Below are 57,671 nucleotides of genomic sequence, written 5' to 3'. Positions count from 1 at the left end.
TAAATTAGTGACTACAGTTCACGGACTTTATTCGGTTAGTAAGTATTCACAAATCATGTGCCGAGGAGAGGCGGTCATAGCCGTTTCTGAGACCGTTCGCGACTACATATTAAAGAATTACCCTGAGACACCTGAAAGCAATATTCATCTAATTTATCGCGGTGTTGAACCCGCAGAGTGGCCTTATGGCTATCAAGCTACCCCAGAGTGGAAACAGGCTTTTTTTACTGAGTTTCCGCAATTAGAAGGAAAGCGCCTGCTCTGCCTACCTGGGCGACTAACCCGTTTGAAAGGGCATAATGATTTCTTAGATCTAATCAGCTCTCTTGCCTCAGAATATGAAGATGTTCACGCGATCATCGTCGGCGGTGAGGACCCAAAAAGAAAAGAGTACGCCCAAGAGCTTTACCAGAGAGTCGAAGACCTTGGCCTAGAGCAGCGAGTTACCTTTACCGGAGCGAGAAGAGATATTCGCGAAATTTTTTCGATCAGCGAAATTGTTTATTCACTCTCAACTAAACCGGAATCCTTTGGTAGAACTGTTTTGGAAGCACTCTCCCTAGGTAAGCCTGTATTGGGTTATGACCATGGTGGAGTGGGTGAGATTCTTAGTGAAATTTTTCCTTCAGGAAAAGTTACTTTGGGCTCGTTATCGGAATTGAGTGAAAAGTCACAAGTAGTATTAACCAAATCACCAGCTCCCGACTTTCTTGAAACCTTTACAAAGCAAAAAATGCTGTCATCAACGCTGGATGTATATTCGGATCTTTAGCTTTTATGACGGCCTTTTAGGTTAGCTTCATAGAGCTTGGCTTCTTTGAGAAAAGCATAGAATGCATTAATCATGCTGCCGATAAAACCTCTTACTCCGTTTAAAAAATTACGTTTCAGAACATAAGATTTGATAAATGCTACAGGCATAATCAATATAAGTTTTAGTACAGAGTAGCTCTTACCTTTCTCGAATTTATCGATCGCCTTTCCTGAAGAGTAGAGGTTAACTTTGCTGACTTTTACCTCTATTGAAATCTCCCCGTAGTGACGTATTCCACCTTTAAGATCGATAATATTCCCTTCAACCGTTGGTGTTTCGTGAAAACGCTCATGACCATAGGCACCTTTGTCCCTTTTAAACAAACGAACGTGAGTATTCTTTTTGGTTTTTCCATGAATTGGGTAACCGAGAAAATACTCTTCGATAGGAATATTGGCGCCTGCGATATCTGTACGTTTTATAACATCTAGAATTTCAGATTTTAACTCGGGGCTTACTTCTTCATCAGCATCAAGATTGAGCACCCACTCATTTGCACAAAGGTTTTTAGCATGCTCTTTCTGTTGAGCCATGCCCTGCCAGTCATTATGGCTGACCTTTGCTCCGCACTTTCTAGCTAGCTCAACAGTTTTATCGGTACTGCCACTGTCTACAACGACAACTTCACCAAGGCCGTTAACACTTGAAATGGCTCGCTCGATATTGTGCTCTTCGTTTTTTGTGACTATATAAACGCTAATCATACTCTATAGCGACCTCTTGAAAGGGCAATTCGAAATTGCACAATATTTGTTGAACGAAGCACTGAAATTCGCATTATTCTAAAAGGATCAATGATCTCAGAGATTCCTTTTTTAACGGTTACTGCAGAGGTGAATCCCGTTTCTTTTACAATTGCTGCTACATCATTATTAAAGCGTCCAAATGGATACGCGAAGGCTTCACAATTCATACCCGTTAGTTCTTCGACTTTCTCTTTAGATCCTTTGATCTCAATGTTAGCTGTTTCAAGATCGCTTTTTTCAAGATTGCAGTGGCTTAGTGTATGCGCACCAAACTCTATGAGGCCTGAGCTAACCATCTCTTGGATCATGGCTGTTGAAAGCTTTTCAATGCCGTTAATGTCAGGTGCTAAATAGATCGTAGCTTTTGCACTATATTTTTTAAGTAGAGGAAAGGCGATCTCATAGTTGTCTTTAAAGCCATCATCGAAGGTAATAGCAACTCGGGGAGCTTGGTTAGTTTTAGAATTAAGCAGTTCTGAAATGGTTAAAAACTTATAGTTTTTGCTTTGTAGAAGCTTTAGTTGCTTCTCAAATGCTTCAGGAGTTACAACAAGCTCTGAATGAGTATCCCCAGGGTCTTTTCTAATGCTGTGATACATCAATATGCGAGGTAGACTCACAGGGCGTTTTGGTCGCCAAAAGTTATAGTGTGCTGCGAAAAACAGAGCTCCCAAGAGAGATAGCACGCAGATAACTAATAAAATGGTCATTCTATATTACCTAGGGGTTTTACAATTGAAGTCAAACATTTAGACATGGCAGTGGTTACGATATGACTTACAAGTTCTTTATCAAATCGCTCCTTAGCGGCCTTTCCATACTCTGATAATAATTGTCGATCCCTGTATGCGGCATTTATAGCATCTAAAATTTTGTTCGAATCTTCGCCGTCAACGCACCAACCGGTTACACCATCTAAAACGGCTTCAGAGGCGCCCCCTGCAGTCCCGCCAATTGAGGGCAAACCACATTGAGACGCCTCGATATATGTAATACCAAAGCCTTCAAGAGATAGTCCATTTTGATAGCTTGGCATTAGAAAGATGTCATGTGTTAGATAGAGCTGCTTTTTCTCTTCATCATCTACACGCCCCAAAAATTTAACGAACGATAAGTCGTTACACTCCTGTTTAAGCTCCTCCAAATCTGGCCCACTACCAGCAATGCTCCACTCAATTTCTAAGCCTCGCTTATGGAGTTCTCGAAGCGCTGCGGCGCTCTGAAATAGACCTTTTCGCTTTTCGATTCGGCTTAAAGAGAGAATTTTAAGAGGTGCAGTAAAATTGGAGTTAGGTTCAACTTGAGTATCTTCATAGAGTCCATAGGTAGGATAGATACATATGGCTTTATATCGATAATCTTGGTTGTATTGACAGAAGAGTTCAATGGTTGCTTTAGAAGAAGATACAATTTGAATCGCTCTATCAAGGGCATGCTTTATACGGCCCCTTTTTTTTGTATCTAAATATTCTTGGCCATGGGCCAATACAACAATTGGCACGCCATTGTTGGGTATAGCCTCAACACTTTTCCAGCTATCACAAAGGTAGAGATCAGGATTTGTTTGTAAGTTTAAATAGAGCTTTTTAGCGATATTACGAACAAATTTAGGCATCGCAACTGCAGTATGAGAAAAGGCATATTCTCCAACTAATGGTTTGTCTGCTACTACGCTTACATTCCAATCAGCATTTGCTAAGTTTTTGGCAAGCGAGAACATGACGCTCTCCATGCCACCCGTTCTCGGAGGAAAGGTCTGAGTCACAATAGTTAGCCTCTTCATGACTCACTCCTATACATAAACCCTTTCCCATTTGGGTGGGTCTTAAATCGACGATGCATCCACATATATTGTGTTGGATCGTACAGAATTCCTTTTTCAATCTCTTGGTTTATGCGGGTAGCTGACTCACGATCACCTTCTAAAGGGAATGGTTCAACTGGCGGATGGAGTCGAAGAGTGTAGGTGTTATCGCTGTTGCGATGGTGCGATAGCATTACGATCGGCGATTTACTTAGCTTTGCTAGTCTAGCTGTTGCTGTAACAGTGGCGGCTTCTACATCAAAAAAAGGGGCATAGACTGAGTTAGTGGGGCCAAAATCTTGGTCAGGTGCGTACCATACAATTTCATTGCTCTTTAATGCGCGAATCACACCCCTAAAATCATGCCGATCTATAAGAGAACTAATAAATCGCTTTCTTCCGCGGTCAATTATCGATTCCATCAGTGGATTATTATGCGGTCGATACATGGTGTGAAGATTATAAAATCGACTGAATAAGAGGCCACCTAAGTCTAGAGTTGAGTAATGTGCCCCTAAAAGGATCACCCCTTTACCTTGCAGTAGAGCTTCGTCTAGATACTGACGCCCTTCGATTTTAGTCTTGCTGTCAAAGCTACTCAGTGGTGCCCACCATGCACAAGCGGTTTCAATTAATCCTATGCCACTGTTTTTGAAGACATCTTTAGTCATTTGTTTGCGATTTGAATCGCTATGTTCTGGAAAGCAAAGGGCCAAATTAGTTTCAGTAATTTGCCTTCTCTTTGTCGCTGTCAGGTAGATTAGATTCCCTAATAGAGCTCCAATTCTAATTTGTAGATTGAATGGAAAAAGTCTGATTAATCGAAGCAGGGATAGACCGGCCCAGGTTGCCCAGAATTTTGGCATTAAAAATTGTGTGTTGAATTTGGATTTCATAAGAGCCGGATCACTATTGATATCTGAAGTTTAAAAGCCAAACAAAGTTGTGGCAACACGAGAGCCACTCTAAGGTATACTGATGCAGCGCATATTGGTTATACGGTTCTAATTTTTGAAAAATAAAACACACCAGAATAGTAGCTGGTCACTCTATAAACGCCTTCTGTCGTATGTTGGCGGCTATTGGTATGGCTTTCTAATTAGCTTTCTTGGATTTGCTATCTTTGGTGCATCCCAGGCTGCTTCTGCAAAGTGGTTGGAAATGGTGGTTGATGCGGTTGAGCAAGGTGATTTAAATCAGCGCTTTTTCTTAGGCCTTTTTATTGTTGGTGTATTTGCTCTACGAGGTTTAGGCACTTTCATCGGCACATACTCTCTTGCCTATATAGCTCGTCAAGTTATTCATGGTATTCGAGTTGATCTATTTGAGAAGCTTCAACAATTACCCGCCTCTTTTTTTAAGAGCAGCTCTTCGGGTCAGCTTCTTGCCAAGCTCACATATAATGTAGAGCAGGTAACAGAAGCTGTTACCGAAGCGGTTAAAATTGGGCTTAGAGAGGGGATGACGGTTCTTGGTTTATTTGGGTATATGCTCTATCTAAACTGGAAACTGACTCTGGTTTTTTTCGCGACAGCTCCCTTAATAGGTTTGGTTGTTCTGTTTGCGGCAAAACGAATGCGCCGCCAAGCGAGGGGTATTCAAGAGTCTGTTGGAGATGTTGCGGACTCGGCATCAGAAGCTATTCGTGGCTATGAAGTTGTTCGTATCTTTGGTGGCACTGAATTTGAAAATAAGCGCTTTAGGTCTGCTAGTGATCAGAACCGTAAGCAGTTCATGAAGTTAACAGTGACTCAAGAACTAAACAGTCCCATTGTGCAGGTTTTGGTGGCCATAGCCTTAGCCGTACTCTTATTTGTAGCGATGCATCCCACTGTTCTAGCCGGTATGAGTACCGGTGGCTTCGTAGCCTTTCTTACCGCTGCAGGCCTAATTACTAAGCCTCTTCGATTGCTCACCGATGTGAATACTAAGATTCAACGCGGTATTGCTGCTTCTGAAGGTGTCTTTAAGGTGATGGATGAACCGGTTGAGGTCGATACTGGGTCGATTGAGCTAGGTCGAGCGGTTGGTGATCTTAAATTCTCAGACTTAAGCTTTGCTTATCCCGGGACTCAGGATGATGCGCTGAAGCAGATTAATTTGGATATTCCTGCAGGAACGACCGTTGCGTTGGTAGGTAAGTCAGGCTCGGGTAAATCGACGCTGGTCAGCCTTTTACCTCGCTTTAATGATGGTTGGCGTGGTGAGTTGTTATTGGATGGCCAAGCGATTGAGTCCTGTACGCTAGAGTCGCTACGTGAGCAAATTGCGTTAGTTAACCAGCAAGTTGTGCTTTTTAACGGCACGATCGCTGACAATATTGCATATGGTGCGCTTGCATCATCGAATCCAGAACAGATTAAAGTGGCAGCAGAGGCTGCGCATGTCATGGAGTTTGTTGAGCGACTGCCCAAAGGTCTTGAAACTGAGATTGGCGAGGGTGGCGTGCTTCTCTCAGGTGGTCAGCGTCAGCGTATTGCGATCGCTCGCGCTATTTTGAAAAATGCACCTATCCTGATTCTTGATGAGGCAACCTCGGCACTGGATACAGAGTCGGAACGACACATCCAGGAAGCACTCGATGAGGTCGTAAAGGGGAGGACAACGCTTATCATTGCCCATCGCCTCTCCACCATTGAGAAAGCTGATCTGATCGTTGTAATGGATCAGGGGCAAATAGTGGAGCGCGGTACTCATGCAGAGCTATTGGCTTTGGATGGGGCGTATGCTCAACTTCATCGCATGCAATTTAGTGAGCAGCGAAATGGCTAGGCTGCTCTATTCCGCGCTTTATACTCTTCTGCTGCCTCTGTTCGTTTTTCGCCTGTTAGTTCGTAGCTTAAAAGCCCCCGCTTATCGACAGCGTTTGATTGAACGTTTTGGTATTCAGCAGAAAACACTAGGCAGACCGATCTGGATTCATGCCGTATCAGTTGGTGAAACCATTGCGATTAGCCCGCTTGTTGAGAGGCTCTTGGATCAGGGTGAGTCGGTCCTTTTCACAACGACCACACCAACGGGAGCGGCACAGGTAAAACAGCGTTTTGGAGGGCAAGTCGAGCACCGTTACCTGCCATGGGATCTACCGATCTTCTTTACACTGTTTTTCGGAGCTCACTCTCCAAAATTACTGCTCATTGTTGAGACTGAGATTTGGCCGAATCTTTTGACTGCCACATCCAAACGAAATATTCCTATCTTACTGGCAAATGCTCGTCTATCTGAGAAGTCATTCAAGGGATATAAGCGTTTTTCAGGGTTAACTCAGCAAGCGCTGAGTTCGATAAGACTTTTGCTAGCCCAACATGAAGCGGATGCTGAAAGGTTTAAGAGCTTGGGTATGTCGGAGGATCGAATGCTCGTTTCAGGCAGTATCAAATTCGATATCGACCTTCCTGAAGAGCAGACTCAAATAGGCAGAACTTGGAAAGCTGCTTTTGCCCGCAAAGTGCTAGTGGCTGCCAGTACCCATCAGGGTGAGGATAAGATTTTGTTGGATGCTTGGCGTGTCATTCCACAAGATCAGCGTCCGGTACTCATTCTCGTACCCCGCCATCCAGAGCGTTTTGACTCTGTTTATCAGTTGGCTAAAGACTATTCCGATCATGTAAGTAAGCGATCACTATCTACGGCCGATAGCAATATAGATATATGGATAGGCGACTCGTTGGGTGAAATGTTCTCTTACTACGCTGCTGCGGATCTAACCTTCGTCGGTGGAAGCTTCTCTGGTACAGGAGGGCACAACCCGCTAGAGCCGGCCGCTCTTGGTTTGCCAATTGTCATGGGGCCAAGTGATTATAACTTCCACTCGATTATCTCGACGCTGAAAAGTGAAGGTGCATTGGTACAGGTTCAAGGTGAATCAGAACTGGCTGAGCAGATTGAGCGCTTGCTAAGCCAAGATAACCAGGCAATGTCTCAAGCCGGCATGCAGGTGGTAGAAAAAAATAGAGGCGCTCTGGAGCGCCTCTATGAGCAAGTTCAAAGTCTAATTACGAATTAGCCATAGTAGGACTTAAACCAGGCTATAAACTGCTCCACACCCTTTTCAATCGGTGTATTGGGCTGGTATCCAGTGTCGCGCATCAGAGCGGCTACATCTGCATAGGTATGCTCAACATCGCCAGGTTGTAGAGGCAGTAACTCTTTCTCTGTTGTTTTTCCTAACGCCTTCTCAATGCACTCAATGTAGTAGAGCAGCTCTACAGGCTGGCTATTGCCGATGTTGTAGATGCGCCAAGGCGCTTTTGATGTTGCTGGATCAGGATCTAAGCCAGACCATTCTGGATTGGATTGAGCTACATTATCCAGTGTGCGCACTACGCCTTGTACGATGTCATCAATGTAGGTGAAGTCGCGGCGGTGCTTGCCGTAGTTAAACACCTTCAGTGGTTTGTCTTCTGTTATCGCTTTTGCGAAAAGAATTGGCGACATATCTGGACGGCCCCAAGGTCCGTAGACAGTAAAGAAGCGCAGGCCAGTAGTTGGCAAGTTGTAGAGTTGACTGTAACTATGAGCCATCGCTTCGTTAGCCTTTTTGGAGGCAGCATACAGCGAAACTGGGTGGTCGACATTATTATTTTCGCTGAACGGAATAGTCTCGTTTGCACCGTATACTGAGCTTGATGATGCGTAAACCAAGTGCTCGACTTGATTGTGGCGACAACCTTCAAGAATATTCAGAAATCCAACAAGGTTGGAATCTGCATAAGCATGCGGGTTCTCAATGGAGTAACGAACACCCGCTTGCGCCGCTAAATGAACAACACGATCAAACTTCTCTTCTGCAAATAAATTAGACAGTTCATTTCGATCGGCAATGTCGAGCTTGATAAAGCGGAAGTTCGATAGGGGTTCCAGTTGAGAGAGACGCGCCTCTTTCAAACTCACTTCGTAATAGTCATTAAGGTTATCGATACCAACAACCTCATCACCACGGTTGCATAGCCACTGGCTGACATGAAAACCAATAAAGCCGGCTGCACCTGTAACAAGAATTTTCATTAATTAGATCTCAGATAGGTCGAGTTGTTCGTCGGTTTGATCGGCGAATGCAGCCATTAGATGAGTTCGTAGCAGCGAGCCATCCGAGTCTAAAACCCAAGCTTGTTGAGCTTCATCGTAATCAAAATGCAGACCTTGTGTGCGGGTTGCTAGCCAAAGCTGCTTCACTGGAGGCTGGCGCGTTAGGATAATTTGGCTTCGGTCAGGGCACTTAATCGTCATCATCGCGCCGTTATTGTCATAGTCCAAATCGGATTCCGCATCGTCTAATAACTCTTCGAGTGCGTTGAGGGTCTCTTCAACACGCTCTAAATAGATCGCATCACTCATTGTCTAACCTCCTGTAAACATTGATTTCATTATACTGATTTCCGCAGCTTTGTCCGTGCTAAATAGGCCTTTCGTGGTCGCCTACAGGCCTATTATCAGGGTATACTCAGGCTTTAATTTTATTGACCAAAACCCGACACCAAAAGGGTTGGTCTTAATTGGAGTGGATTATGCGAATGTTCTTTGCACTGGTGTTCTGTTGTGCGCTCGTTGGATGCGGTCAGAAGGGCCCATTGTCGATGCCGGGTGCTGAAGCTTCGCAGCAATCAAACTCTTAAGAGAGAAAAAATGGAAAGTTTTGAATACCGCGACGGTCAACTGTTCGCGGAAGATGTCTCTGTTGCAGAGATCGCTAATGCGGTTGGCACGCCCGCTTATGTTTACTCGCGTGATGCCCTTGAGCGAGGCTATTTGGCTTATGCTGACGCGTTAGCAGGGCGCGATGCATTAGTCTGCTTTGCGGTTAAATCTAACTCTAACCTGGCTGTGTTAAATGTATTGGCTAAGTTGGGAGCAGGCTTTGATATTGTCTCTCAGGGTGAATTAGAGCGCGTACTTTTGGCGGGTGCGGATCCTTCCAAAGTGGTCTTTTCTGGTGTTGGCAAGCAAGCTGCAGAGATCGCTCGTGCGCTAGAGGTTGGCATCCACTGTTTCAATATCGAGTCTGAATCGGAGCTGCAACGTGTTAATGCGGTCGCTGCTGAGTTAGGCAAGGTGGCCGATGTCTCATTCCGTGTGAATCCAGATGTCGATGCCGGCACTCACCCTTACATCTCAACGGGTCTTAAAGATAACAAGTTTGGCATTGCCATTGATTCTGCGCTTGAGGTTTATCAGCGAGCGGCTCAGCTTTCAAACGTTAAAGTGGTTGGCGTTGATTGCCACATCGGTTCGCAGTTGACTGAAATCGATCCCTTCCTCGATGCGCTCGATCGCCTATTAGCATTGATCGATCGATTGGCGGAAGCGGGTATCCTGATCGAACACCTCGACCTTGGCGGTGGCTTAGGGGTTTGTTACACCGACGAGACACCACCAGAGCCCAAAGATTACATCGATGCCATCATTGATCGTTTGGGTGATCGTCAGCTTAAGTTAGTGTTTGAGCCGGGCCGTTCGATCTCTGCGAACGCGGGAATTCTACTCACCAAGGTTGAGTTCCTTAAGCGTAATGAAGAGAAGAACTTTGCCATTATCGATGCGGCAATGAACGATCTGATTCGCCCGTCGCTATACAGCGCTTACCAAGAGATTATTCCAGCTCAGCTAGAGTCATCCGCGGAAGAGGCCGTTTGGGATCTTGTCGGCCCGATTTGTGAAACCGGCGACTTCCTTGGCAAAGATCGTAAGTTGGCACTGACTCCAGGTGATCTATTAGCAGTCTGCTCGGCAGGCGCATACGGCTTTGTCATGGCTTCTAACTACAACACCCGTGGCCGTGCCGCTGAGGTGATGGTGGATGATGCGCGCTTCCAAGTGGTTCGTGAGCGTGAGCAGTTTGCTGATCTTGTGCGCGGTGAATCATTGCTGTCAGAGGAAGGCTGATGCTACTGCGATTCACTAAGATGCATGGCTTGGGCAATGACTTTATGGTCATTGACGCCATCTCACAACGCGTCCGTGTCAACGCGGACCTTGTGCGTCAACTTTCGGATCGTAATTTTGGTGTCGGTTTTGATCAGATGTTGTTGGTCGAACCGCCATCCGATCCGGATATGGATTTTCGTTACCGTATCTTTAATGCTGATGGCAGTGAAGTCGAGCACTGTGGCAACGGCGCTCGCTGCTTTGCGCGATTTGTTCGCGATAAAGGGTTGGTGTTGCGAGATACCATTAAGGTGCAAACAGCACGTGGTCGTGCGGTGTTGAACATTGTGGGTCGCGATCTGGTTGAAGTTGATATGGGTGCTCCAGAGTTGGATCCGGTCGAAGTGCCTACCACCTTCACAGAGAAGAGCACGACTTACTCTACCCAACTGGCTTCAGGTCAAACTGTTGAGTTTGGTGCTGTCTCCATGGGTAATCCTCATGCTGTCTTGGTCGTTGATTCCATTGACAGCGCGCCGGTTGAGAGCTGGGGGCCAGAGCTGGAATCTCATGCTGTCTTCCCTAGTCGTGCCAATATCGGATTTATGGAAGTCATCTCCAAAAATGAGGTGAATCTTCGTGTCTATGAGCGCGGTGCAGGTGAAACTCAAGCGTGTGGTACTGGGGCTTGTGCTGCCGTCGTGTCAGGTCGTTTGCGTGGCCTTCTCGATAGCAAAGTTACCGTTCACTTACCTGGTGGTGATCTTGAGATTGAGTGGTTAGGTGAAGGGCACTCCGTCAATATGACTGGTCCCGTATGTTCGGTTTACGAAGGGCAGATCTACTTATGAGCCAACCGCTAGATGAAAACCAAGTCGCAGAGTGGCTTGCACAGAATCCCAGTTTTTTTGAGAACCATACCTGGTTACTTGAAAAGCTGACGGTACCTCATCAGAGAGGTTCGGCGGTCTCCTTGGTTGAACGTCAAACCAGCATGCTGCGAGAAAAAGCCAATACACTCGAAATCCACCTGTCGGATATGATCGAAGCAGCGCGTCATAACGACGGGCAATTCGGTAAGACCAAGCGGATGGTTCTGTCACTGCTAGAGGCAGACAGCTTTGATGAAGTCAGTATTGCACTTGAAGAGAGCTTGTGTGGCGACTTCAGTGGCGATGAGGTGGAGCTAATCCTCTTCTCGGATACGGAGCTCGACGTTAACTCACTAAGAGTGTTGCCGCGCAGTCAAACGTCAATTGTTCAGCCGTTGATCGACTCATCAAGCCCGGTCTGCGGACAGTTGTCGGATCAGATGACCCGATTCTTATTCCGAAACCCTCAAAAGCCCGTTGGATCTTGCGCTGTGGTACCTCTAGTGAAGGGCGAATCTTTAGGTCTTCTGGTTATTGGCTCATACGACGCCAACTACTTCCAGTCTACGCAAGGAACGCTATTTTTGGCGTATATCGGCGAAGTTCTAAGCAGAATCCTTGCGCGTTTGATGAATATTCGAGGCTAGCATGGGTTGCTCGGATAGCGATTTAGAATTTCGCTTTACCGAGCACCTCCGTGTCGAGCGTCAGCTATCCGATAAAACAGTCTTCAACTATCAGCGCGATCTTCAGCGCTTTCGAGAGACGCTACAACTGATTGAATTCACAGGCTGGCTTGAGCTCTCTGAGCGCCCTCTGCGTTACGCGGTGGCCGAGCTGCACTCAGAGGGTCTGTCGGGCCGATCGTTGCAACGAATGCTGTCTGCACTTCGTAGCTTTTATCGATATCTGAATCAGCAATCGATCTGCGAACATAATCCCGCTCTGGCCATTAAAGCGCCGAAAGCCCCTCGCCGTCTTCCACAAACACTGAGTTCTGAGACCTTGAATGAGGTGTTAGACACGCCACAAGATGATCCCTTAAAGATTCGTGATCTAGCCATGATGGAGCTGCTCTATTCCAGTGGGCTGCGCGTATCAGAATTGGTTGGTATTAATCTAAGCGATATCGATTTAGGTTCAGGCTCCGTCATCGTTGAGGGTAAGGGTCGCAAAATGCGCCAAGTTCCAGTGGGCGGTGCGGCTCTGCAGGCCATTAAGCTTTGGCTAAAGGAGCGCTTGGCATTAGCCGACTACAATGAAGAAGCTCTGTTTGTCGGGAAGCTGGGCAAGCGTCTCTCATCCCGCAGCGTCGAGAAACGTTTGAAAGAGCTTGGTGAACAGTCGGGTGTCGCAGGCAATTTATACCCACACCGGCTGCGTCATAGTTTCGCGACTGAAATGCTCGCCGGCTCTGGTGACCTTCGTGCCGTGCAAGAGCTATTAGGTCACGCCGATATCAGTACGACTCAGATATATACGCACCTAGACTTCAAGCAACTTAAATCGATCTATCAAAACTCACACCCAAGGGCTAAACGACGTGAAAAAAATTAAGTGTGTCACCTTTGATCTCGACGATACCTTATGGGCCGTCCACCCGGTTGTGATTAAAGCGAACGATCTATTGTGGGAGTGGCTAGAACGCGAGGTTCCAGCTTACACAGAGCGATATTCACTCAGTGATCTTGCCGAAGGGTCAGCACTGCGTCGCTCTCTACTTGAGCGTTATCCAGAAATTGCACACAGCATGACAGAAACGCGTATACGTCTGCTTGAGGAGGGGATGGTCTCGGTGGGGCTTACCCAAAAAGAGGCGCAATCTAAAGCGGCCGCGGCTTTTGATCTCTTTTTGCATCATCGCCATGCGGTCGCGCCCTACGACCAGGTAATCGAAATGTTGCAGCAACTAAAAGATCAAGGGTTGCTGATTGGTGCACTGAGTAACGGTAATGCTGAGGTGGCTAAAACACCCTTAGCTCAGTGGTTCGACTTTCAATTTAATGCCGACGGGGTGGGTACTGCGAAGCCCCATCCTTTGATGTTTGAAAAGGCTTTGGAATTTGCCTCGGTCAACGCGGATGAGGTGGTCCATGTGGGTGATCACCCGATTAATGATATTCGGGCGGCAAAAGAGATGGGAATGCATACCATCTGGGTCAACCCCGAAGGTCTGGAGTGGGCCATTGAGGTGGAGGCTGACTGGCACGCTGAGACGATCAGTGAGATACCTAAGATCGTCGCCAACCTCAATCGATAAACATCTCCAACAGATCATTCAGAAACAGCTGCCCCTCTTGGGTTGGAGCAATCCGGGCAGGGTCTTCAATTAACATGCCACGTTGACGAGCTTTTGATAGCAGAGGTTCTATACGTTCAATCGAACATCCAGTGCTCTGCTCAAACAGCTCTGTGGCAACGCCCGATTTCAGGCGCAAGGCATTGAGCATAAACTCAAAGGGCAGAGCCTCGGATTCTATGATCTCTCTACCTGCAACTGGGTCGATGGCATTTATGTAAGCCTTGGGTTGGCGCTGTTTATGAATACGTTCAATCAGCAGCTGACCTTGCTCCCAGCGGGAAATCTTAGCGTGTGCGCCGGCTCCAATACCTAAGTAGTCGCCGAACTGCCAGTAGTTGAGGTTGTGTTTTGATTCACCGCCTGGTCGTGCGAAGGCCGAAATCTCATACTGCTCATAGCCATGACGTTTTAGCAGTTCACTGCCCTGCTCCTGAATAGTCCATAAGGACTCCTCGATCGGTAGAGAGGGCGGTTTGGCTGCAAACTCTGTGTTAGGTTCAATCGTCAGTTGATACCAAGAGATTTGATCGGGTTCGAATGCGATAGCCTGCTCAAGATCATTCAACGCAGCGTCCGGGGTTTGACCGGGTAGTCCGTGCATCAGATCGATATTAGTCCGTTGAAACAGTTTTGTTGCTGATTGAATGGCTTTAATGGCTTCGCCGCCTGTATGAATTCGGCCAAGAGCTCTCAGTCGATCATCATCAAAGCTCTGCACGCCAATCGACAACCGATTGATGCCCGCATCTGCAAACCCTTCAAACTTCTCTTGTTCAAAAGTCCCAGGGTTTGCTTCCATAGTAATTTCAGCGTCTGGTTCTAGGCTGTAGTTTGATTTAACAGCCTCAAGTAATCTGGCGTAGCTTTCCGGTTTTAGAAGGCTAGGTGTCCCGCCACCGATGAAGATCGAATGTATGGGTCGACCAGACGTTAGGTGTTGCTCGTTTTTAAGTTCTGAAATGAGTCGGTCCAAATAGAGCGATTCAGGTATCTCATCTCTCACTTGGTGCGAATTGAAGTCACAATATGGACACTTTCGAATGCACCAAGGCACGTGCACATAGAGTGACAGCGGTGGTAGCTTGGCATCCATTTAGGCGAGGAAAGCAGCCAGCTGTTCTGTCAGCTGTGCAACGGCTTTGCCGCGATGGCTGACGGCTTTTTTCTGCTCTGGGGTGAGTTGTGCTGCTGCGCAGTCATACTCAGGTGACCAGAATATAGGATCGTAACCAAAGCCATTCTCCCCTTCAGGTGCACCAAGAATCTTACCTTCCCAGCTGCCCACAGCGATCAGTGGAGTAGGATCATTCTGGTGGCGCATACAGACCAGAACACAGCGAAATCGTGCAGAGCGCTGCTCCGCTTCTAGCTCACCAAGCTCTTGAAGAAGCTTATCTATATTCTGTTGGTCCGAGGCGCTTGGGCCTGCAAAACGAGCAGAGTAGATGCCAGGGGCTCCAGAGAGAGCATCCACCACAAGGCCTGAGTCATCAGCAATGGCAGGTAGGCCGGTTGCAGCGCATGCGTTGCGGGCTTTGATGATCGCGTTCTCGACAAAGCTTAAACCGGTCTCTTCAGCATCTTCAACACCCAAGTCTCCCTGGGAGACGATCTCTAGATCCAGAGGAGCCAATATCTGTGAGAACTCCTTGAGTTTTCCCTGGTTACCGCTGGCTAAAACAATGCGCTGGCTCATGCTTACTCCGTGTAGAAGGTTTGGTTGAAGCTAACCTTGATCGGAGCTTGGTTAGGGTCCGGTGTGACCTCGAGTTCGATCGTCATGCGCTCCTCTTCGCTGAAGCGGAACCCGCCAATGTAGTAGATTGCATCGCCCTCAATGATCGGTTTGAACTCGATGGTCTGTATCTGTTGAAGCAAATTACTCGCTTCGCCTTTTATATTGGCACGTACAGCGGTTTTGTCACCGTTCTGCTCAAGTTTAAAAACTGCCACATTGACCAGGGCTCTCACTTTACTGCGCAGGATGCTATTTGCAGCGGCGACTTCAGGGGTAACGAAGCTAGAGTTGAAGGCGTTATAGTGCACTTCATAACCACGCTCAATCTGTTTCTGTTCCGCATGAACGGACAGAGTAAATAGCGAAGTGAGTAATAGAACCATTAAAGAACGCATCATTAACCTCTATCGTGTGATTCGGTAGATCGCAATTTCACCCATCATATTGGGCCAGAGCTTATGCCACCAACGCTGGCGGTGCTCATTATCGACTACGGTGCGTTCAATGATTCGGATGTTTCTCTCGATGCAGAGCGCTTCAAAATCTTTAAAGGTACAGAAGTGAATGTTTGGCGTGTCATACCAGCTGTAAGAGAGAAACTTGGAGACCGGCATCTTGCCGCGAAATGCTAAGTAGAAACGCGCACGCCAGTGGGCAAAGTTAGGGAAGGTGACGATCCCTTCATTACCGATACGCAGCATCTCCTCTACGATCAAGTCAGGACGATGCATGACCTGCAGCGCTTGCGTCATGACCACGCTATCAAAACTTGAGTCGTCTATGCTGGCAAGACCCTCGTCCAAGTTTTTTTCGATGACGTTCACACCCCGAGCAATACAGTGAGTGATGTTGTCATGATCGATCTCTAAACCTAAGCCATCAACCTGCTTTTGCTGGGAGAGAAAATCGAGCAGTTCACCGTCGCCACAACCCATATCCAGGACGCGCGCCTCGGGTTGAATCCAGTCTGCAATGATCTCTAAATCAGCTCTCATGGGTGACTCCTAGATTGAGTTCATTGGCTACACGGTTCATGTAGGCTCTAAAAACAGCCATGTAACGAGGGCTATCGATTAAGAAGGCGTCGTGTCCGTGATCAGAGTCGATTTCTGCGTAGCTGACATCTTTATCGGCTGCGACCAGTGCATCGGTAATCTCACGCGAGCGCTCGGGAGAGAAGCGCCAGTCTGTTGTAAACGAGACGACGAGAAATTTACAGCTAGCCTGGCTTAATGCCTTTGAAAGATCATCGCCATACTCTGATGCGGGATCAAAGTAATCCAGCGCTTTTGTCATTAACAGGTAGGTATTTGCATCGAACGCCGTCGAAAACTTCTCACCTTGGTATCGAAGGTAACTTTCGACTTGGAATTGAGTATTTAAGTCGAAACTCAGCTCACCCGTGCGCATCTCACGACCAAACTTCTCGGCCATGCCATCATCAGATAGATAGGTGATGTGGCCAATCATACGAGCCAGTGAGAGCCCTGTTTTGGGAAGGGTTTCGTGATCGTAATAGCGTCCCTCGTGGAACTGAGGGTCTTTCGAAATAGCCTGTCTAGCCACCTCATTGAACGCGATATTCTGTGCCGTTAACTTTGGTGAAGAGGCGATGATTAATGCGTGGCCCAGTCTTTCAGGGTAGTCGATTGACCACTGCATCGCCTGCATACCGCCCAAGCTGCCACCCACAATCGCTGCCCAACGTTGGATACCGAAGTGGTCTGCAAGTCGAACCTGACTGTTGACCCAGTCTCGAACGGTTACAAAAGGAAAGTCTGGTCCGTAAGGTTTTCCTGTGTTTGGATCGATGGAAGTCGGCCCTGTTGAGCCGTGACAGCCACCAAGGTTATTCAACGACACAACAAAAAAGCGATTCGTGTCGATCGGCTTACCTGGACCAATAGCACTGTCCCACCAGCCAGGGTATTTATCACTCTCTGAATGATATCCCGCCGCATGGTGGTGACCCGATAGTGCATGGCAGATCAAAACCGCATTTGAGCAATCTGCATTGAGTTGCCCGTAGGTCTCAACCATTAGATCGTATTCAGGCAGCACTCGGCCGGAAGCCAAAGAGAGAGGCTCGGCAAAGTGAATCAATTCTGGTGTAACGATACCGACGGAATCCGTTGGCAAGCTAGCCGGCATTAGGCTATCTCCTGTGCAATGCTGTACGTGAAACAGTATTTAATTCTAGCAAACCACGGGTTCAGTTACATGACCAGACGAGTGATTTGAGATTGTAGAATTTGAATCACTAAAAAGATCAAAATCGGTGATAGATCCAGACCGCCGATAGGTGGAATGACTTTGCGCGCCAAAGAGAACACGGGCTCTGTGATCTGCATAATGAGCTGTGGACCCGGGTGGTAGCTGTTTGGGGCTACCCAGGAGAGGATCACTGACCCAATAACAGCCCAGAAATAGATGGTGAGAATGCCGTCAAGCACCCCGAATAGGCCAAACAGTGCCGCACCCAGCATGTTGGGGATGTTGCCCTGTGTAAAGAAGATAATCGCGACAACAACAGCCACTTTAACTGCGAAGGCCAATACCAACGGGGAGATGTCTAAACGCCCAATTCTTGGAACCAGTTTCTGCAGTGGAGCCAAAGGAACTTGGGTAAAGCGAACCACCGATTGAGAGATCGGATTGTAATAGTCAGCGCCACTCGCCTGCAGTAAAAAACGCAGAAGCAGAATAAATGCAAAAACTTCACCAATCGTTCGAATGATTAATGTCAGTGTATCGCCAGCCATGTTCAATCCTATAGTTCGCTTAATGATGACAAGTGTTTAAGAGTAGCTGTTTTGCAGCCATTAGTCTTTACCGAGTTGCTCACTCATCTCTGCTGCACGGTTCTTGCAGGCGGTCATTGCTCGTAACACAACCTCGCCCAGTTGATCCTGTTCGAAGCTGTTAATCGCTTGCTCAGTGGTACCGCCTGGGGAGGTGACATTTTTTCGCAACTGGGCCGGTTCAATCCCAGTTTGAGCGGCCATCTCTGCAGCCCCTTTGGCGGTTTGAATGGTTAGTTGACGCGCCGCTTCAGGACTCATGCCGAGCGCTTGTGCCGCTTCAATCATCTTCTCCATCATTAGGAAGAAGTAAGCAGGGCCTGACCCCGAAACGGCAGTTACCTGATCGATGCCCTCTTCAGTATCACACCAGGTAGCAATGCCGACCGCTTCTGCAATTGAAGAGGCTTGAGCTTTCTGCTCATCACTCACTCTAGGGTTGGCAAACAGGCCGCTGGCGCCTAATTTGAGTAGAGATGGCGTGTTCGGCATTGAACGAATCACGGCCAGTTCACCGCCGGCCCAACGCTCCAAAGAGTCGCAGCTAATGCCTGCTGCCACAGAGATTAACAGCGGTTTACGCTGTTGCAGTGTGGGTGCTAACTCAGTCAGTGTATCGCGCATCATCTGCGGCTTAACGGAGATTACAACAATTTCCGAAGCGTTAATCGCGAGATGGTTATCGGTCGTTGTGTGAACGCCACGCTCAGCAAAGCTTGCTAACTTATCGAGCTGGCGACGTGTGGCCCATAGCTTGTCGACGGGGTATCCCGTTGCAATTAAGCCCTCAAGGATTGCACCGGCCATGTTGCCTGTACCAATAAATGCGATAGATGGCTGTGCCACACTTTTCTCCTAAAAATTATTTGTTGTAGTTGCGTGGGCCGAATAGAGCCGTACCAATACGAACGATGGTTGCGCCCTCTTCAATGGCGGCATCCAGATCACCCGACATGCCCATTGATAGGGTATCCAGACTGGGTATCGTTTGTTTGATCTCTTCAAACAGAGTTCTCACCTGACAAAAACGCTCTTTTTGTAGTTCAACATCCTCAGTCGCTTCTGGTATAGCCATTAAACCACGCAAGTTTATTTTGGGGAGTTCGGCAATCTGTTTGGCGAGCTCGAGCGCTTCATCTGGAAAGCAGCCAGATTTGCTCTCTTCACAGCTAATATTAACCTGCAAGCAGATGTTTAAGTCCTCGGCATAGTAAGGCCGTTGTGCTGACAGACGTTGTGCGATTTTCAGTCTATCGACACTATGGACCCAGGCAAATTGCTCTGCGATTGGCTTCGTTTTGTTGGATTGAATGGGGCCAATAAAGTGCCATTCGAGATTAAGGGGCTCAAGAGCGGATATTTTATCCAGCGCCTCTTGCAGATAATTTTCACCGAAAGCACGTTGCCCTAAGCGAGCCAGTTCGACGACCTCATCCACACTGCGGGTCTTACTGACGGCTAGTAGGCATACCTCTTTTTCAGAACGGTTTGACTCAGCGCAGGCTTTTTCTATCTCGGATCTCACCTTTTTCAGGCTCTCTGCTATGCTAGTCATATGTGTCACTACTCATGAGGTTGATGCGGTCGTTTCCGCTAGGGTGAACTCAATTATGGATATTACCGAACTTTTAGCCTTTGCTGTACAGCAAGGAGCATCCGATCTGCACATTACGGCGGGTATGCCGCCGTTGATCCGTGTCGACGGTGATGTGCGTCGCATCAAACTGCCATCGATGGATCATAAACAGGTCCATGGGTTGCTGTATGACATTATGAATGACAAGCAGCGTAAAGAGTACGAAGAGAAGTTAGAAGTCGATTTCTCCTTTGAAGTACCTCAGCTGGCGCGTTTTCGTGTTAATGGTTTTGTTCAAAACCGCGGAGCGGCAGCGGTATTTCGTACCATCCCCAGTAAAGTGCTTACTATGGACGATCTTGGTATGGGTAAGGTCTTCCAGCAGCTCTCCGACCAGCCAAAAGGGCTGGTTCTAGTGACAGGACCAACCGGTTCCGGTAAGTCGACCACGCTGGCAGCGATGATCGATTACATCAATGACTCTCGATCTGAGCATATATTGACGATTGAGGATCCCATCGAATTTGTACACGAGAGTAAAAAGTGTCTGATTAACCAGCGTGAGGTGCATCGAGATACCCTTGGATTTGATGCGGCACTGCGTTCGGCGCTGCGTGAAGACCCCGATGTCATCCTAGTGGGTGAGATGCGTGACCTAGAGACCATTCGTCTTGCGTTGACTGCAGCAGAGACTGGACACTTAGTTTTCGGCACTCTTCATACCACCTCGGCAGCGAAAACCATTGACCGTATCATCGATGTCTTTCCAGCCGCAGAGAAAGATATGGTCCGTTCAATGCTCTCTGAATCGCTGCAGGGCGTTATCTCTCAAGCCCTTTTGAAGAAGACAGGCGGCGGTCGAGTCGCAGCTCACGAGATCATGATCGGGACATCTGCCATACGTAACCTGATTCGGGAAGATAAAGTGGCTCAGATGTATTCAGCCATTCAGACGGGTTCCCAGGTGGGTATGAAGACCTTGGATCAGGCCCTTTTAGAGCTGGTTCAAAAAGGCTTTATCACGCCAGAGCAAGCGGCTGCTCGCGCTAAAGACCCTTCGATATTTTAAGTGAGGTAACCCGTGGATTTTACACAGCTATTAAAAGTAATGACTGAACGCGGTGGTTCAGATCTGTTCATCACTGCGGGTGCACCCCCTTCTATCAAGGTGGACGGCACGATCAAGCCACTGACACGTGAGTCGCTCAACTCATCACAATCACGTGCACTGGTTTACAGTACGATGAGTGACAAGCAGCTGGCCGAATTTGAAGCAACCAATGAGTGTAACTTTGCACTGAGTGTGAACGGTATCGGTCGTTTTCGTGTTAGCGCCTATGTGCAACGAAACACGCCGGGAATGGTGCTGCGTTCTATAGCTAACCACATACCGACTATGGAGGAGCTCAAACTTCCTGAGGTGCTTAAAGATCTCTCGATGACTAAGCGTGGTTTGATCCTATTTGTCGGTGGTACCTCTACCGGTAAATCGACCTCTCTGGCATCAATGATTGATTACCGTAATGAGCATGCTGCGGGGCATATCATTACGGTTGAAGACCCCATTGAGTACATTCACCATCATAAAAAGTCGATCGTGACTCAACGTGAAGTGGGGCTTGATACTGAGTCGTTTGAAGTAGCACTGAAAAACACCTTACGTCAGGCACCAGATGTCATCTTGATGGGTGAAATCCGCTCGGCTGAAACCATGGCGTACGCTCTGGCATTCGCTGAGACCGGCCACCTCTGTTTGGCAACGCTTCATGCTAACAATGCGAACCAAGCCCTTGACCGTATCATCTCGTTCTTTGGCCCTGAGCATCATAATCAGATCTGGATGGATCTATCACTTAACTTGAAAGCGATTGTCGCGCAGCAACTGCTGCCCACTGCGGATGGTAAGGGGCGAAGAGCGGCCATTGAAGTGCTAATCAACACGCCGCTGATTCAGGATCTGATTCGCAAAGGTGAGGTGCACGAGATTAAAGATGTCATCAAGAAATCGAGCAATCTTGGCATGCAGACCTTCGATCAGGCACTGTTTGCGCTCTACAAAGAGGGTGTCATCACTTACGAAGTGGCACTGTCCTTTGCTGACTCGTCAAATGATCTGCGTTTGATGATCAAACTTAGTGATGAGGGGGGTAAGCAAGAAGGTGAGGATCTACCGTCATTTACTCTTCAAGATTCAGACGATACTCTGAATCACTGATTGGTCCATAAATAGGCAAAAAAAGACCCAGCATCGGCTGGGTCTTTTCGTTTTCAGACTATTAACTTAAGCGATGTACTGGCTGACCATTGAGTAGAGTCAGTGTCACACGGCCTTTCAGTTCAGTGTTGATGAACGGGGTATTCTTACCACGAGATTTGAGCGTTTCACTGTTGACCGTCCAGGTCGCTTCTGGATCAAAGACACACACATCTGCATCAGCCCCGACTTCGAGAGAGCCGGCTTCGATGCCTAGCACTTTCGCAGGACCCGCTGTCAATTTTTCAATCAGCTGAGGCAGGGCGATCAACTGCTGCTCTACCAACATTAGGCTCAGCGGTAATAGTGTTTCAAGTCCACTAATGCCTGGTTCAGTCGCCGCGAAAGGTGCTTCTTTTGAAATAGCATCCTGAGGCTGATGATCGGAACAGATGGCATCCAGTGTGTCGGTGACTAAGCCTTGACGCAGTCCCGCACGATCCAGCTGCGAACGCAGCGGTGGGATGACATGGAATAGGCTGTTAAAACCATTAACCTCCTCATCTGTCAGAAGCAGGTTGTGAATCGCCACATCAGCGGTCACATTGAGACCTCGTTCACGGGCACTCTGAATTAATAGAACTGACTGAGCACAGGAAAGCTGGCCGAAGTGAGCCCTTACACCGGTCTCTTCAATCAGAATCAAGCAGCGTGATACCTCTATGGTTTCAGCAGCGGAAGGAATGCCGTTCAAGCCAAGACGAGTGGCGGTGGTGCCTTCGTGCATACAACCCTCGGCAGCCAGTGCTCGATCTTCCGCTTGAAACACTACCAACAGGTCATGTGTGGCCGCGTATTCAAGCGCTCTTAGCATTACACGCGAGCTATCGATCGGGTGACGACCGTTAGTGAAACCGATACAGCCTGAGCTCGCCAGTGCATGCAGTGGCGCAAGCTGCTCGCCTTGCATTGACTGTGTCAGCGCTCCTAGCGGTAGCACTCGTGCCATACCGGCATCGGTTGCACGATCTTGTACCAGTTCAGCAACCGCTGTGCTGTCTACGACCGGTTTGGTGTTAGGTGAGGCTACCAGTGTGGTAATGCCGCCAGCAGCGGCAGCGGCAGTCTCGGATGCGATAGTCCCTTTTTGCGTTAAACCTGGTTCACGCAGATGGGTACATAGATCGATGAGACCGGGGCAGACGATCTGTCCTTCAGCATCAAACTCTTCGTCAGCAGAGAAGCCCTCTGGCGCCTCTCCTATGGCGGCGATGCGTCCTTTGACAATGTAGAGGTCATCAATTCGATCTATATTTTGTGCAGGGTCGATAATGCGCCCGCCGGCAATTTTAATCTGCACTGTTTACTCTCCTGCCTCTAATTTTTTTGCTCTCTCCGCAACCTGGCCACTCATCGCCATCGACATAACGGCCATCCTAACGGCAATGCCGTTGGTGACCTGATTCAGTATCACCGATTTAGGTCCGTCAGCTACGGAGGACGCGATTTCAACGCCTCGGTTAATCGGCCCTGGGTGCATAACGATCGCCTCAGGGTGTGCAAAGGCGAGCTTCTCCTCTGATAGGCCATAGAGTTTGAAGAACTCAGACTCGCTCGGTAACAGAGCGGAGGTCATACGCTCTTTTTGCAGACGAAGCATGATGACGACATCGGCATCACGAAGACCCTGTGCCATGTCGGTAAAAACTTTGACCCCAAGCATCTCGACATTACGCGGTAGCAGTGTACGAGGTGCGATCAGACGAATCTCGGGTACACCGAGAATCCTTAAGGCATGAATCTGTGAGCGAGCTACACGCGAATGAAGTATATCGCCGACGATCGCGACTTTTAGATGCTTAAAGCCACCTTTATGGCGACGAATAGTCATCATATCCAGCATCGCTTGGGTCGGGTGTGCGTGACGACCGTCACCGGCATTGATGATGGCGACGTTGGGTGTGACCTGGCTGGCAATGAAGTGAGCCGCACCGCTATCCGAGTGGCGAACGACAAACATATCCGAATGCATCGCTTCCAAGGTCATCAAGGTGTCTTTTAGCGTCTCCCCTTTTTTTGTGGAGCTGGTGCTGATGTTTAAATTCAGAACGTCAGCCGATAGGCGCTTAGCGGCTAGCTCAAAGGTCGACAATGTACGTGTACTGTTCTCAAAAAAGAGGTTGGCCACGGTTTTACCCCGAAGAAGCGGCACCTTTTTAACCTGCTGCTCACTCATATCCACAAAAGAGTCAGCCGTATCTAGCAGCTCTAATAGCAGTGACTCTGGCAGCCCCTCGATATCTAAAAAGTGCTTTAGCTGGCCATCTTCGGTTAGCTGCGCTTGAGTTGGGTCAGGAAAGTTAAACATGTTCGCTTCCTATTATTTGCTACGCTGACTGATGGTCAGTTCAAGGGGAGATGGGCCTGTTAGCTTTACCTGTTGATCGCTTGATAACGTCAGGGTTCCACCGATGACATCAGCTTGAATCGGCAGTTCGCGGCGTTGTAGGTCAATCAGGGTGACCAGTGTCACAGAGGCTGGACGACCAAAATCGAACAGTTCATTGAGCGCGGCTCTAGCTGTGCGACCACTCATTAACACGTCGTCAACCAAGATAATGTTGCGATCTTCGGTTGCGCTTGGCAGCTTTGAAACCCCTACTTTAGGGTTCAATCCAACGCGAGTGAAATCGTCACGATAGAAGGAGATGTCCAGCACCCCCATCTCATCCTGAATCCCCAGGTGTTGGTGAAGACGTTCAGCCAACCAAACACCGCCACTATGAATGCCAATGATGTACGGGTTATCTAAGCCGCGTGTCTCGATTAACTGCTGTGTGCTGTCACACATTCTTGTTAGGAGCTGTTCAGCGTCCAAAGTTTTACTGGTCATAATAGTCCTCAAGCCTTGCATGGCTTGGTATGCGCTGTTCTTGAAGAAACCAACCTTCTAACATCAATTGAGCGGCGATACCGTCGACAGATTCTGCACCGAAATCGGCTGATCCGCCATTCTCAAGATGAATCGATTTAGCCTCTTGAGATGTTAATCGTTCATCAAAAAGAAAGCAGGGTATTTTAGATCGTTCATGCAGGCGGTTGGCGAATTTTCTCGCTCGTCGCGCCATATCACTGATAGTGCCATCCATGTTCAATGGCAGTCCCACAACGATCGTCTTTGGCTGCCATTCAGCAATAATTTTATCGACTAAACTCCAATCGGGGATGCCATCTTTTGCAGCAATTGGATTTAGAGGTTGGGCGGTGGCTGTTAATGACTGACCAAAGGCAACACCAATTCTGCGTAAGCCAAAATCGAATCCCAGTGCGCTCTCAGTTAACTCAGTCATTGGACCTTAATTATGCGTGCCCCGCCTGTGCGGAGATTAGGTTTAGGTCGACACCCAGAGTAGACGCTGCGGATGAGAGTCTAAATTCGGGTTCAACATCGAACAGTATATCTAAATTTGCGGGTGAGCTTAACCATAGGTTCTGACACATCTCTTCATCGAGCTGCCCCGGTCCCCAGCCCGCATAACCTAAAGCGAACAGATAGTCTTCAGGCCCCTCGCCACGCGAAATGGCCTCTAGAACATCAAGGGATGTGGTTAACGTCAGTTGCTCGGGTAGGTGTAGTGAGGATTTCCAAGCTTGCTCGCCCTGTCTGTGCAGAATAAACCCATGCTCTTCAGAGACCGGTCCGCCTTGGTAAACAGGCTGATAGTTCAAGGGAGAGTTTTCAGGGAGATCGAGCTGATCAAGGATCTCATCCATAGGAATCTCATGCGGCTTATTGACCACAATCCCCATGGCACCCTCTTCATTGTGCTCACAAAGATAGATGAGGCTGTTGCTAAAGTAGTCACTCTCCAGACTGGGCATAGACATCAAGAAGTGGTGCTTGAGTAGGTTGGCATTACTCATCTCTTTCTCCTTTAACAACGTCGAATCTTTTTACACCCTCAGTGTAAGCTGAAAATGTTTCGATATCAGTACACTTGGGTATTTTTCTCAAATTTCCAAGTGCGAATGATCTCCAGTCGGTCCAGCCGCTGGCGCATCTCATTAGGGAAGGGCTCGAAGGGTGAAGCGCTCCTAACTGTCCGAACGGCGGCATCATCCAGTATTGAGTAGCCAGAACTTTTGAGGATCTCTAACTGCTTGACGCTCCCATCAGCGGCTAAAGTGACTAGCATCTGCAGACTGCCTTCAATGCCCTTGCGTCGCGCTTCGATAGGGTAGTTGAGATTACCTATCGTTTCGATTTTCTGACGCCAGCGCTCTAGATAGAGTGCATCAGCTTTGGCCAAGGTCGAAAGCGAAGTGACACGCCCCGTGCGTGAGCGACTCTCTAATTTTCGCTGCTCATCTTTTAAGCGCGCTTCCAAAGAGGCGATCTCCTCTGACGCTTTAAACAGAGCCGTTGAGTCGCCTGCTAAGGGATTCGAGGCGGTGGTCTGAATGGAATCAGTCTGTTGATTGGCTTTAAGCAGCGCTTGGGTGTTGGCTGCTAACAGCTCATTCGTCCCCGATTTCGCCTGTAGAGTACTATCGTTGACGCCCTCATCATTCGAAGGAGCTAAGCCCGTTCCGGATTGTGCACTGATCTGTGCCGAGAGTTGGTTGATCTTGTCAGACCTGAACAGCGCAGGCTCAACAACACTCGCCTCTTGGTTCGTTTGTGAATCGCCCTGACCTAATTGATGATGCTGGGCTAAATAGGCTGGATCGATAGGGGCCTGTGGATCCTGATTTATCGCAAAGGTGATCTCAAGTGTTTTAGATGATTGCTCTGTTTTCAGTGCATCAAATCCGACCAAAAGTATGATCAGTGCGTGCAGAGCCAGTGCCAATACCAGCATAAAGCGCAGACGCTCATCGGCATCTGCACACCATGCAGCTGATCGATTGACCGGTTTTGGCGAGGCAGCTAAGTTCATTGCTGAGCGAGTTGCTCCTCTATGCAATCCATTAACTGCATGCCGATGTCCAAACCGAACTGATCATTGAGTTCACGAATACAGGTCGGGCTGGTGACATTGATCTCTGTTAGGTAGTCACCAATCACATCCAAGCCGACAAATAGAAGCCCTGCTTCGCGCAGTTTTGGCCCCACCTGTGCAGCAATCCAACGATCACGTTCGCTCAGTGGGCGGCCTTCGCCTCGCCCCCCTGCGGCTAGATTACCGCGAGTCTCTCCCTGACTGGGAATGCGTGCCAGTGCATAGTCGATAGGCTCGCCATTGATCATCAATATGCGTTTATCACCCTCGACAATCTCAGGGATGTAGCGCTGCGCCATAATGGTCTCTTGGCCAAATTTTGTCAGCGTCTCTATCACCACCCCTAGGTTCAAACCATCCTCTTTGATGCGGTAGATAGAGCTGCCACCCATACCATCTAAAGGTTTAAAGATGACGTCCTTATGCTCAGCATGAAAGGCTTTTAATCGCTCCTCTGAACGACTGACCAGTACCGGCGGGCAGCATTGCGGGAAGTGCGTAGCAAATAGCTTTTCGTTGAAATCGCGCAGGCTCTGAGTGCGGTTTACGATAAGTACACCGGCAGCTTCAGCAACCGCCAAAAGATGGGTGGTGTAGATGAATTCGTTGTCGAAAGGTGGGTCTTTTCGCATCAATATGACATCGAGCTCTGTTAGCGATAGATCTTGGTAGGCTTCACGTTCGAACCACTTGTTCGGGTTCATATCGACGCTAATCGGTGCCATACGAGCACGAACATCCCCATCTCTTGAGTAGAGATCGGACTGCTCCATATAGAACAGCTCCCACCCTTTCTGCTGCGCTGCCCAAAGCATCGCCAAAGAGCTGTCTTTTTTGTAGTTGATGTCGTCAATAGGGTCCATGACGATGCCCAGTTTAATGCTCATCTCTCGTTCCTTTTATGAGAAGTCGCCCCAGAGGTAATTTAGTACCGATGCCGCTGCGACGGGGGCGGTCTCTGTGCGTAATATTCGACTGCCCAGTAACCAGGGCTTAAATCCTTTTTGCAGTGCCAACTCGACTTCGCTCTCTTCTAAACCACCTTCCGGTCCAATCAGCAGTGCCACGCTGGAGGGTCTTGGCTCACTGTTCAGCGATGTGAGCTCAAGGTGTGGGTGAAGAATCAGTTTTAATTCGGCATCACACTGTTCGATCCACTCTGTCAGTGACATTGGAGCGCTAACGCTCATCGGCTTAGCCCGAAAACTCTGTTCGCTGGCGCTGATCGCGATCTGCTGCCAGTGAGCGGATCGCTTCTCTTGGCGATCGGCTGTTAGTTTGACCTCGGAACGATCCGTGAAAAGGGGGGTCAGGCTTTGTACTCCCAACTCTGTCGCTTTTTGCACGGCATAGTCCATGCGTTCACCGCGCGAAAGTCCCTGCCCAATATGAATGTCGATCGGGGATTCGCGATCATTCGGGTCGGCCGCAATGATCCGCACACTGGATTCACGCTTTGCCACGCTCGATAGCTCGGCCTGATAGTCAAAACCATCACCATTGAATAGTACGAGTTTGAACCCTTGCTTCATACGCAACACTTTCACTAGGTGATTGTGAGCGGCTTCTGGCAGTTCAATTTCTGTTCCGGTGCTCAGTGGTAGGTCTAGGTAGACACGGGGTATTCGCATACTGATTCTCTGGTTACTCTGCCACTGATTATGCCATGACAATTAGGGTGCGTCAGGCTGGATTTAGACACAAAAAAGGGCAGGCTTTCGCCTACCCTTAGCCACTATTAGTTGGCGATTAGACGCCTGCAGCTGATTTTAACGCGTCTGCTTTATCGGTCTTCTCCCATGGGAAGGCCGTGAAGGTGTCATCACCAACGGTCATCTCAAATGGATCACGACCAAAGTGACCGTATGCCGCTGTCTGGCGGTACATAGGGTGCAGTAGATCTAGCATGTTTGTGATTGCGTACGGGCGCAGATCAAAGGTCTCGCGAACCAACTCGATGATCTTCTCATCCGAGATCTTGCCAGTGCCGAAGGTGTTGATTGAAACTGAGGTCGGTTCTGCAACACCAATCGCGTAAGAGACTTGAATCTCACAACGATCTGCAAGGCCTGCAGCGACGATATTCTTAGCCACATAGCGACCTGCATACGCCGCCGAACGGTCCACTTTTGATGGATCCTTGCCAGAGAACGCCCCACCACCGTGACGTGCCATGCCGCCGTAGGTATCTACAATGATCTTACGACCCGTCAGACCACAGTCACCGACGGGACCACCGATAACAAATTTACCGGTTGGGTTGATGTGCAGCTTAGTGCCAGCATGCAGTAGATCAGCTGGCAGAACATGCTTGATGATCAGCTCCTGAACCGCTTCCTGAAGATCTTTCTGGGTGACATCTGGATTGTGTTGCGTCGAAAGAACAACAGCATCAATCGCGACCGGCTTACCGTTTTCGTAACGACAAGTCACCTGAGATTTCGCGTCTGGACGCAACCAAGGCAGCAAGCCTGATTTGCGGGCTTCTGCTTGGCGCTCTACAAGACGATGGGCAAAGGTAATTGGAGCAGGCATTAGAACATCGGTTTCGTTCGACGCGTAGCCGAACATCAAACCCTGGTCACCGGCGCCTTGATCTTCAGGTTTTGCACGATCGACGCCCTGAGCGATATCCACAGACTGTTTACCGATGATGTTGATCACACCACAGGTATCACCATCGTAACCCACATCTGAAGAGGTGTAGCCGATGTCATTAATCACGTCACGAACAAGATCTTCAAGATCAATCCAAGAGGTGGTGCTGATCTCACCAGAGACAATCGCAACCCCGGTTTTCACCATGGTCTCACACGCCACTCGTGCGTACTTGTCCTCTTTTAAAATCGCGTCTAAAACTGCATCAGAGATCTGATCGGCAATCTTATCTGGGTGCCCTTCTGAAACTGATTCAGAGGTGAAAATCGAATATTCGCTCATGAGTAAATCCTATGGGTTAGGTCGAGCCGCACATGCACAGCTCTCAAAATGTGGCAGCCATTGTAACCGGTTAAGAGTCGAGTTCTAAGTAAAAAGAGCTCTACTTCGATGAAACCTTTGATCATTACCCATGAAATTGAGTCATTTTAGCTAATGTCATTTGAATCTAAGCCCCGTCTGCGAGAGAATTTACCCCTCAATTTTTAATACCCCCCGCAGGAGTAGATTAATGTCATCTCGCCGTGAGTTAGCCAATGCGATCCGCGCATTGAGCATGGATGCTGTTCAAAAAGCCAAATCTGGTCACCCAGGTGCCCCAATGGGTATGGCGGATATTGCCGAAGTACTCTGGAATGAGTTCATGAAGCATAACCCAAGCAACCCTCACTGGTTTGATCGCGACCGTTTCGTACTGTCAAACGGCCACGGTTCGATGCTGATCTATTCCTTGTTGCACCTAACCGGTTACGACGTCAGTGCAGAAGATCTGGCTAACTTCCGCCAACTGCATGCTAAGACGGCGGGTCACCCAGAGTATGGTTACTGCCCAGGCGTAGAGACGACGACCGGTCCATTGGGTCAAGGTATCACTAACGCCGTTGGTATGGCTGTCGCTGAGAAGACACTAGCGGCTCAATTCAACCGCCCGGGTCATGAGATCATCGATCACCACACCTACGTGTTCATGGGTGATGGCTGCCTGATGGAAGGTATCTCACACGAAGCTTGTTCACTCGCGGGTACTCTGGGTCTTGGCAAACTGATCGCATTTTGGGATGACAACGGCATCTCGATTGACGGTGAGGTTGAAGGTTGGTTCAGCGATGACACCCCTGCACGTTTTGAAGCTTACGGCTGGCAGGTGATTCGTGGCGTTGATGGTCACGATGCGGAACAGATCATTGCCGCTGTTGAAGCAGCTCAGGCGAATGAAGATCAGCCAACGTTGATCTGCTGTAAAACAATCATCGGCTTTGGTTCGCCAAACAAACAGGGCAAAGAGGATTGTCACGGTGCACCTTTAGGTGACGACGAGATCGCGTTGGCTCGCCAAGAGTTAAACTGGCCATACGCGCCATTTGAGATCCCAGAAGAGATCGCAGAGGGTTGGGATGCACGTGAAGCGGGCAGTGTTCTTGAGAACGAGTGGAACGAACGCCTTGCTGAGTACTCTGAAGCCTTCCCAGAGCTTGCTGCGGAACTGATGCGTCGCCTATCGGGCGAGTTGCCTGCCGATTTCTCTGAAAGAGCGGATGCTTGGATTGCAGAAGTGGCAGAAAAGGGTGAGACCATCGCGTCTCGTAAGGCTTCTCAAAACGCTCTAAATTCACTAGGACCTATTCTGCCAGAGTTCTTGGGTGGTTCTGCCGACCTAGCAGGTTCTAATCTGACGCTGTGGTCTGGCTCTAAAGCGATTAGCGCTGAAGATGCGAGCGGTAACTACCTGCACTACGGTGTGCGTGAGTTCGGTATGAGTGCGATCATGAACGGCATCGCACTGCACGGTGGTTTCATCCCATACGGTGCAACCTTCCTAATCTTTATGGAGTACGCTCGTAATGCGGTGCGTATGGCGGCTCTGATGAAGCAACGCGCTATCTTCGTTTACACTCACGACTCTATCGGTCTGGGTGAAGATGGCCCTACTCACCAACCCGTTGAGCAAGTAGCCAGCCTGCGTATGACGCCTAACATGGAGACATGGCGCCCCTGTGATGCGGTTGAATCAGCCGTGGCTTGGCGTAATGCGGTTGAGCGTGCCGATGGTCCAAGTTCATTGATCTTCTCGCGTCAGAATTTGCCACACCAATCTCGCAGTGGTGACCAGATTGCGGCGATCTCTAAGGGTGGTTACATCTTGCAAGATTGTGCCGGCACCCCAGATCTAATCCTAATCGCAACAGGTTCTGAAGTTGAGTTGGCTATGGCATCAGCCGAAGCACTGACAGCAGAAGGCAAAGCGGTTCGCGTAGTCTCTATGCCATCTACTGAGCGATTTGATGCTCAGACTGCCGAATATAAAGAGTCTGTTCTACCGGTTGCGGTTACCGCTCGTGTAGCGATTGAGGCGGGTATTGCAGACTTCTGGTACAAGTACGTTGGCTTTGGTGGCTCAATTGTTGGTATGGAATCCTTTGGTGAATCTGCACCGGCTGGCGAGCTCTTCAAGCACTTCGGCTTCACGGTAGAGAATGTTAAACAGAAGGCGCTAGCCCTCGTTTAAGTTGATCACGCCGGTTTTTAACCGGCGTTTTACTCTCTGAGAGGTAAGATGAGCTACCGTATAGCGATTAACGGATATGGTCGAATTGGGCAGTGTCTGCTCAGGGCTCTGTTTGAGCGTGGCCTTGAGACTAAGTTTCAACCCATTGCGATAAATGAGTTGGCTGAGCCTGAGACGGTCTCCTATTTGACACGATATGACACGACGCATGGCCGCTTCCCGGCACCGGTGTCGCTGAAAGATGAGCAGCTAGTTATTCGTGATCACGCCATCCAAATCTTAAATACCCCCAAGCCCGACGAACTCCCTTGGCGTGAAATGGATATTGACCTGCTGATGGAGTGCTCTGGCTCGTTCAGTGATCGTCAAACGGCCGAGCTGCATTTGAAGCAGGGTGCCAAGCGCCTACTCTTCTCACAGCCCGCCACGGCTGAGGTAGACGCTACCGTTGTGTTTGGCTTAAACCAAGATTCAATAAACGTGAATCATAAAGTGGTCTCAGCCGCCTCCTGTACGACCAATTGTGTGATACCTATATTAGATCAGCTCGATAAGCATTTTGGCATTGAGCACGGCGTGACCACGACGATTCACTCGGCGATGAATGATCAGCCAGTCATCGATGCGTATCATCACACCGATTTGCGACTCACGCGCAGTGCTCTGCAGTCGATTATTCCGGTTGATACAGGGTTGGCGAAAGGGATAGATCGCTTATTACCAACGTTGGAAGGTAAATTTAAGTGCCTCCATTTGCGTGTGCCAACCCTTAATGTCTCACTGATGGATATGTCGATCAGCTTAGAGCGCGATACCACTGAAGAGGAGATCAACCAACTCTTCAAATCGCTCTCTGAAGGGCCGTTAAAAGGGCTATTGGGATACACAGAGGAGCCTCACGCATCGACCGATTTTAACCATGACAGTCGCTCAGTCATTGTTGATGGCACCCAGACACGATTGTCCGGCAAGCGTTTACTGAAGTTGGTCTGCTGGTTTGATAATGAGTGGGGCTTTGCCAACCGTATGTTGGATATTGCTGAGCATTGGCTCGCCCTGGAACAGAATTAATTTAATGATTGGAGAATAACAATGAACGTAAAACTGATGAAAGATTTGGATCTTGCAGGGAAACGCGTATTGATTCGTGAAGATCTGAACGTTCCTGTTAAAGATGGCAAAGTGACTTCCGATGCTCGTATTCGTGCGTCACTACCGACTATTCAGCTAGCGCTAGAAAAGGGTGCGACAGTGATGTTGATGTCACACCTTGGTCGTCCAACCGAAGGCGAATATGAAGAGCAGTATTCACTAGCACCCGTTGCGACCCACTTAGCAGGTCTGTTGGGTCGAGATGTTCCACTGATCAAGGATTGGGTTGATGGTGGCTTTTCAGTAGAGCCAGGTCAGGTCGTTCTTCTGGAGAACGTGCGTTTTAACGCGGGCGAGAAGAAAGATAACGAAGAGCTATCTAAGAAGATGGCCGCGCTTTGTGATGTCTACGTCATGGATGCTTTTGGTACCGCGCACCGCGCACAAGCATCAACTCACGGTGTGGCACGTTTTGCACCTATCGCCTGTGCAGGCCCACTGCTAGCGAATGAGCTTGAAGCTTTGGGTAAAGCGCTTGATAACCCAGCACGTCCATTGGTGGCGATCGTGGGTGGTTCAAAAGTATCTACTAAGCTTGAAGTACTTAACTCACTCTCTGAGAAGTGTGATCAGCTCATCGTTGGTGGCGGTATCGCCAACACCTTCTTGGCTGCAGCGGGCAAACCCGTTGGTACGTCACTGCATGAAGCCGATCTTATTGATACTGCGAAAGCGTTAATGGCTCGCTGTGAAATTCCAATTCCATCGGATGTCGTGACAGCGACTGAGTTTGCAGAGAGTGCGGAAGCGATTACGAAGTCAGCAGACGACGTCGCCGACAATGAAATGATCTTGGATATTGGTCCAGAGACTGCGGGACAGTTGGCACAAGTATTGCAGAATGCCGGTACCATCATCTGGAACGGTCCAGTAGGCGTGTTTGAATTTGATCAGTTTGGTAACGGTACGGAAGCGTTATCAAGAGCGATTGCTCAAAGTAACGGCTTCTCGATTGCAGGTGGCGGTGATACTTTAGCGGCAGTAGATAAATATTCTATTGCAGATGATGTATCCTACATCTCAACAGGCGGTGGTGCTTTCCTAGAGTTTGTTGAAGGTAAAGTGCTGCCTGCAGTCGCAGTGCTTGAAGCACGCGCTAACGGTTAACAGCAAACGATTAATAGCAAATAGGTAAAAAATGGCTCTTATTTCAATGCGACAGCTGCTCGATCATGCAGCAGAATATGGCTACGGCATTCCAGCGTTCAACGTGAATAACCTGGAGCAGATGCGTGCCATTATGGAAGCAGCTGATCGTGCCGATGCCCCTGTCATCGTGCAAGCTTCTGCCGGTGCGCGTAAGTACGCGGGTTCTAACTTCCTTCGCCACATGATCTTGGCAGCGATTGAGGAGTTTCCACACATTCCAGTGTGTATGCACCAGGACCATGGTACTAGCCCAGCAGTATGTCAGCGTTCCATTCAGCTAGGATTCTCATCAGTCATGATGGACGGCTCGCTGGGTGAAGATGGTAAAACGCCAACTAACTTTGAGTACAACGTAGATGTGACTCGTCGTACTGTAGAGATGGCACACGCTTGTGGTGTCTCTGTAGAGGGCGAATTGGGTTGCCTAGGCTCACTCGAGACTGGTGAAGCAGGTGAAGAGGATGGCATTGGTGCAGTGGGTAAACTGAGCCACGATCAGATGCTAACTGACCCTGAAGAAGCAGCGCAGTTTGTTCAAGCGACAAACGTCGATGCGCTTGCCATTGCAGTGGGTACTTCACACGGTGCTTACAAGTTCACTCGTCCACCAACGGGTGACATTCTTGCCGTTGACCGTATTCGTGCAATCCACGAACGTATCCCAGGTACCCACCTAGTAATGCACGGTTCATCATCAGTGCCTCAGGAGTGGTTGGCTGTGATTAACCAGTTCGGTGGTGAGATCCCAGAAACATACGGTGTGCCAGTTGAGCAGTTAGTTGAAGGTATCAAACACGGTGTTCGTAAAGTGAATATCGATACCGACCTACGTCTCGCTTCGACAGGTTCTATTCGTAAGTTCTTGGCAGAGAACACCGCTGAATTTGACCCACGTAAGTACCTGGCGAAAACGATCACAGCAATGTCTGATATCGCTTATGCACGTTACGATGCATTTGGTGCTGCAGGTCATGCAAGCAAGATCAAACCAATCGCACTAGAAGCGATGGCTGACCTTTACACTTCCGGATCATTGGATGCGAAAGTAAACTAATCCTATGCTGATTAGTCGAAAGGGTAGCTCAGGCTACCCTTTTTTGTATGCGATAATTTATCGAAATTCAGGATGAATTTCAGTATCAAGATAGCCTTGCTCGAATAAAACTAATTTATGATGTTGACTGGTTGATGAAAATATTTTGTACGTTTATAGTCTCGGAAATAGATCTTATATGTTTGATTTCATAGCAAGCTAGGTCTGTAAATTTTTCAAAACCAAACTTAACTAAAAGGAACATATAAGTGTTTGTCAAAAAACTATTGGCAGTTGCTGTAACTGCATCATCTTTAGTATTGGTAGGTTGTGGTGGTGATTCATCTACATCTGCCACTTCAACTTCAACTAGTGTTGCCGGTACTGCTTCTAAAGGTATCATGTCAAATGCCAAGGTTGAGGTATTTCGTGTCGATACCGATGAGAGTCTTGGTGAAACACGGACTAATGCTGGTGGTGGATATACATTAGATATCGGATCTTATTCAGGTCCTGTGTATGTAGAAGTGACCGCGGATGCAAACACCTCTATCGTATGTGACTTTGTAGATACTACTAAGTGTGTCGGTACTATAGATGATGACCTTGACGGTGATACTGTAATTGATTTTGGTGATTCATTTGTACCTACAAATAGCTTCTCTCTGAGGTCTATAAACCCAGCACCTTCGTCGCAGCCAACCACAAACGTTACACCGTTAACCACGGTGGTTTCTGGAATGGTTTTGGCTTCAGGGGTTTCATCAAGCGAAATTGAGTCTTACACGAAACTCGCTTCAGCGAACGTTGCAAACTCTATGGGTCTAGATGTAGGAGAATATGTAACTGACCTAGCAGCAATGCCGGTTATAGACATCACTAAAGAAATTGATCCTACTGATAGTGATGTTATAGCAGCGATCGCAGCAGTAACAATGGTGGAACAAGCCCTCGCTAACGGTAGCGCTGATATTGTCAATGCTATTACAAATCTTGAATCTGCAGCTGAAGCAACTGATCCCTACGATACTTCAAGCAGTTTTATGAAGCAGGCTGAAGCTATTGTGCCGTCATTGCCTATCAATACTTTCAATACAACAATCAAAGTGCCTGCTGGTGTGGTTGCGAATATCACAGCCCCTACGATTGTAAAAACCACTGAAATTGATTCTTCAACTTACACTACCGATAACATCACTAAAGTTGAGAATTTCGTAGCTGAGCTCGATGCTCTAGTTGATGTTGCCGAAACCACTGATGGCAAACTTGCATTGTTCCAAGATGAAATTGACGCAATCATGCCAACTGCTGCAAACGGTAATGTAGATACTGCACTGCAGAATCTAATGGATGTCTCACAGGCTATTGCGGATTCAGTAGATCTTGATTTTGCTTCTGGTTCAGAAGTTGTAGGTGATTTTACTGTTGAATCTGCTGATGGTGAGACTTTCAAAGTCGATGCCACTGATCCAGAGACGGGTGCGGCAGTTTATGTTGAAGCTAAACTTGTAGATTCGTCTCCTGAACCAACCGCTACTAGTGAAACCATTAAGGCTAAGCTAACAGTGGTTAAGGCTACATCATCATACAACGATGTTAAGGTTGTCGTAGATGCTGGTTCATACATTGATGTTTCAGCAAAAGATGAAACTGTTAGCGATTCGACGCTCAAAGGGACTGTTGATTACGCGAAGTTAAATTTAGGCGTGACTATTTCGGTAGTTGATGATTCAGATGTTACTTTGGCTGATTTCGTTGGTAAGCTAACAGCTAATCTTGATGATTGGGTAGAAACTGAAGTTAATGTGGTAGTTGGTACAGATTCGTTAGAAACGAAAGTAGCCACTGCTGATGTTAATCTTACAGGTGATTTTACTGTCTACAATTCTACTGATGGTGACTCAACCGTTGGTGCATCATTAGATTTGCTTTTAACTAACTTGTGGGAGAAAGATACCTACGAACCATCTGGTAACTGGACTGTCTTCTCTAACACAGATAACTTAGTCTCTTCTGATGACAACGGTTTTGCAAAAATCGACGCGACGATCAAATTCACTTCTGATATGGGCGGTCTATCTGCAGACCCAATGGATGTGACTTTGAATCTTGATCGCAATGTCGCAGACAGTGGTACGCTTGCAGTTACTATCGACTACACGGTTGATAGTACTAAGAAAGCTCTGACTGCGAAGTTCCCACTGGTATTCGACGCTGACACTGATTCAGTTGAATCTGTTGGTTACGCGAACATTGAGATCTCTGATAAATCGGGCGTTCTAATGTCACTAAAAGAGACAGGTGATGGCTCAATTACCATTGCTGGTGTTCGTTATGCAGCATTGACTGAAGTATCAGGCGGTATTGAGGTTGCTTACGTTAAAGCTTTGGCTGAGACTGCTGATACAGAAAAAGGCATAGCGGTTGGTGATATTGTAGCTGCGGGCTCATATGGTTCAACGGCGACAACAACAGTAATTAGCACTCTGTAATGAGTTGGCTCTAAGCTAAAGGGGGGCGTTAGCCTCCCTTTTTTATTGTGAATATGAAAAACAGATTACTTTTCTTAATGGCCTCATTAATTTCCACTGTTACGCATGCAGACGTTAATGCAGATGCTAGTGTGAAATTTGATATGTACAGTCAGGCTGTGCCGCTTTCGCAGTTAATGGACAATTTTCAGGGTGATAGAGTCTCAGAAGGTGAAGCGGCGTTTTCTCGATTCAAGGCAGAAATAGAACTTGAAGAGAAGGGCGTAAGATTTTCTATTTTTGCTCGTGAAGACCATTTGTACGAATTCTCAAACTCGACTGTTGATTTAATCCAAATGATTGAGAACGAGATTGCACCACAAAACAATAGTGAATATAACCTTTACCTTAAAAATAGCACTTTCAAAAGTGATGGTGTTGGTATTGGCTATGACTGGGCTTTATCTGAACATTTTACCCTTAAGGGCATGGCGAACTACTTTTTAGCATCGCAAGGGAGGTTTGGTGATATATCCGGCTATGCAGCTAAATCAACATCTGATTATTCTTTAGAGCTCAATGGGCAGTACTATGATAGTGAAAAGGTTATAGATACTTACCCAGTCAACACTCCTGATGCAGAGGGATATGGTGTCGATCTTGGTTTTAGTTATAACCCGATGGATCAGCTTGCTATTGATTTTAAAGCGAGTGACCTTTTCTCCGAAATAAATTGGTCGGGTATCAATCAAATTGAACTGAATAGGTCTTCAACTAAGCTCTTAAATCCGGACGGAACTATTGTTCGTAACAATGGGGAGACCAACTCAACGAATCAGACATATGTCGACAGAATACAGACACTGCCCATAACCTATGAGTTAGAGGTTAAGTATCACCCGATTGAAGAAGTTTTACTTGCGGTAAATTGGATGCGATATGGTACTGAAGAGTTGTCTGAACTAGCTTACACTCGTTATTTTGGGCCGCTATCAATTGGTTTTTCATATGAAATTGAGAGTGAAGCGGTTGGAATTAAGTACTCAAATGGCTGGTTTGATTTAGAGTTAATGACTGATTCTTTTTCTCTAGAAGATACTAATCGTCTGGGCTTATATAGTAGTCTCTCATATAAGTTTTAATAATTAGAATACGTAATAGGGAAATTTGAAATTTAGATGACTACTTACCAATATTCTAAACGTTTCAGTGCTTGTAGAAGAGGAACGACTCTCCTAGTCACGAGGGATACAGATTATTCAGTTTTACAAGAATTACTGAGAAGTGGCGTTGTAATTGATTCACTCGAGTATTTAAGCACAGCAGATTATCATGCCTATTTAGAAAATGCGTTTTCGAATGAGGCAATTTCAGATCAATCTTTACGTGATTTTAATGAGGCACTTGAGTCTGAATTAGCATTAGTTTCACAACGAATAGACCTATTAGAAAATGACGAAACACCTGTTATTCGTCTGTTCAACTCTCTTTTGTTAGATGCAATAAAGCGCAGCGCATCAGATATTCATATTGAGCCCTTTGAAACAACTGCGTCCATAAGATTTAGAAAGGACGGTGTGCTGGTTGAGGTTGCAGCTCCACCAGTGGCGATTGCAAAAAAATTGACCTCAAGAATTAAAGTGCTGGCAAAGCTAGATATAGCGGAGCAGCGTTTACCGCAGGACGGCCGTATTACTGTGCGACTTGGCAGTCGCGATGTTGATTTACGTGTATCGACACTTCCAGCTATGCATGGCGAGCGCGTTGTAATGCGTGTTCTGCAGAAGCAGAATCAGCATTTGGATATTGATGCGCTTGGCCTGTCTGCAATTCAGGTTAAAGAACTTACCCAGCTTTTAGCTAAACCTAATGGCATTGTCTTGGTCACAGGGCCGACAGGCTCAGGTAAGACAACAACCCTATACTCTGCACTCAGGGCTATAGCTTCGCGTGATCGCAACATCATGACCGTTGAAGATCCTATCGAATATGACTTGCCTGGGATTAGTCAAACTCAGGTTTCGTCAAAAACGGGCTTAACTTTTGCAAAAGGGCTGCGAGCAATTTTGCGACAAGATCCAGATGTTGTGTTGCTAGGAGAGATTCGTGATGCCGAAACCGCCTCTATTGCGGTACAAGCGAGTCTGACAGGTCACCTAGTGCTAAGCACTCTGCACACCAATTCCGCAGTCGGCGCTATTGCGCGTATGCAGGACCTTGAAGTGGAGCCATTCTTGCTTTCATCATCTTTGCGTGGTGTTTTGGCGCAGCGCTTGGTACGTGAGTTGTGCCCTTCATGTAAACTAGCCTACACGCCTGATGTTGAAGAGTTAAAGAGTTTGGCCGACCTTGGTGTGTCTAATGTTAAATCACTTTTCAAACCTATGGGTTGTTCAGAATGTAACAACTCAGGCTATTCCGGTCGCCAAGGAATCTATGAATTTGTAGTGATTGATGCTGAACTGCGCCAAATGATACACGACGATGCCAGTGAGATAGATTTAGAAAAAGTTGTTCGCTCTAAATCACCTTCGTTACTCACTTCAGGCGCCCAGCTTGTTGCTGAAGGCCGCACTACGCTTGGTGAAATCCTGCGGGTCGCAGCTGATTAAACATGGCGAGTTTTAAATATACAGTCCTTGATGAATTAGGCCGCCAGCACAAAGGTGTTATGACGGCAGAGTCACTTGCTGGATGTCGTACTGCCCTCAGGGAGCAGTACTCAGTTATTCTTGATACGGAAGAGCTCTCTCAAAAGCAAAATGTAGAGTCTGCTCAGAGTTTAATTAAACGACTCTCGCAGAAGCAGTTGAAAGGTCTTGAACTGGCAATGATATTACGCCAGTTGGCAACACTGTTAGATGCTGGGATGCCAATAGATCAAGCGCTGAAAACCATGGTGGCGAATGCTGAAACAGCTAAACAGCAAGTGCTTATACAAAGCTGGTTGGATGGCCTCTTAGAGGGCTTGTCGTTAGCTAAAGCAATGAATTTGGGTGCTTCTTTACCGCCACAGGACGTTCTAGCTGCTGTCGAAGTTGCTGAGCAGACGGGACATCTCGCTAAAGTGCTTGAGCGAATGGCGGATGAACAAGAGCTGGCTCTAGATAATCAGCGAACACTCAAAGGTGCTTTAGCCTACCCTATACTTTTGTTAGTTGTAGCTAGTGCGGTTCTTATATTCATAGTGACCAATATAGTGCCTAAAATCACTTCTGTTTTTGCAAAACAGAAGGCGGAACTTCCTTTTGTTACGGAGCTTGTAATTGGCGTTAGTGATTTTTTTGTAAATTATGGGCTCTATTTGGGAGTGTTTTTAGGCCTGGCCTGTTTAGCGTTTATTGTAGCCATGCAAAGAGAGTCTTTTAGTTACTCTTTAGATGCTCTTGTACTCAAGATACCTAAGTTAGGGTATTGGATAGTGTTGGCTAACTTTGCTAACTGGTGTCGCAACTTGGCTCTGTTGTTGGAGAGCGGTGTCCCCGTGACTGATGCTATGCGAATAGCAAACGAGACTCTGGGCAATAAATTTTTGAAGTCTAACTTGGATTTGGTTGCCAGAGACGTTGCTCAAGGTGAAACTTTACGAGATTCGCTCTCTAGGCAGCCGTATACGCCAGGCTTTATGCTCCACCTTATCAGTAGCGGCGAACAGAGTAGCCGTTTGTCCGATATGTTGAGTAAGGTGGCCGCCTATTACTCAAAGCTTTTGGCCTCTAGTACAGACACGCTTCTAAAACTATTAAACCCCCTTCTTTTAATTTTAATTGCAGGGGTCGTTATGGTGATTATCCTTGGTGTAATCACTCCAATAATGCAAATGAATAGCATGGTTTAATTTGAAATGAAAAAGTTACACAAAACTAAAGCAGCTGGTTTTACCCTTATTGAAATCATGGTTGTGATTGTGATTTTGGGCATGCTGGCCACGCTGGTTATCCAGGCAGTGGGCGATCGTCCAGATCAGGCGCGAGGCGTTAAGGTTAAAAATGATATCTTAGCGCTCGAGGGCGCTTTAAAAATGTATCGTTTAGATACATACCGTTTCCCAACAACAGAGCAAGGTCTTGATGCGCTGGTTAAAGAACCAAAATTAGCCAAAAATTGGAGTGGTCCATACATAGAGCGTTTGCCGCAGGATCCTTGGGGTACCGATTATCTTTACAGAACGCCAAGCGAACATGGTATGAAATTTGATATCTATTCACTCGGAGCTGATGGAGCCGTTGGAGGAGAGGGTATGGATGCAGATATCGGTAACTGGAATATCGAGTGATACGTAGCTCTAAAATCCAGCAGGGCTTTACCCTTATTGAGTTGATGATTGGCGTTGTTATTCTGGCGCTTTTGATTAGTCTCGTGTCCTTTGGATTAGGGCGAATTGTTAATCAGGATTTGAAAAACACTCAAGCTGAATTGAAGGTCTGGCTAGCGGAGTTAGGCCAGGCGGCCGTTATTCTTAATCAGTCTTACAAGGTTAATGTGAATCAGGACCTTTTATCTGCATCGCATCTGGCCGAGGGGCTTTGGAAAAATGATGTGTCGCAGCTTCCATTTAAAATTCCCTCTGATGTAACGATTCAGTTGCGATCTGATGCCTTAAACGGTAATTCAAACAGCTACTTTATTATCGATAATACTGGAGTGATGCCTAACCAGATGAGCCTCATAATTGCTAGAGATGACGAACGGCTTGTAATTGAGGGTGGTCTTCTTGACTAGAGATAAGGGCTTTACGTTGATCGAAGTGCTGGTGGCGTTAGTTATTGTCGCTTTAGTTGGCTTGAGTACTCAGACTTTACTTTCGCAGCTAGCTGAGCAGCGATTTAATATTCAACAGCGCACCATAGGTGATGCGCTCGTTTGGAATTCTGCAGTCCAAGCGTTTGTGATGAGTGCACAAGAAAATCCACCTCAGGATTTGTATCAGCGTAAGAGGTTAAACAGCCAAGATCAGTCGTGGGATCTCTCATATAAAATTGAGGCAACACTGCTGGGTGATCTTGAACGTGTCGAGGTGATGGTGAAAGATAAATCTGGAGAGCAAATTGCCCGTCAATTGGTTTTCTTCAAGTAATCCTAATAGTAGGTATAAATCCCAGGGCTTTACGTTGATTGAGCTTATGGTGGCTTTGCTGTTGTTCGGAATTTTATTTAGCGCAACCTTTCAGATTTTTAATCAGGTGGCAGATGCCGAATCTCGGAGCCGAGAATCTTATGCCCAGAGACTTGATCTTGAGAAAGCCATCAATCTACTCAAACAAGATCTTTTGGCTATGGTGCGAAGGCCTTTTAAAGATCAATATGGCGATTCTGTTCCAGCTTTTTCATTAAATAATGGGCAGCGATTTGAATTTGTTCGAAACCATGTGCCTGCGCTGGGTAGTGAAAACGTAAGTGACCTTGGGCATATAGAATACCTGTTTAATAAAGGTCGTTTGATTCGTAAGCATTGGATGCATCTCGATTTAGACTCTGCATCCCCTTTTGATGAACAGATACTGTTAGAGGGTTTGGTAACCTTTGAGATACAAGTTGTTGATGAGCAGAAGCGAGAACATATTGAGTGGCCTTCTGGTAAAGGCGTGAACTTAAAAAGCATGCCAGAGATGTTTTTAGTGAAGTTTCAAACCAGTGATGGGCGAGAATTTAACCTAGCGATTCCAGGGTTGGGCGAGTGATTAAGCAACAGAGGGGCGCTGCACTAATTGCCGTGTTATTGGTGATGGCGCTTATTGCATCGCTATTAGCTGGTTATGCCTACAGAGAGAGCCAGGTTTTAGACAGATTTCAGATGCAAAAGGGCACCGATCGTTTAGTCCTTTTAGGTATGAGTGCAGAGCGATGGGTGCTATCTCAGCTTCGTAAGGATGCGTCTCAGAATCGGTATGACAGCTTTTTAGACGATTGGGCTAGAGATGTACCGGAGTTGCCGGTTGAGGGCGGTCTTCTTAGTGGTAGTTTGGTCGACCTGGAACGGTATATTAATATTAATAGATTTACCCATCTATCTGCGGATGAATTTGAAGCTGAAATAAAAAAAGAGGTTTCTGATATAACGCTATTGCACCGTATTGCATCAATTGCCGGTCAAGAGTTATCTGACGACCAAATGTATTCGCTAATTGATTGGCAAGATGCCGATGACCAGTCAACACGGGGTGGTTTTGAGTCCCCAGAATATCAGCTGCTTGAGGTACCCTATCGTGCAGCTAATAGTAGTTTGGTTGACATATCAGAGTTGCGTCTGATTAACGGTTTTTCAGCAGCGCAAGTAGCTGCGTTAAGCACATATTTAGCGGCATTCCCTGATGATCATACACAGATTAATGTGAATACAACTTCTAAAGAGGTGCTGATGTCCCTTTGGGATGCGATTGATATAGATGTTGCTGAGCAATTGCTTGCAATGCGAGAACAATCGCCTTGGCAAACGGTTGATGCATTCGTCATCGATTTGGCATCTGTTTTGGAGGTTGATCCTAGTGATGTGTCTGCTGTGTTAGAGAGAAAAGCCTATTCTCCACTTGCAGTTGAAAGCCATTACTTTAGACTTTCAATCAAATTCGATCTTGATGGCTTGAGGATGTTTTATCGGGCTATCTTGAAAAGAAGTAGAGTTGATAATGAAGTTCGTGTGGGTGTTGAGTCACGCAGTATCCAATTTGAGAAAATATAAGATTAGTAATAAGCACAAATGCAGTATGTTCATTTAAATCAACTCGCTCCCCTCTCTGACACTGGTATTCGCAGAGAGCTAACCTCAGCCGTATTATTTGTTCCTAGTCGATGTGTTAGTTCTTTTGAGATTGATTGTTCAAAGATCCCTTCAAGGCACTTGGCAAAAGCGATACCAAACCTTGTTGAAGAGTTTCTCGCTGAACCGCTTAGCAATGTTGAAATCGTTTATAAACTGGATGCTGATAAAAGCGCACATATCTTCGTGTGTTCAAAAGCTAGAATTGCAGATTGGCTAGAATTAGCGGCATCTAATGGCTTTGCAATTCAAGCTATATATCCAGACTTCTATTTACTGCCTTGCAGCACCTCAACTGCCAATATGCACTGTGAAGGCGACTACTGCATTGCCCGAATAAATTTTTATTCTGGTTTCAGTGGGCCTAAGTCGCTGACAGAGCAGGTTCTGTCGCATAGTGGTTTTGAAGTTGAGATTCTTCAAACAGAGCTATTCGATAATGGCATGTTGCTAAAGACACAAGACTGGCAAGATCTGTTGAGCGGTGCTATCTCCCTGGTGCAAACGGTCAAAAGTTCATCCGTTATGTTGGCTAGAGTATTTAAGCCTCTTTCTTGGGGATTGGTAGCTTACCTTGTTTTACTTTTTGTGTTGTTGGGGTGGGGTAACTACTACTCAAAACTTGGTGATTCAATTAAACCTAGGGTAGTTAATGCATACGTAAAACTTACTGGCATGAGAGTGCAAACACCAGAGAAGCTTGAGCAGCTTAAACAGCGGTTGGCGTCAAAAATAGATTCTGAAGAAGAATTTGATGTCATCGCACTGCTACGTTTCATTGAAGAGTTCGATAAAACTCAAGCAGTGGAGCTAACAGAGTTGAATTTGAGCGGGAATAAGCTGTCGCTTAGTTATGATAAAGAACCTTCAATTGACGTGCTGAAGTCACCCCCAATGGTTGAAAAAATTGACTCCAGTAAAGTTGTGGATAAATACATTTTAACCATGACTCTTTCAGAGGAGGTGCGATGAAACTCTCAACAAGAGACATTCGAGCCCTTCTGTTAGGCCTTACTATCATCATATTCATTTTTGCTGGCTGGAGTCTATGGGCAGTCACAGATTATCTCTTCACTCAGAAACGTAACTACCATCAGCTAAATGAACACTACGCTTGGTTGAATGAAAATCGCAGTGAATTGTCGCATTTGGCCACCGTCTCAATAAGTAGAGATGAACCAAAGAAAATCGTGTCTCGTTTAGCTCGCGTATTGAAACTAAAAGGTAGTTTTGAAGGCGATACTTACGTTATTAGAAGTAGTGATCCATCTAAGTTGTTTCTCTGGTTAGAAAAAGCTGTTGCAGCCGGTATTGAGTTAGATGAATTAGATTTAGTGAGATCTGAAGCTAAAGATGTAGTCACCATGCGCGTAAGGTTTTATTTGAAATGAGAACTTTTATCCAAGGCTGTAGGATTTTTGCTGTATTGCTCATAGCCTGCTTTTTTTATTTGGGAGTTGCGGGCTCGAACTTGCTCTCCTCTAAGCATCCGTCTGCAGTTATCGTGCATAAAGCAGGCGGCATTTTCTCTGGTGATTTAATCATTGAGTCAAACTATGCCAGACAGAAACTCTTAACACACGTTGATTGGAGCTGGTGCCCAAGCAATGGTCTAAATGTATGGTGTGTCACTCTGTCTAATGATTGGCTTCAGGGCCAGTTTAGAGCTGGTTTATCACCGTTTGCGATCTCAGCAAGTGATATGTTTGTAGATTTGGAGATAGAGCGCCCATCGCCACTGGGCGTTGAGATATTCGGTGCAGTGTCGATCAAAGAGATGCATTACTCTTTTGAGCAGAGCTTACCAGAGACTCTTCAGTTAAATGGTGAGATAGATTCTCTTCAAATCATGGGCAGCTCTCTAGGCTCTTTTAATGTTTCAGCTTCTGCAGAAAAATCTGGGCTAAAGGGGAAATTATCTAGTCAAAACCTACTGGCTGAAGTCGCTTTGAACAAATCCGCTCAGGTCTCTGGTAAAGTCGAATATTTTAAGACTATTCCAGAGGCAAAAAACATTCTTGGATTGATTGGGCTATACCAGCCAGGCGATGTTTTGAAATTTAGTGAAAACCTTAATGCACTGATTGCCAACTCAACAGGATCAAGCTTATGAGTTTAAAGTCACTTTTTGTATTACCTATAGTCCTAGTAAGATTTGTTGCCCTAAGTCTAGTGATACTTGCTGCTGTGAGCGTTGCTGTATTTTTATATGGCACTGGATCATCTAAGCTGCCAGCGATTGAATTTAATTCAAAAACTGAAACAGTTGCAGAAAAAACCTGGTCGTTATTTAAGTTACAAGATGCCAAGGTGGTTCAGGAAAAAACGGTAGTTCGGAAGCTGCCCCCCAGTCGTTTAAACGTCGATCTTATTGGCGTAGTGGGTGGCCCGTTAAAACGAATTGCCGTGATCAATAAGGGGCGATCTGTTGTTTCATTGAAGGTTGGCCAGGTACTGATTGATAACTGGGAAGCAGAAGAGATTAACGTCGATTCAGTAGTATTGAAAAAGGGTGTTGAGCGTCAACTACTCTCTCTCAAGCGGTTTGATCCCAAGAACGCAAAAATTGAAGTGAGTAGTCGAAATAAACAGTCTAAAGGGATTACTCCTGCATCAATAGGTATGAGTATTGTCAGGTCCGAGAGTGGTGAGCCCGCAATAGCCGTTTCAGGTGTTGAACCGGATTTGATTGCGAGTTTAGGATTGAAGTCTGATGATTTGATCATGAGCGTAGCGACAGTAAAAGCAGTTGATTTATATGAGGATCCGGATGCATATCGCTCATTGCTTGCGCAAACAGAGTGGAGTGTTGTCATCGAACGAGATGGCAAACAAGAGAATATCGTAATTCAGCTATCGTCACTATTGGCGATAGTAGGAAAACTTAAATAGGTTTTAGTAGGTCCTTAATGTTTAAGAAATTTGGCAGATTAGTACTGGCGGCTGCACTAGCTTCATTGATGGGAGTGAATGTAAGTTTCGCAGAAGAGGCGACTATCAATTTTAGAGATGTTGAGATCAACTCTGCTATTGAGAGCATGTCAGCTTTAACCGGAAAGACTTTCATTGTAGACCCTCGTGTTCGCGGAAAAATATCAATTCTCTCTACTGAAGCTATTAACAGTGATGCTGTATACGATATTTTTCTTTCCGCCTTAATGGTGCAGGGATACCAAGCAATTAACGATGGTAATGCAGTAAGAATCATACCTGCTGCAAAAGCTGCAAACGTATCGAATACTCCAGGCAGCGGAGAGTTTATTACCGAAGTCATTGTTGTTGATAGCGCTAAAGGTGATGAGTATCTTGCTGTTCTTAAACCACTAGTTGGTCCTGGCGCTATGATTAGTTATCACAAAGCGAGTAATGCGCTGATTGTATCTGATACTGAAGCTCAAATCGCTCGATTTAAATCATTACTAGCAAATTTAGAAAAAAGTTCGCGTAAGGACTTTGAGGTAATCGATCTAGAAGTGGGGAGTGCATCAGACCTTGTGGCTATTGCTAGTCAGACAGGTTTATTGGATGAGCGCACCACTATTCTTGGCGATAAATCTACTAATCGAATCATTGTTAGTGGCCCTTATGAAACGCGATTCAAAATAAAACAGCTAATTAAAAAGCTAGATGTGCCTAAACAAGAATCCAAGAATCAGTCCGGTGTGGATGTCATATTTTTAGAGCATGCAGATGCAATTGAGGTGCAGCCAGTTCTTGAGTCCCTTTTGCAATCAATGGCCTTTAAAGAGGTGGTAAGTGACACAGGCGAAGATTCGAAACGCCAGAACTATACGGTACAAGCTGATAAGGCGAATAATGCTCTTATCGTTGCCGCATCTTCACAAGTCACTTCAGTGATTCGTGGGATTGTAGAGAAATTAGATAAACCTCGTTCACAAGTACTGATTGAAGCTGTTATTGCCGAAGTATCAGAAGACTTCTTTAAAGATTTGAGTGTCAACTTGGCTTCAGTTGGAACGAGTGGGGTTTTCCTAACAGATTTTGGTGGGACCCTAAGTTCTATTGCTGGTGCGATGGTATCAGGCAGCGCGACAGATCAAGCTTCGGCGGTTACTAATTTGCAAGGTACTGCGGTGCTTGGTGCAACCAATATGAATGCCAGTGGGAGAGGTTTAACGGGTTTGGTTCAAGCTATCAGAACAGATACCAAAAATACCCTTCTATCAACGCCATCTATTCTGACGTTAGATAATGAAGAGGCGACTATCTCGATTGGTCAGGAAGTCCCATTTGTTACAGGCAGTTATACAACAGGCACAAATGGTGCCACCAATCCATTCCAAACTGTAGAGCGAAAAGAGGTCGGTACTATCCTTAAAGTACGCCCACAAATTAGTGCGGGTGGTGTTGTGCGTTTGGCAATTGAGCAGGAAGTCAGCAACATCAATTTGGATTTAGGTAACAGCACGACGGATAAAAAGGTAATCCAAACCAATGTCGCTGTTGGGCAAAATCAAACCTTGGTGCTTGGTGGCCTAATTGACCGAAAATTCTCAACTAAAGAGACCAAAGTTCCTTTGCTTGGTGACGTTCCACTGTTTGGAGCCCTATTCAGAGGAAAGCAGAAAATTCAAAGCTCTACCGTTTTAATGGTGTTTATTCGTCCTTCCATTCTGCTTGATGATTCGAAAATAGGCACTCTAACAGATAGTAAGTATCAAGTACTTTACGGGAAATATAAGGATTTTGTACTTCGAAACGATTTGGGAAATGATCTAAAACCATTGCCAAGTACCCTTAATAATGAGGAATCGTTTAAAGCGCTGTTAAAATAGCAATTTTGCTTCATTTTTCATGTGCGGTTTTAATGTACAAATTCTGTATGCAACTTGCTCCAGGGCTCGGTGATGTCATACCAGATGACGGCACTGAAATACTCCATCTGTCCCGCTTCTAGCTGCTCATAGTTCACTTCAAAACTGTGAAGCGTCTGTAGGCCCTGTTGGTGGGTATGATGATCGACGATCTGAAGGGATTGCCACTCTCGCTGCAGTCCCATTCTGCGAAGATGCTCACCCAGTAACTCCAGCAGATCAGAGTTGCCATTAATCGTTGAAGAGTGGACAACAAAAGGGGTCTCTGGCCAGCCTGTCCCTTCGGTTATGTTGAGCTGATAATCGGTTGTTCTGCGCATGATCTGATCCTTAATTGAATATAGTTACGTTTCATCACACTGAATCGATTGGCGAAATGTTAGAATACCGTCATAAACGAGCGATGGAGCCATACAATGGACAGCAAAACCCCTTTCTACTCAATGACGCCTGATCGTGTCATCGATGCGGTTGAGTCTCAGGGGTGGCTGAGTGATTTCCGTATCCTTGAGTTAAACAGTTACGAAAACCGCGTCTATCAAGTGGGTATCGATCAAGCTGAACCCTTGATTACAAAGTTCTACCGCCCGAACCGATGGAGTGATGCGCAGATCCAAGAGGAGCATGATTTCTGTTTTGAGTTGGCTGATGCCGATATCTCTGTCGTTGCACCCCTTAAAAACAGCGAAGGGGAGAGTCTGCTCAACTTTGATCAGTTTCGTTTCACCCTCTTTCCTCGACGAGGAGGAAGGGCACCTGAACTGGATGATCCTGAACATCTTTATCAGCTGGGTGTTGCCCTCGGTCAAATACACGCTGTTGGCGCAGCTAAGCCGTTTGTAGAGAGACCCTCTTTAGAGGTCGATAGCTACGGTTGGCAGAGTCGGGAGTTGCTGCTGTTGGAACACATACCAGAGACTCTCCGTGCAGCTTATGAGTCGATCTCACAAGAGGTACTCGATAGGGTAGAGCAGCGTTTTTCAGACTACTCAGACCTTCAATCCATTCGCGTGCACGGGGATTGTCACAGTGGCAATGTGCTTTGGCGTGATGATCGACCGCACTTCGTAGACTTTGATGACGCGCGTATGGCTCCTGCGATTCAAGATATCTGGATGCTTTTGACAGGCGAGCGCCATCAGATGGAGATACAGCTGAGTGAGGTGATTGCCGGCTATGAAGAGTTCTTTGAGTTCAATCCTCGCGAGCTAAACCTTGTTGAGCCACTAAGAACACTCAGAATGATGAACCATGCCGCTTGGATCGCAAAACGTTGGGACGACCCCGCCTTCCCCAAAGCCTTCCCATGGTTTAACACAGAGCGCTACTGGGGAGAGCATTTGCTCGATCTTAAAGTGCAGCTCTCTGCACTCGATGAACCGGTGCTGAAACTGCTTTAGATCTTACGAGCTCTTGCTGGCTTCCCTTTAAGAGGGCGCTGGCGCAGGATCTCAACAGCACGATCAGCCAGTGTTCTTGGCACGGCTACGTAGCTATTAAAGTCTTGTACGCTAATGTTGCCGATCTGATCGCCTTTGATCTCTTTTGTCGCAGTGAGCGCACCGACAATGTCTCCCGGGCGAATCTTATTCTTGCGGCCCATTGAGATCGCAATGGTGCGCAGGTTCGATTGCAGTTTAATCACATTGTTAATCTGCGGGCGAGGCATCGGCTTCGCTTCCAGTGACAAGCCAGCCGCTGCATTGATCTTCTCTAAACGGAATCCATCTTTCGCACCAACCAGAGAGATGGCTTGGCCCTTACGACCGGCACGGCCCGTTCGGCCACAGCGGTGAGTGTAGACAGCCGAATCGCCGGGCAGGCTAGCGTTTAGCACTAGATCAACCGAGTCGATATCCAAACCACGTGCGGCAACATCCGTGGCGATCAAGAATCTTAACGTGCCGTTACTAAAACGAATCAGTACCTGATCACGATCACGTTGTTCCATGTCGCCATGCAACACGCCCGCTTTTAGACCGTAAGAGCGTAGCTCTTGCCCTAACTGGTTACAGCTCTCTTTGGTGTTACAAAAGATGATGGCGGATTCCGGCATTACGGACGTCAGTACGGCCAATGTGCCCTGTCCCATTTGAGTCCGATCACACTGGTAGGCACGATGTTTAATCGTGCTGATATCGGGATCTTTGGCTGCAATGCGCACCTCTTTAGGGTTGCGCTGATACTCTTTACTCAGTGCTTGGATGTTTTCAGGGTAGGTAGCCGAAAACAGAAGTGTCTGGCGATCTTTAGGCATTTGGCCAAGGATACGATCTAGATCATCTTGGAAGCCCATATCGAGCATACGATCCGCTTCATCAAACACCAGTGTCGAGACTCGCGATAGATCGAGAGTGCGTTTGCGCAGGTGATCAACGATGCGCCCTGGTGTACCGACGATAATGTGTGCACCGTGCTCAAGTGAACCAATCTGCGGGCCGATAGGTTGGCCACCGCAGAGCGATAAGATCTTGATATTACCAGGGTGGCGCGCAAGTTTACGAAGCTCATCGGCGACCTGGCCGGCCAATTCGCGTGTTGGGCACAGCACTAACGCCTGAATGCAGAAACGTTTGGGCTCTAGGCGCTCCACCAATGGCAGACCAAACGCTAACGTCTTACCGCTGCCGGTAGCCGCTTGTGCAAGCAGATCAGTACCCTCAAGGCTGTAAGGAAGGCTTTCAGCTTGGATCTCGGTCATCGACTCGTAGCCGATCGAAGCCAAATTGTTTAACTGGCCTTCAGAAAGAGGGAGGGATTTGAACGATTTAGATTTGCTCACGGGTATGCCTTCAACTTGATAGTGCGCGAAGTATACCAGAGCTGATATCAACTAGCGCCAATCTATTCCAAGCAGGTTAGCAACCTCTTCAAGGGTGTGATTAATCTCAGCATCGATCTTGAGGTCTAGCATCTCATCGGCACGAGTCACCCCTTGCGTCAGTGCCGCTTGTGGAATCTGTTGTTGCTGTGCATGACGGTTAAAGCGAAATCCGGAGAACACCTGAAGCGAAGTGCCGATACAGAGCAGTGCATCTGAATCCTCCAAAGCATCAATCGCACTGAAGACAGTCTCCTTGGGAACGTTGTCGCCAAAATAGACCACACGCGCCTTCATAACACCACCACAGTCAGGGCAGTCCGGCACATTGAAGTGACTAAAATCGGCTTCAAAGTCCGCATCCCCATCGGGTCTTGGCGATGAGAGTGGCGCGTTAAACTCTGGGTTTTCACGTCGACACCACTGGTGCATCTCATCTCGGGTAATTTCATAATCACACTCAATGCAGGCCACGATGTCAGCACGGCCATGCAGATCGACCACCTTTTGGCTGCCTGCCTTTTGATGCAGACGATCAACGTTCTGGGTCACCAGCAGTGCAACGCGGTTCTGTTTCTCAAGGGCGGCCAATATTTTATGTGCGTTACTCGGTTGAGCATCACGCATGGTATGCCAACCGGCTAAGCTTCTTCCCCAGTAGCGTTGACGTACCGCTAATTGACTGATGAATTGACCATGCTGCACCGGTGGAGGCGATTTCCAGTTACCCTCTGCATCGCGATAAGCCGGAATGCCTGAGCCAGTACTGATTCCCGCTCCCGTCAAAATAAACAGTTTTGGGTGTCGCTCAATAAAGTCGGCCAGCTGTTGGCTCTGAGTGTTTAATTCAGTCATCAATTGCACTCTTAATGCTTGCTTATTCCCTGATTTAGGCATGAAATGCAGATCTTATCCTTTTGAGTTCATCCCTATGTCTCCTGCTCAACCCCTTACCGAACTGCAAGTCTATACAGATGAAGAGGTTCTATTTGAACAGATCGCAAATAACCTGCAAAGCCAAGGCTATGCGATCTGCCCAGCGTCACTGCCGATTGAGCTTGGGCAGGAGATCTGTGAACAGTTATACGGGCTAGATGAAACTGAGTTCACTGCCGCGGGTATCGGTCGTCAAGATCAGCGCATGCACAATGAATTTGTGCGAACGGATCGTATCTGTTGGTTTACTGGCGAGACTCCGACGGGCGCTCGCTGGTTAGCTTGGGCAAATCGATTGCAAGGCTATTTGAACCGTCGTCTATTCCTGGGTTTGTTCTCATTTGAAAGCCATTTGGCTCACTACAGCGCCGGTGACTTCTACAAGCGCCACTATGATGCGTTCCGAGATCAGCGTAACCGAGTGCTGTCGATGGTGGTCTACCTCAACCCAAATTGGGGAGCGGATGATGGTGGGGAACTGGTGCTTTACCAAAATGATGCAGATACCGAAGGACTTAAAGTCACTCCATTAATGGGTACGGTGGTTCTGTTTTTGAGTGAGGAGTTTCCTCACGAAGTGTTACCCGCACAACGAGATCGCTACTCCATTGCGGGCTGGTACCGGGTCAATGGTTCAACACCAGATCGTGTCGATCCACCTAGATAATAAAACGGGCCTTAGAGGCCCGTTTTTTGATCGTGCGTTGTTATCTATTAACGAGCTGCTTTTAGCTCTAGACGACGCGCGTGCAGTGCTGGTTCTGTGTAGCCGTTTGGCTGTTTGCAGCCATCGATGACTAAGTCGCACGCTGCTTTGAACGCGATATTGTTATCGATGTCGTCACACAGTGGCGTGTAGGTTGGGTCGTTCGCATTCTGGCGATCAACAACAGCTGCCATGCGTTTTAGAGTCTCCATTGCCTGCTCTTCTGAACAGATGCCGTGGCGAATCCAGTTCGCAATGTGCTGGCTAGAGATACGCAGTGTTGCGCGGTCTTCCATTAGGCCGACATCATTGATGTCTGGCACCTTAGAACAACCGATACCTGAATCAACCCAACGAACAACATAGCCAAGGATACCCTGTGCGTTGTTATCCAGCTCCGCTTGGATCTCTTCTGCACTCCACTGTGGGTTGCGCTCTACAGGGATGGTTAGGATATCGTCTAGTGAAGCGCGCTCACGCTTAGCCAACTCTTCCTGACGGCCAAACACATCCACCTTATGGTAGTGAAGCGCGTGCAGTGTTGCACCGGTTGGTGATGGAACCCATGCAGTGTTTGCACCAGACATTGGGTGGCCAATCTTCTGATCCAGCATGTTCGCCATCTGATCCGGCATCGCCCACATACCCTTACCGATCTGCGCTTTGCCGCTTAGGCCACAGGCGAGACCGATATCCACGTTCCAGTTTTCGTAAGCAGCAATCCAAGAGGCTGCTTTCATATCACCTTTGCGAATCATTGGACCTGCTTCCATCGAGGTGTGGATCTCGTCGCCGGTGCGATCTAGGAAGCCAGTGTTGATGAAGACAACGCGCGAGCTTGCGGCACGGATACACTCTTTCAAGTTGATCGTCGTACGACGCTCTTCGTCCATGATGCCCACTTTAATGGTGTTCTCGGCTAGGCCTAGTGCCTGTTCAACGCGACCCATAAGCTCGTTGGTGAAGGCCACCTCTTCAGGGCCGTGCATCTTCGGCTTAACGATGTAGATAGAGCCTGTGACGGTGTTGTTGAATTTGCCATTGTGCTTCACGTCGTGGATAGAGATCGTTGACGTGATCATGCCATCCATGATGCCTTCTGGAACTTCGTTACCCTCTTTGTCGATGATCGCGTTGTTGGTCATTAGGTGGCCAACGTTACGAACGAACATCAAAGAGCGGCCCTTCAGTGCCATAGGCTGACCATCTTTACCGGTGTATTCACGATCACCGTTGATGGTACGAGTGAATGATTTACCCCCTTTTTCGATGGTCTCGCTGAGGGTGCCTTTGATCAGACCCAACCAGTTACGGTACACCAGCGTCTTATCTTCAGCATCAACCGCAGCAACAGAGTCTTCACAGTCCATGATGGTTGTTAACGCCGATTCCATCACAATGTCTTTAACGCCGGCTTTGTCTTCTGAACCGATCTGGCTTGATGCGTCGATCTGAATTTCAAAGTGCAGACCGTTGTTGATCAGAAGAATCGATTCTGGTGCTGATGCATCGCCTTTGTAGCCAACGCACTGATCAGGGTTAGCCAGAGCAACGGCTTGACCATCAATGGTTGCAACCAGTGAACTATCTGCAACGGTGTAGGCGGTTACATCAGCGTGTGAACCTGAGGCAAGTGGTGCGGATTCGTTTAGGAAGTCGCGACCGAATGCGATCACTTTCGCACCACGTGCTGGGTTGTACTCTTTAGTGATCTCGGCACCGCCATCGGTAGAGATCGCATCAGTACCGTAGAGTGCGTCGTATAGGCTGCCCCAACGAGCGTTAGCCGCGTTCAACGCAAAACGTGCATTCATGACTGGCACCACCAGCTGTGGACCGGCCATGGTCGCCATCTCAGGATCGACATTAGAGGTGGTGATCTTAAAGTCAGGACCCTCCTCAACCAGGTAGCCAATCTCTTTTAGGAAGGCTTTGTACTCAGCAAAGTCGTAACCATCTTGATGCGCGCGGTACCACTCATCCATCTGCTCTTGGATCTGATCACGTTTAGCCAGCAGTTCGCGGTTGCGAGGTGCTAGATCGTGAATAATCGATGCGAATGAGCTCCAAAATGCATCGGTGCTGACGCCTGTGCCTGGAAGTACTTCGTCGTTAACGAAGGTGTAGAGTTCAGTAGCGACCTGTAGGCCATTAACTTCGGTACGTTGAATCATAATTACTCCTGAGTTTCGCGTAGGCCGGCATCATTTCGCCGATGGGGTCGCGGTTTCAAATTGTGCCATGCAACATTAAACGACTGTTGACTATATGTAACCCACCTTTAGTCTCAAGTGTGAAATGTTCTATTTCATACTGTGGAAAATGGGTCTTTATTTCGTAGTATGGAATTAGAAATGAAAAAGCCCAGCATCGCTGGGCTTTGATCTCTCTAAAATCGACTTAAAAGAGTCGGCGACAACGAATCGTGCCATCAATTTCAGACAGTTTTTCAATAGCGATTTTTGAGCTGTCAGCGTCGACATCGATCACAACATAGCCCACCTTTTCATTGGTCTGAAGGTACTGTCCGACGATGTTGATGTCATTTTCCGAGAAGATGTTATTGATTTTCGAAAGGACACCCGGCACGTTTTTGTGTACGTGCAGAAGACGGTGTGCATTATTGTGGCCAGGAAGAGCCACCTCTGGGAAGTTAACCGAGGTGATTGACGAACCGTTGTCAGAGTATTTAACCAGCTTCTCTGCAACTTCATAGCCGATGTTCATCTGCGCCTCCATTGTAGAGCCGCCTACGTGTGGAGTCAGGATGACGTTGTCGAACTTGCGTAGTGGGCTAATGAACTCGTCGTCGTTTGAGCGTGGCTCAACGGGGAATACGTCGATTGCTGCGCCCAGTAGTTTGCCGCTCTCTAGCGTTTCACAGAGTGCGTCGATATCAACCACGGTTCCGCGAGCCGCGTTGATAAGGATCGAGCCCTGCTTCATCGCTTCAAACTGGATAGGCCCCATCATGTTCTGTGTTGCAGCAGTCTCTGGAACGTGAAGTGAGACAACATCACACATGCCCAGTAGCTCGTGTAGAGTGCCGACCTGTTTAGCATTGCCCAGTGGCAGTTTAGTAATGACGTCGTAGAAGTAGACCTCCATACCCAGGCCTTCAGCCATTACACTTAGCTGAGAACCGATGCTGCCGTATCCGATAATACCCAGCTTTTTACCGCGCACTTCGTAGCTATTCTTAGCCGTTTTTTGCCAGCCACCTCGGTGTGCAACCGCGTTTTTCTCAGGTACACCGCGCATCAGCATGATGGTCTCAGCAAGAACCAGTTCAGCCACAGAGCGAGTGTTTGAATAAGGTGCGTTGAAGACCGCTACACCACGCTCAGTCGCTGCTTGCAGATCAACCTGGTTGGTGCCGATACAGAAACAGCCAACTGCGACCAGTTTTTCGGCCGCATCAAATACTTTTTCAGTCAGCTGAGTGCGCGAGCGAATGCCAACGAAATGAGCATCAGCGATGCGCTCTAGTAGCTCCTCTTCTGGAAGCGAGCCGGTGTGGAACTCAATGTTGGTGTAGCCTTGCGCGTTCAATGTATCAACGGCTGACTGGTGCACACCTTCCAATAGAAGAATTTTAATTTTGCCTTTTTCTAGAGACGTCTCTTTGCTCATTTTTGCCACTCGATTCTGAGGTTTAACCACTAGGGCTTAAAAATTTAGGGGCGCGATTATAGCACAAACGGGCGATTGGTCGGCTTTTATACAATCGTAGTGGGCGAAATATTCTCAGGTTAAGCTGAAGAATTTTGATTTAACAGGCGCCATTTTGTTCTGAACGAATCTTTTGTCCCGTCCTAAAATACGTTGACGGTTTTTGATTGAAGCGACGACCTTAGGTCGTCGCTTTTTTATGCACCTCTTCTGGCGTTTTCATGCCAAGGCTAAGATGCGGCCTCATTTGATTATATATTT

At 47.3% G+C, this 57,671-nt stretch carries 59 protein-coding genes (1 of these 59 running past the window's edge); 31 read left to right on the top strand and 28 right to left on the bottom strand.

Annotated features, from left to right (window positions below; all coding sequences use genetic code 11):
• Nucleotides 1-772 carry the 3' portion of a glycosyltransferase family 4 protein gene (locus tag XMG59_RS11395; RefSeq protein ID WP_173498748.1) on the top strand. It extends 323 nt beyond the left edge of the window, so only the last 772 of its 1,095 coding nucleotides appear in the window; its start codon lies beyond the left edge, outside the window; it ends in the stop codon at nt 770-772.
• Here XMG59_RS11395 and XMG59_RS11390 read toward each other — a convergent pair.
• From XMG59_RS11390 to lpxL, 4 genes are read right to left on the bottom strand one after another with little or no spacing between them, the layout of a single operon-like run.
• On the bottom strand, nt 769-1,518 hold the full coding sequence (locus XMG59_RS11390) for a glycosyltransferase family 2 protein (RefSeq protein WP_173498747.1): 750 nt from the start codon (nt 1,516-1,518) through the stop codon (nt 769-771). The genes XMG59_RS11395 and XMG59_RS11390 overlap by 4 nt on opposite strands.
• The gene (locus XMG59_RS11385) at nt 1,515-2,270 is read right to left on the bottom strand and encodes a polysaccharide deacetylase family protein (protein WP_173498746.1); all 756 of its coding nucleotides are present in this window, start codon (nt 2,268-2,270) and stop codon (nt 1,515-1,517) included. Before XMG59_RS11385 ends, XMG59_RS11390 begins: the two co-directional genes overlap by 4 nt.
• Complete coding sequence (locus XMG59_RS11380) at nt 2,267-3,343, bottom strand: glycosyltransferase family 4 protein (protein WP_173498745.1); 1,077 nt, start codon at nt 3,341-3,343, stop codon at nt 2,267-2,269. Before XMG59_RS11380 ends, XMG59_RS11385 begins: the two co-directional genes overlap by 4 nt.
• Entirely contained in the window at nt 3,340-4,260 is a 921-nt protein-coding gene (gene lpxL / locus XMG59_RS11375; protein ID WP_173498744.1) for an LpxL/LpxP family Kdo(2)-lipid IV(A) lauroyl/palmitoleoyl acyltransferase, read from the bottom strand. Before lpxL ends, XMG59_RS11380 begins: the two co-directional genes overlap by 4 nt.
• A gap of 115 nt (nt 4,261-4,375) precedes the next feature.
• On the opposite strand from lpxL, the gene msbA reads away from it, so the two are divergent.
• Nucleotides 4,376-6,136, top strand: coding sequence for a lipid A export permease/ATP-binding protein MsbA (gene msbA / locus XMG59_RS11370; protein ID WP_173498743.1), 1,761 nt, complete (start codon nt 4,376-4,378; stop codon nt 6,134-6,136).
• The gene (gene waaA / locus XMG59_RS11365) at nt 6,060-7,370 is read left to right on the top strand and encodes a lipid IV(A) 3-deoxy-D-manno-octulosonic acid transferase (RefSeq protein WP_173498742.1); all 1,311 of its coding nucleotides are present in this window, start codon (nt 6,060-6,062) and stop codon (nt 7,368-7,370) included. Before msbA ends, waaA begins: the two co-directional genes overlap by 77 nt.
• Here the strand turns inward: waaA and XMG59_RS11360 are convergent.
• On the bottom strand, nt 7,367-8,371 hold the full coding sequence (locus XMG59_RS11360) for an NAD-dependent epimerase (protein ID WP_173480055.1): 1,005 nt from the start codon (nt 8,369-8,371) through the stop codon (nt 7,367-7,369). The two genes, waaA and XMG59_RS11360, sit on opposite strands and share 4 nt — an antisense overlap.
• A gap of 3 nt (nt 8,372-8,374) precedes the next feature.
• Nucleotides 8,375-8,701 carry an iron donor protein CyaY gene (gene cyaY, locus XMG59_RS11355; protein ID WP_173480056.1) on the bottom strand — a complete coding sequence of 109 codons (327 nt, stop codon included), beginning with the start codon at nt 8,699-8,701 and terminating at the stop codon, nt 8,375-8,377.
• 170 nt (nt 8,702-8,871) lie between these two features.
• Between cyaY and XMG59_RS11350 the strand changes: the two genes are divergently transcribed.
• From XMG59_RS11350 to XMG59_RS11325, 6 genes are read left to right on the top strand one after another with little or no spacing between them, the layout of a single operon-like run.
• Nucleotides 8,872-8,979 carry a lipoprotein gene (locus XMG59_RS11350; protein WP_217363736.1) on the top strand — a complete coding sequence of 36 codons (108 nt, stop codon included), beginning with the start codon at nt 8,872-8,874 and terminating at the stop codon, nt 8,977-8,979.
• 10 nt (nt 8,980-8,989) lie between these two features.
• Complete coding sequence (gene lysA, locus XMG59_RS11345; protein WP_173498741.1) at nt 8,990-10,246, top strand: diaminopimelate decarboxylase; 1,257 nt, start codon at nt 8,990-8,992, stop codon at nt 10,244-10,246.
• Nucleotides 10,246-11,079: a diaminopimelate epimerase gene (gene dapF / locus XMG59_RS11340; RefSeq protein ID WP_173498740.1), complete on the top strand. Its 834-nt coding sequence runs from the start codon at nt 10,246-10,248 to the stop codon at nt 11,077-11,079. Before lysA ends, dapF begins: the two co-directional genes overlap by 1 nt.
• Nucleotides 11,076-11,747, top strand: a complete 672-nt coding sequence (locus XMG59_RS11335) for a DUF484 family protein (RefSeq protein ID WP_173482796.1) — start codon at nt 11,076-11,078, stop codon at nt 11,745-11,747. The genes dapF and XMG59_RS11335 overlap by 4 nt, the downstream gene beginning before the upstream one ends.
• Before the next feature lies 1 nt (nt 11,748).
• On the top strand, nt 11,749-12,657 hold the full coding sequence (gene xerC, locus XMG59_RS11330) for a tyrosine recombinase XerC (RefSeq protein ID WP_173480061.1): 909 nt from the start codon (nt 11,749-11,751) through the stop codon (nt 12,655-12,657).
• Nucleotides 12,644-13,360, top strand: coding sequence for an HAD family hydrolase (locus XMG59_RS11325; protein ID WP_173498739.1), 717 nt, complete (start codon nt 12,644-12,646; stop codon nt 13,358-13,360). The genes xerC and XMG59_RS11325 overlap by 14 nt, the downstream gene beginning before the upstream one ends.
• Here XMG59_RS11325 and hemW read toward each other — a convergent pair.
• The 8 genes from hemW to XMG59_RS11285 all read right to left on the bottom strand — a co-directional run bounded on the left by hemW (nt 13,350) and on the right by XMG59_RS11285 (nt 19,496).
• Nucleotides 13,350-14,495, bottom strand: coding sequence for a radical SAM family heme chaperone HemW (gene hemW / locus XMG59_RS11320; RefSeq protein ID WP_173484402.1), 1,146 nt, complete (start codon nt 14,493-14,495; stop codon nt 13,350-13,352). The genes XMG59_RS11325 and hemW overlap by 11 nt on opposite strands.
• On the bottom strand, nt 14,496-15,098 hold the full coding sequence (locus XMG59_RS11315) for an XTP/dITP diphosphatase (RefSeq protein ID WP_173488981.1): 603 nt from the start codon (nt 15,096-15,098) through the stop codon (nt 14,496-14,498).
• A gap of 2 nt (nt 15,099-15,100) precedes the next feature.
• Nucleotides 15,101-15,538, bottom strand: coding sequence for a DUF4426 domain-containing protein (locus tag XMG59_RS11310; protein ID WP_173488982.1), 438 nt, complete (start codon nt 15,536-15,538; stop codon nt 15,101-15,103).
• 6 nt (nt 15,539-15,544) lie between these two features.
• On the bottom strand, nt 15,545-16,135 hold the full coding sequence (gene metW / locus XMG59_RS11305; RefSeq protein ID WP_173480066.1) for a methionine biosynthesis protein MetW: 591 nt from the start codon (nt 16,133-16,135) through the stop codon (nt 15,545-15,547).
• On the bottom strand, nt 16,125-17,291 hold the full coding sequence (locus XMG59_RS11300; protein ID WP_173480067.1) for a homoserine O-acetyltransferase: 1,167 nt from the start codon (nt 17,289-17,291) through the stop codon (nt 16,125-16,127). Before XMG59_RS11300 ends, metW begins: the two co-directional genes overlap by 11 nt.
• Nucleotides 17,292-17,356: 65 nt before the next feature.
• Nucleotides 17,357-17,902 (bottom strand): YggT family protein, encoded by a 546-nt coding sequence (locus XMG59_RS11295; protein ID WP_173480068.1) that lies wholly within the window; start codon nt 17,900-17,902, stop codon nt 17,357-17,359.
• Nucleotides 17,903-17,962: 60 nt separating this feature from the next.
• A complete protein-coding gene (proC, locus tag XMG59_RS11290) occupies nt 17,963-18,787 on the bottom strand; it encodes a pyrroline-5-carboxylate reductase (protein WP_173480069.1) in 825 nt (274 codons plus the stop codon).
• A gap of 16 nt (nt 18,788-18,803) precedes the next feature.
• Nucleotides 18,804-19,496: a YggS family pyridoxal phosphate-dependent enzyme gene (locus XMG59_RS11285; protein WP_173488984.1), complete on the bottom strand. Its 693-nt coding sequence runs from the start codon at nt 19,494-19,496 to the stop codon at nt 18,804-18,806.
• A 55-nt stretch (nt 19,497-19,551) separates the two neighbouring features.
• Here XMG59_RS11285 and XMG59_RS11280 point away from each other — a divergent pair, with 55 nt between their 5' ends.
• Nucleotides 19,552-20,586, top strand: a complete 1,035-nt coding sequence (locus XMG59_RS11280; RefSeq protein WP_173480727.1) for a type IV pilus twitching motility protein PilT — start codon at nt 19,552-19,554, stop codon at nt 20,584-20,586.
• A gap of 12 nt (nt 20,587-20,598) precedes the next feature.
• A complete protein-coding gene (locus XMG59_RS11275) occupies nt 20,599-21,732 on the top strand; it encodes a PilT/PilU family type 4a pilus ATPase (protein WP_173480071.1) in 1,134 nt (377 codons plus the stop codon).
• Between the two features lie 61 nt (nt 21,733-21,793).
• On the opposite strand, the gene XMG59_RS11270 is transcribed toward XMG59_RS11275, so the two are convergent.
• The 9 genes from XMG59_RS11270 to metK all read right to left on the bottom strand — a co-directional run bounded on the left by XMG59_RS11270 (nt 21,794) and on the right by metK (nt 29,654).
• The gene (locus XMG59_RS11270) at nt 21,794-23,071 is read right to left on the bottom strand and encodes a dihydroorotase (protein WP_173480072.1); all 1,278 of its coding nucleotides are present in this window, start codon (nt 23,069-23,071) and stop codon (nt 21,794-21,796) included.
• 3 nt (nt 23,072-23,074) lie between these two features.
• Nucleotides 23,075-24,079 (bottom strand): aspartate carbamoyltransferase catalytic subunit, encoded by a 1,005-nt coding sequence (locus XMG59_RS11265; RefSeq protein WP_173480073.1) that lies wholly within the window; start codon nt 24,077-24,079, stop codon nt 23,075-23,077.
• 12 nt (nt 24,080-24,091) lie between these two features.
• Entirely contained in the window at nt 24,092-24,604 is a 513-nt protein-coding gene (pyrR, locus tag XMG59_RS11260; protein ID WP_173480074.1) for a bifunctional pyr operon transcriptional regulator/uracil phosphoribosyltransferase PyrR, read from the bottom strand.
• Nucleotides 24,594-25,061, bottom strand: coding sequence for a Holliday junction resolvase RuvX (gene ruvX / locus XMG59_RS11255; RefSeq protein WP_173480075.1), 468 nt, complete (start codon nt 25,059-25,061; stop codon nt 24,594-24,596). The genes pyrR and ruvX overlap by 11 nt, the downstream gene beginning before the upstream one ends.
• Nucleotides 25,062-25,071: 10 nt before the next feature.
• Complete coding sequence (locus XMG59_RS11250) at nt 25,072-25,635, bottom strand: YqgE/AlgH family protein (RefSeq protein ID WP_173480076.1); 564 nt, start codon at nt 25,633-25,635, stop codon at nt 25,072-25,074.
• Nucleotides 25,636-25,700: 65 nt separating this feature from the next.
• On the bottom strand, nt 25,701-26,651 hold the full coding sequence (locus XMG59_RS11245; RefSeq protein WP_173495553.1) for an energy transducer TonB: 951 nt from the start codon (nt 26,649-26,651) through the stop codon (nt 25,701-25,703).
• Nucleotides 26,648-27,601, bottom strand: a complete 954-nt coding sequence (gene gshB / locus XMG59_RS11240; RefSeq protein WP_173488987.1) for a glutathione synthase — start codon at nt 27,599-27,601, stop codon at nt 26,648-26,650. Before gshB ends, XMG59_RS11245 begins: the two co-directional genes overlap by 4 nt.
• 12 nt (nt 27,602-27,613) lie before the next feature.
• Nucleotides 27,614-28,345 carry a 16S rRNA (uracil(1498)-N(3))-methyltransferase gene (locus XMG59_RS11235; RefSeq protein ID WP_173488988.1) on the bottom strand — a complete coding sequence of 244 codons (732 nt, stop codon included), beginning with the start codon at nt 28,343-28,345 and terminating at the stop codon, nt 27,614-27,616.
• Between the two features lie 118 nt (nt 28,346-28,463).
• Entirely contained in the window at nt 28,464-29,654 is a 1,191-nt protein-coding gene (gene metK / locus XMG59_RS11230) for a methionine adenosyltransferase (protein WP_173480080.1), read from the bottom strand.
• A 229-nt stretch (nt 29,655-29,883) separates the two neighbouring features.
• Here metK and tkt point away from each other — a divergent pair, with 229 nt between their 5' ends.
• The 18 genes from tkt to gspD all read left to right on the top strand — a co-directional run bounded on the left by tkt (nt 29,884) and on the right by gspD (nt 49,236).
• Nucleotides 29,884-31,878 carry a transketolase gene (tkt, locus tag XMG59_RS11225; RefSeq protein ID WP_173498738.1) on the top strand — a complete coding sequence of 665 codons (1,995 nt, stop codon included), beginning with the start codon at nt 29,884-29,886 and terminating at the stop codon, nt 31,876-31,878.
• Nucleotides 31,879-31,926: 48 nt separating this feature from the next.
• On the top strand, nt 31,927-32,949 hold the full coding sequence (locus XMG59_RS11220) for a type I glyceraldehyde-3-phosphate dehydrogenase (RefSeq protein ID WP_173498737.1): 1,023 nt from the start codon (nt 31,927-31,929) through the stop codon (nt 32,947-32,949).
• A 21-nt stretch (nt 32,950-32,970) separates the two neighbouring features.
• Nucleotides 32,971-34,137, top strand: a complete 1,167-nt coding sequence (locus tag XMG59_RS11215) for a phosphoglycerate kinase (protein WP_173484420.1) — start codon at nt 32,971-32,973, stop codon at nt 34,135-34,137.
• Nucleotides 34,138-34,168: 31 nt separating this feature from the next.
• Nucleotides 34,169-35,233: a class II fructose-bisphosphate aldolase gene (gene fba, locus XMG59_RS11210; RefSeq protein WP_173498736.1), complete on the top strand. Its 1,065-nt coding sequence runs from the start codon at nt 34,169-34,171 to the stop codon at nt 35,231-35,233.
• Nucleotides 35,234-35,481: 248 nt separating this feature from the next.
• Nucleotides 35,482-37,704 carry a hypothetical protein gene (locus tag XMG59_RS11205; RefSeq protein WP_173498735.1) on the top strand — a complete coding sequence of 741 codons (2,223 nt, stop codon included), beginning with the start codon at nt 35,482-35,484 and terminating at the stop codon, nt 37,702-37,704.
• A 77-nt stretch (nt 37,705-37,781) separates the two neighbouring features.
• Complete coding sequence (locus tag XMG59_RS11200; RefSeq protein WP_173498734.1) at nt 37,782-38,825, top strand: hypothetical protein; 1,044 nt, start codon at nt 37,782-37,784, stop codon at nt 38,823-38,825.
• Between the two features lie 36 nt (nt 38,826-38,861).
• Nucleotides 38,862-40,295 carry a GspE/PulE family protein gene (locus XMG59_RS11195; protein WP_173498733.1) on the top strand — a complete coding sequence of 478 codons (1,434 nt, stop codon included), beginning with the start codon at nt 38,862-38,864 and terminating at the stop codon, nt 40,293-40,295.
• A gap of 2 nt (nt 40,296-40,297) precedes the next feature.
• Nucleotides 40,298-41,521, top strand: coding sequence for a type II secretion system F family protein (locus XMG59_RS11190; RefSeq protein WP_173498732.1), 1,224 nt, complete (start codon nt 40,298-40,300; stop codon nt 41,519-41,521).
• A gap of 6 nt (nt 41,522-41,527) precedes the next feature.
• A complete protein-coding gene (gspG, locus tag XMG59_RS11185; RefSeq protein WP_173498731.1) occupies nt 41,528-41,959 on the top strand; it encodes a type II secretion system major pseudopilin GspG in 432 nt (143 codons plus the stop codon).
• Nucleotides 41,956-42,405 carry a Tfp pilus assembly protein FimT/FimU gene (locus tag XMG59_RS11180; protein ID WP_173498730.1) on the top strand — a complete coding sequence of 150 codons (450 nt, stop codon included), beginning with the start codon at nt 41,956-41,958 and terminating at the stop codon, nt 42,403-42,405. Before gspG ends, XMG59_RS11180 begins: the two co-directional genes overlap by 4 nt.
• Entirely contained in the window at nt 42,398-42,760 is a 363-nt protein-coding gene (locus tag XMG59_RS11175; RefSeq protein ID WP_173498729.1) for a prepilin-type N-terminal cleavage/methylation domain-containing protein, read from the top strand. Before XMG59_RS11180 ends, XMG59_RS11175 begins: the two co-directional genes overlap by 8 nt.
• Nucleotides 42,732-43,364, top strand: a complete 633-nt coding sequence (locus tag XMG59_RS11170; RefSeq protein ID WP_173498728.1) for a type II secretion system protein J — start codon at nt 42,732-42,734, stop codon at nt 43,362-43,364. Before XMG59_RS11175 ends, XMG59_RS11170 begins: the two co-directional genes overlap by 29 nt.
• Nucleotides 43,361-44,362, top strand: a complete 1,002-nt coding sequence (gene gspK / locus XMG59_RS11165) for a type II secretion system minor pseudopilin GspK (protein ID WP_173498727.1) — start codon at nt 43,361-43,363, stop codon at nt 44,360-44,362. The genes XMG59_RS11170 and gspK overlap by 4 nt, the downstream gene beginning before the upstream one ends.
• An 18-nt stretch (nt 44,363-44,380) precedes the next feature.
• Nucleotides 44,381-45,412 carry a type II secretion system protein GspL gene (gene gspL / locus XMG59_RS11160; protein WP_173498726.1) on the top strand — a complete coding sequence of 344 codons (1,032 nt, stop codon included), beginning with the start codon at nt 44,381-44,383 and terminating at the stop codon, nt 45,410-45,412.
• Nucleotides 45,409-45,831 carry a type II secretion system protein M gene (locus XMG59_RS11155; protein ID WP_173498725.1) on the top strand — a complete coding sequence of 141 codons (423 nt, stop codon included), beginning with the start codon at nt 45,409-45,411 and terminating at the stop codon, nt 45,829-45,831. Before gspL ends, XMG59_RS11155 begins: the two co-directional genes overlap by 4 nt.
• Nucleotides 45,828-46,553 (top strand): hypothetical protein, encoded by a 726-nt coding sequence (locus XMG59_RS11150; protein WP_173498724.1) that lies wholly within the window; start codon nt 45,828-45,830, stop codon nt 46,551-46,553. Before XMG59_RS11155 ends, XMG59_RS11150 begins: the two co-directional genes overlap by 4 nt.
• A complete protein-coding gene (locus tag XMG59_RS11145; protein WP_173498723.1) occupies nt 46,550-47,332 on the top strand; it encodes a type II secretion system protein N in 783 nt (260 codons plus the stop codon). Before XMG59_RS11150 ends, XMG59_RS11145 begins: the two co-directional genes overlap by 4 nt.
• Before the next feature lie 17 nt (nt 47,333-47,349).
• Nucleotides 47,350-49,236: a type II secretion system secretin GspD gene (gspD, locus tag XMG59_RS11140; RefSeq protein WP_173498722.1), complete on the top strand. Its 1,887-nt coding sequence runs from the start codon at nt 47,350-47,352 to the stop codon at nt 49,234-49,236.
• A 29-nt stretch (nt 49,237-49,265) separates the two neighbouring features.
• Here gspD and XMG59_RS11135 read toward each other — a convergent pair whose 3' ends face one another.
• Entirely contained in the window at nt 49,266-49,595 is a 330-nt protein-coding gene (locus tag XMG59_RS11135) for a hypothetical protein (protein ID WP_173498721.1), read from the bottom strand.
• Between the two features lie 96 nt (nt 49,596-49,691).
• Between XMG59_RS11135 and XMG59_RS11130 the strand changes: the two genes are divergently transcribed.
• Entirely contained in the window at nt 49,692-50,675 is a 984-nt protein-coding gene (locus XMG59_RS11130; RefSeq protein ID WP_173498720.1) for a serine/threonine protein kinase, read from the top strand.
• Here the strand turns inward: XMG59_RS11130 and dbpA are convergent.
• Both dbpA and XMG59_RS11120 read right to left on the bottom strand, forming a co-directional pair.
• Nucleotides 50,672-52,057, bottom strand: a complete 1,386-nt coding sequence (gene dbpA, locus XMG59_RS11125) for an ATP-dependent RNA helicase DbpA (RefSeq protein ID WP_173498719.1) — start codon at nt 52,055-52,057, stop codon at nt 50,672-50,674. The two genes, XMG59_RS11130 and dbpA, sit on opposite strands and share 4 nt — an antisense overlap.
• A 51-nt stretch (nt 52,058-52,108) precedes the next feature.
• On the bottom strand, nt 52,109-52,951 hold the full coding sequence (locus XMG59_RS11120) for an NAD-dependent protein deacetylase (RefSeq protein ID WP_173498718.1): 843 nt from the start codon (nt 52,949-52,951) through the stop codon (nt 52,109-52,111).
• Between the two features lie 76 nt (nt 52,952-53,027).
• On the opposite strand from XMG59_RS11120, the gene XMG59_RS11115 reads away from it, so the two are divergent.
• Complete coding sequence (locus XMG59_RS11115) at nt 53,028-53,699, top strand: 2OG-Fe(II) oxygenase (protein ID WP_173498717.1); 672 nt, start codon at nt 53,028-53,030, stop codon at nt 53,697-53,699.
• A gap of 47 nt (nt 53,700-53,746) precedes the next feature.
• Here the strand turns inward: XMG59_RS11115 and XMG59_RS11110 are convergent, their stop codons facing one another.
• Nucleotides 53,747-55,912, bottom strand: coding sequence for a malate synthase G (locus XMG59_RS11110; RefSeq protein ID WP_173498716.1), 2,166 nt, complete (start codon nt 55,910-55,912; stop codon nt 53,747-53,749).
• A gap of 226 nt (nt 55,913-56,138) precedes the next feature.
• Entirely contained in the window at nt 56,139-57,371 is a 1,233-nt protein-coding gene (serA, locus tag XMG59_RS11105) for a phosphoglycerate dehydrogenase (RefSeq protein ID WP_173498715.1), read from the bottom strand.
• Nucleotides 57,372-57,671: the final 300 nt, after the last annotated feature.

It is taken from the genome of Marinobacterium sp. xm-g-59 (assembly GCF_013283315.1).
In the GTDB taxonomy this organism is placed as follows: domain Bacteria; phylum Pseudomonadota; class Gammaproteobacteria; order Pseudomonadales; family Balneatricaceae; genus Marinobacterium_E.
This window is presented reverse-complemented; position numbering and strand designations above follow the sequence as displayed.

Coding starts and splice junctions, on each gene's coding strand:
- pyrR (WP_173480074.1), bottom strand. CDS start 24,604: ATGACCAGTAAAACTTTGGACGCTGAACAGCTCCTAACAAGAATGTGT.
- hemW (WP_173484402.1), bottom strand. CDS start 14,495: ATGGATGCCAAGCTACCACCGCTGTCACTCTATGTGCACGTGCCTTGG.
- XMG59_RS11245 (WP_173495553.1), bottom strand. CDS start 26,651: ATGAACTTAGCTGCCTCGCCAAAACCGGTCAATCGATCAGCTGCATGG.
- gspG (WP_173498731.1), top strand. CDS start 41,528: ATGAAAAAGTTACACAAAACTAAAGCAGCTGGTTTTACCCTTATTGAA.
- XMG59_RS11145 (WP_173498723.1), top strand. CDS start 46,550: ATGAGTTTAAAGTCACTTTTTGTATTACCTATAGTCCTAGTAAGATTT.
- XMG59_RS11315 (WP_173488981.1), bottom strand. CDS start 15,098: ATGAGCCAGCGCATTGTTTTAGCCAGCGGTAACCAGGGAAAACTCAAG.
- XMG59_RS11390 (WP_173498747.1), bottom strand. CDS start 1,518: ATGATTAGCGTTTATATAGTCACAAAAAACGAAGAGCACAATATCGAG.
- XMG59_RS11120 (WP_173498718.1), bottom strand. CDS start 52,951: ATGACTGAATTAAACACTCAGAGCCAACAGCTGGCCGACTTTATTGAG.
- XMG59_RS11135 (WP_173498721.1), bottom strand. CDS start 49,595: ATGCGCAGAACAACCGATTATCAGCTCAACATAACCGAAGGGACAGGC.
- lysA (WP_173498741.1), top strand. CDS start 8,990: ATGGAAAGTTTTGAATACCGCGACGGTCAACTGTTCGCGGAAGATGTC.
- serA (WP_173498715.1), bottom strand. CDS start 57,371: ATGAGCAAAGAGACGTCTCTAGAAAAAGGCAAAATTAAAATTCTTCTA.
- XMG59_RS11350 (WP_217363736.1), top strand. CDS start 8,872: ATGCGAATGTTCTTTGCACTGGTGTTCTGTTGTGCGCTCGTTGGATGC.
- XMG59_RS11265 (WP_173480073.1), bottom strand. CDS start 24,079: ATGTTTAACTTTCCTGACCCAACTCAAGCGCAGCTAACCGAAGATGGC.
- XMG59_RS11195 (WP_173498733.1), top strand. CDS start 38,862: ATGACTACTTACCAATATTCTAAACGTTTCAGTGCTTGTAGAAGAGGA.
- dapF (WP_173498740.1), top strand. CDS start 10,246: ATGCTACTGCGATTCACTAAGATGCATGGCTTGGGCAATGACTTTATG.
- lpxL (WP_173498744.1), bottom strand. CDS start 4,260: ATGAAATCCAAATTCAACACACAATTTTTAATGCCAAAATTCTGGGCA.
- XMG59_RS11155 (WP_173498725.1), top strand. CDS start 45,409: ATGAAACTCTCAACAAGAGACATTCGAGCCCTTCTGTTAGGCCTTACT.
- XMG59_RS11295 (WP_173480068.1), bottom strand. CDS start 17,902: ATGGCTGGCGATACACTGACATTAATCATTCGAACGATTGGTGAAGTT.
- tkt (WP_173498738.1), top strand. CDS start 29,884: ATGTCATCTCGCCGTGAGTTAGCCAATGCGATCCGCGCATTGAGCATG.
- metK (WP_173480080.1), bottom strand. CDS start 29,654: ATGAGCGAATATTCGATTTTCACCTCTGAATCAGTTTCAGAAGGGCAC.
- cyaY (WP_173480056.1), bottom strand. CDS start 8,701: ATGAGTGATGCGATCTATTTAGAGCGTGTTGAAGAGACCCTCAACGCA.
- XMG59_RS11220 (WP_173498737.1), top strand. CDS start 31,927: ATGAGCTACCGTATAGCGATTAACGGATATGGTCGAATTGGGCAGTGT.
- gshB (WP_173488987.1), bottom strand. CDS start 27,601: ATGAGCATTAAACTGGGCATCGTCATGGACCCTATTGACGACATCAAC.
- XMG59_RS11190 (WP_173498732.1), top strand. CDS start 40,298: ATGGCGAGTTTTAAATATACAGTCCTTGATGAATTAGGCCGCCAGCAC.
- gspL (WP_173498726.1), top strand. CDS start 44,381: ATGCAGTATGTTCATTTAAATCAACTCGCTCCCCTCTCTGACACTGGT.
- XMG59_RS11130 (WP_173498720.1), top strand. CDS start 49,692: ATGGACAGCAAAACCCCTTTCTACTCAATGACGCCTGATCGTGTCATC.
- XMG59_RS11335 (WP_173482796.1), top strand. CDS start 11,076: ATGAGCCAACCGCTAGATGAAAACCAAGTCGCAGAGTGGCTTGCACAG.
- XMG59_RS11310 (WP_173488982.1), bottom strand. CDS start 15,538: ATGATGCGTTCTTTAATGGTTCTATTACTCACTTCGCTATTTACTCTG.
- gspD (WP_173498722.1), top strand. CDS start 47,350: ATGTTTAAGAAATTTGGCAGATTAGTACTGGCGGCTGCACTAGCTTCA.
- XMG59_RS11250 (WP_173480076.1), bottom strand. CDS start 25,635: ATGAGTAATGCCAACCTACTCAAGCACCACTTCTTGATGTCTATGCCC.
- XMG59_RS11385 (WP_173498746.1), bottom strand. CDS start 2,270: ATGACCATTTTATTAGTTATCTGCGTGCTATCTCTCTTGGGAGCTCTG.
- XMG59_RS11280 (WP_173480727.1), top strand. CDS start 19,552: ATGGATATTACCGAACTTTTAGCCTTTGCTGTACAGCAAGGAGCATCC.
- XMG59_RS11380 (WP_173498745.1), bottom strand. CDS start 3,343: ATGAAGAGGCTAACTATTGTGACTCAGACCTTTCCTCCGAGAACGGGT.
- XMG59_RS11360 (WP_173480055.1), bottom strand. CDS start 8,371: ATGAAAATTCTTGTTACAGGTGCAGCCGGCTTTATTGGTTTTCATGTC.
- ruvX (WP_173480075.1), bottom strand. CDS start 25,061: ATGACTGAGTTAACTGAGAGCGCACTGGGATTCGATTTTGGCTTACGC.
- metW (WP_173480066.1), bottom strand. CDS start 16,135: ATGAGAGCTGATTTAGAGATCATTGCAGACTGGATTCAACCCGAGGCG.
- XMG59_RS11235 (WP_173488988.1), bottom strand. CDS start 28,345: ATGCGAATACCCCGTGTCTACCTAGACCTACCACTGAGCACCGGAACA.
- XMG59_RS11200 (WP_173498734.1), top strand. CDS start 37,782: ATGGCCTCATTAATTTCCACTGTTACGCATGCAGACGTTAATGCAGAT.
- XMG59_RS11110 (WP_173498716.1), bottom strand. CDS start 55,912: ATGATTCAACGTACCGAAGTTAATGGCCTACAGGTCGCTACTGAACTC.
- waaA (WP_173498742.1), top strand. CDS start 6,060: ATGCAGAGCTATTGGCTTTGGATGGGGCGTATGCTCAACTTCATCGCA.
- XMG59_RS11215 (WP_173484420.1), top strand. CDS start 32,971: ATGAACGTAAAACTGATGAAAGATTTGGATCTTGCAGGGAAACGCGTA.
- XMG59_RS11285 (WP_173488984.1), bottom strand. CDS start 19,496: ATGACTAGCATAGCAGAGAGCCTGAAAAAGGTGAGATCCGAGATAGAA.
- XMG59_RS11150 (WP_173498724.1), top strand. CDS start 45,828: ATGAGAACTTTTATCCAAGGCTGTAGGATTTTTGCTGTATTGCTCATA.
- xerC (WP_173480061.1), top strand. CDS start 11,749: ATGGGTTGCTCGGATAGCGATTTAGAATTTCGCTTTACCGAGCACCTC.
- XMG59_RS11115 (WP_173498717.1), top strand. CDS start 53,028: ATGTCTCCTGCTCAACCCCTTACCGAACTGCAAGTCTATACAGATGAA.
- fba (WP_173498736.1), top strand. CDS start 34,169: ATGGCTCTTATTTCAATGCGACAGCTGCTCGATCATGCAGCAGAATAT.
- XMG59_RS11300 (WP_173480067.1), bottom strand. CDS start 17,291: ATGCCGGCTAGCTTGCCAACGGATTCCGTCGGTATCGTTACACCAGAA.